The 57,671-nt window shown below is 54.3% G+C and carries 54 protein-coding genes (1 of these 54 running past the window's edge); 20 read left to right on the top strand and 34 right to left on the bottom strand.

Features of this window, described 5'->3' with window-relative positions:
- Positions 1–763, bottom strand: partial view of an NADP-dependent malic enzyme gene (locus K3757_RS00270; protein WP_259998141.1) — the 5' end (the start) only. It extends 1,496 nt beyond the left edge of the window; only the first 763 of its 2,259 coding nucleotides appear in the window; its start codon is at positions 761–763; its stop codon lies beyond the left edge, outside the window.
- 59 nt (positions 764–822) lie between these two features.
- A complete protein-coding gene (locus K3757_RS00265) occupies positions 823–2,541 on the bottom strand; it encodes a DUF563 domain-containing protein (RefSeq protein ID WP_259998139.1) in 1,719 nt (572 codons plus the stop codon).
- Positions 2,542–2,669: 128 nt separating this feature from the next.
- Here K3757_RS00265 and mutS point away from each other — a divergent pair, with 128 nt between their 5' ends.
- Positions 2,670–5,312 (top strand): DNA mismatch repair protein MutS, encoded by a 2,643-nt coding sequence (mutS, locus tag K3757_RS00260; RefSeq protein ID WP_259998136.1) that lies wholly within the window; start codon positions 2,670–2,672, stop codon positions 5,310–5,312.
- A gap of 34 nt (positions 5,313–5,346) precedes the next feature.
- Here the strand turns inward: mutS and K3757_RS00255 are convergent, their stop codons facing one another.
- Positions 5,347–5,907: a nucleotide exchange factor GrpE gene (locus tag K3757_RS00255; RefSeq protein ID WP_259998134.1), complete on the bottom strand. Its 561-nt coding sequence runs from the start codon at positions 5,905–5,907 to the stop codon at positions 5,347–5,349.
- A gap of 9 nt (positions 5,908–5,916) precedes the next feature.
- Entirely contained in the window at positions 5,917–6,981 is a 1,065-nt protein-coding gene (gene hrcA / locus K3757_RS00250) for a heat-inducible transcriptional repressor HrcA (protein ID WP_259998131.1), read from the bottom strand.
- Positions 6,982–7,065: 84 nt separating this feature from the next.
- Here hrcA and rph point away from each other — a divergent pair, with 84 nt between their 5' ends.
- Genes rph through hemW form a run of 3 tightly spaced genes read left to right on the top strand, consistent with a single transcriptional unit; the run spans position 7,066 to position 9,537 of the window.
- The gene (gene rph / locus K3757_RS00245) at positions 7,066–7,779 is read left to right on the top strand and encodes a ribonuclease PH (RefSeq protein ID WP_259998129.1); all 714 of its coding nucleotides are present in this window, start codon (positions 7,066–7,068) and stop codon (positions 7,777–7,779) included.
- The gene (rdgB, locus tag K3757_RS00240) at positions 7,776–8,387 is read left to right on the top strand and encodes an RdgB/HAM1 family non-canonical purine NTP pyrophosphatase (RefSeq protein ID WP_259998127.1); all 612 of its coding nucleotides are present in this window, start codon (positions 7,776–7,778) and stop codon (positions 8,385–8,387) included. Before rph ends, rdgB begins: the two co-directional genes overlap by 4 nt.
- Positions 8,380–9,537 carry a radical SAM family heme chaperone HemW gene (gene hemW, locus K3757_RS00235; protein ID WP_259998125.1) on the top strand — a complete coding sequence of 386 codons (1,158 nt, stop codon included), beginning with the start codon at positions 8,380–8,382 and terminating at the stop codon, positions 9,535–9,537. Before rdgB ends, hemW begins: the two co-directional genes overlap by 8 nt.
- Here the strand turns inward: hemW and K3757_RS00230 are convergent.
- The 7 genes from K3757_RS00230 to K3757_RS00200 all read right to left on the bottom strand — a co-directional run bounded on the left by K3757_RS00230 (position 9,534) and on the right by K3757_RS00200 (position 16,890).
- Positions 9,534–10,427, bottom strand: a complete 894-nt coding sequence (locus tag K3757_RS00230) for a ParB/RepB/Spo0J family partition protein (protein WP_259998121.1) — start codon at positions 10,425–10,427, stop codon at positions 9,534–9,536. The two genes, hemW and K3757_RS00230, sit on opposite strands and share 4 nt — an antisense overlap.
- Positions 10,417–11,244, bottom strand: a complete 828-nt coding sequence (locus K3757_RS00225) for a ParA family protein (protein WP_259998118.1) — start codon at positions 11,242–11,244, stop codon at positions 10,417–10,419. The genes K3757_RS00230 and K3757_RS00225 overlap by 11 nt, the downstream gene beginning before the upstream one ends.
- Complete coding sequence (rsmG, locus tag K3757_RS00220) at positions 11,237–11,845, bottom strand: 16S rRNA (guanine(527)-N(7))-methyltransferase RsmG (protein ID WP_260001322.1); 609 nt, start codon at positions 11,843–11,845, stop codon at positions 11,237–11,239. Before rsmG ends, K3757_RS00225 begins: the two co-directional genes overlap by 8 nt.
- A complete protein-coding gene (mnmG, locus tag K3757_RS00215) occupies positions 11,845–13,707 on the bottom strand; it encodes a tRNA uridine-5-carboxymethylaminomethyl(34) synthesis enzyme MnmG (protein WP_259998114.1) in 1,863 nt (620 codons plus the stop codon). Before mnmG ends, rsmG begins: the two co-directional genes overlap by 1 nt.
- Before the next feature lie 12 nt (positions 13,708–13,719).
- Positions 13,720–15,006 carry a tRNA uridine-5-carboxymethylaminomethyl(34) synthesis GTPase MnmE gene (mnmE, locus tag K3757_RS00210; RefSeq protein ID WP_259998112.1) on the bottom strand — a complete coding sequence of 429 codons (1,287 nt, stop codon included), beginning with the start codon at positions 15,004–15,006 and terminating at the stop codon, positions 13,720–13,722.
- A gap of 30 nt (positions 15,007–15,036) precedes the next feature.
- Complete coding sequence (gene rho / locus K3757_RS00205; protein WP_259998110.1) at positions 15,037–16,308, bottom strand: transcription termination factor Rho; 1,272 nt, start codon at positions 16,306–16,308, stop codon at positions 15,037–15,039.
- Positions 16,309–16,440: 132 nt separating this feature from the next.
- The gene (locus tag K3757_RS00200; protein WP_259998107.1) at positions 16,441–16,890 is read right to left on the bottom strand and encodes a CopD family protein; all 450 of its coding nucleotides are present in this window, start codon (positions 16,888–16,890) and stop codon (positions 16,441–16,443) included.
- A gap of 404 nt (positions 16,891–17,294) precedes the next feature.
- Here K3757_RS00200 and K3757_RS00195 point away from each other — a divergent pair, with 404 nt between their 5' ends.
- Genes K3757_RS00195 through dnaQ form a run of 4 tightly spaced genes read left to right on the top strand, consistent with a single transcriptional unit; the run spans position 17,295 to position 19,993 of the window.
- Positions 17,295–17,894 carry a nucleoside triphosphate pyrophosphatase gene (locus K3757_RS00195; RefSeq protein WP_259998105.1) on the top strand — a complete coding sequence of 200 codons (600 nt, stop codon included), beginning with the start codon at positions 17,295–17,297 and terminating at the stop codon, positions 17,892–17,894.
- Complete coding sequence (locus K3757_RS00190) at positions 17,891–18,727, top strand: shikimate dehydrogenase (RefSeq protein WP_259998103.1); 837 nt, start codon at positions 17,891–17,893, stop codon at positions 18,725–18,727. Before K3757_RS00195 ends, K3757_RS00190 begins: the two co-directional genes overlap by 4 nt.
- Positions 18,727–19,314, top strand: coding sequence for a dephospho-CoA kinase (gene coaE / locus K3757_RS00185; RefSeq protein ID WP_259998101.1), 588 nt, complete (start codon positions 18,727–18,729; stop codon positions 19,312–19,314). Before K3757_RS00190 ends, coaE begins: the two co-directional genes overlap by 1 nt.
- Positions 19,307–19,993: a DNA polymerase III subunit epsilon gene (gene dnaQ / locus K3757_RS00180; RefSeq protein WP_259998099.1), complete on the top strand. Its 687-nt coding sequence runs from the start codon at positions 19,307–19,309 to the stop codon at positions 19,991–19,993. The genes coaE and dnaQ overlap by 8 nt, the downstream gene beginning before the upstream one ends.
- A gap of 4 nt (positions 19,994–19,997) precedes the next feature.
- On the opposite strand, the gene secB is transcribed toward dnaQ, so the two are convergent.
- Positions 19,998–20,480: a protein-export chaperone SecB gene (secB, locus tag K3757_RS00175; protein ID WP_259998097.1), complete on the bottom strand. Its 483-nt coding sequence runs from the start codon at positions 20,478–20,480 to the stop codon at positions 19,998–20,000.
- 73 nt (positions 20,481–20,553) lie between these two features.
- Positions 20,554–21,042 carry an FxsA family protein gene (locus K3757_RS00170; protein ID WP_259998094.1) on the bottom strand — a complete coding sequence of 163 codons (489 nt, stop codon included), beginning with the start codon at positions 21,040–21,042 and terminating at the stop codon, positions 20,554–20,556.
- A gap of 104 nt (positions 21,043–21,146) precedes the next feature.
- Between K3757_RS00170 and K3757_RS00165 the strand changes: the two genes are divergently transcribed.
- The 3 genes from K3757_RS00165 to K3757_RS00155 are packed head-to-tail and all read left to right on the top strand — an operon-like array spanning position 21,147 to position 23,427.
- Positions 21,147–21,803: a Tim44/TimA family putative adaptor protein gene (locus K3757_RS00165; protein WP_259998092.1), complete on the top strand. Its 657-nt coding sequence runs from the start codon at positions 21,147–21,149 to the stop codon at positions 21,801–21,803.
- Between the two features lie 53 nt (positions 21,804–21,856).
- On the top strand, positions 21,857–22,837 hold the full coding sequence (locus tag K3757_RS00160; RefSeq protein WP_259998089.1) for a murein transglycosylase A: 981 nt from the start codon (positions 21,857–21,859) through the stop codon (positions 22,835–22,837).
- The gene (locus K3757_RS00155; protein ID WP_259998087.1) at positions 22,834–23,427 is read left to right on the top strand and encodes a Smr/MutS family protein; all 594 of its coding nucleotides are present in this window, start codon (positions 22,834–22,836) and stop codon (positions 23,425–23,427) included. The genes K3757_RS00160 and K3757_RS00155 overlap by 4 nt, the downstream gene beginning before the upstream one ends.
- Here the strand turns inward: K3757_RS00155 and K3757_RS00150 are convergent.
- The 3 genes from K3757_RS00150 to hslV are packed head-to-tail and all read right to left on the bottom strand — an operon-like array spanning position 23,410 to position 26,533.
- Positions 23,410–24,633 (bottom strand): MFS transporter, encoded by a 1,224-nt coding sequence (locus tag K3757_RS00150; RefSeq protein WP_259998085.1) that lies wholly within the window; start codon positions 24,631–24,633, stop codon positions 23,410–23,412. The two genes, K3757_RS00155 and K3757_RS00150, sit on opposite strands and share 18 nt — an antisense overlap.
- A gap of 38 nt (positions 24,634–24,671) precedes the next feature.
- The gene (hslU, locus tag K3757_RS00145; RefSeq protein WP_259998083.1) at positions 24,672–25,979 is read right to left on the bottom strand and encodes an ATP-dependent protease ATPase subunit HslU; all 1,308 of its coding nucleotides are present in this window, start codon (positions 25,977–25,979) and stop codon (positions 24,672–24,674) included.
- Positions 25,976–26,533, bottom strand: a complete 558-nt coding sequence (hslV, locus tag K3757_RS00140; RefSeq protein WP_259998080.1) for an ATP-dependent protease subunit HslV — start codon at positions 26,531–26,533, stop codon at positions 25,976–25,978. The genes hslU and hslV overlap by 4 nt, the downstream gene beginning before the upstream one ends.
- A 36-nt stretch (positions 26,534–26,569) precedes the next feature.
- Here hslV and K3757_RS00135 point away from each other — a divergent pair, with 36 nt between their 5' ends.
- Entirely contained in the window at positions 26,570–27,535 is a 966-nt protein-coding gene (locus K3757_RS00135) for a hypothetical protein (protein ID WP_259998077.1), read from the top strand.
- Between the two features lie 59 nt (positions 27,536–27,594).
- Here the strand turns inward: K3757_RS00135 and trxA are convergent, their stop codons facing one another.
- The 8 genes from trxA to regB form a co-directional block, all read right to left on the bottom strand.
- On the bottom strand, positions 27,595–27,915 hold the full coding sequence (trxA, locus tag K3757_RS00130) for a thioredoxin (protein WP_259998074.1): 321 nt from the start codon (positions 27,913–27,915) through the stop codon (positions 27,595–27,597).
- A gap of 33 nt (positions 27,916–27,948) precedes the next feature.
- Positions 27,949–31,335, bottom strand: a complete 3,387-nt coding sequence (gene addA, locus K3757_RS00125) for a double-strand break repair helicase AddA (RefSeq protein WP_259998073.1) — start codon at positions 31,333–31,335, stop codon at positions 27,949–27,951.
- Complete coding sequence (gene addB, locus K3757_RS00120) at positions 31,332–34,283, bottom strand: double-strand break repair protein AddB (RefSeq protein ID WP_259998071.1); 2,952 nt, start codon at positions 34,281–34,283, stop codon at positions 31,332–31,334. The genes addA and addB overlap by 4 nt, the downstream gene beginning before the upstream one ends.
- On the bottom strand, positions 34,276–34,956 hold the full coding sequence (locus tag K3757_RS00115) for a nucleotidyltransferase family protein (RefSeq protein ID WP_259998069.1): 681 nt from the start codon (positions 34,954–34,956) through the stop codon (positions 34,276–34,278). Before K3757_RS00115 ends, addB begins: the two co-directional genes overlap by 8 nt.
- Entirely contained in the window at positions 34,953–35,963 is a 1,011-nt protein-coding gene (locus K3757_RS00110) for an aminoglycoside phosphotransferase family protein (protein ID WP_259998067.1), read from the bottom strand. The genes K3757_RS00115 and K3757_RS00110 overlap by 4 nt, the downstream gene beginning before the upstream one ends.
- Entirely contained in the window at positions 35,960–36,427 is a 468-nt protein-coding gene (tsaE, locus tag K3757_RS00105; RefSeq protein ID WP_259998064.1) for a tRNA (adenosine(37)-N6)-threonylcarbamoyltransferase complex ATPase subunit type 1 TsaE, read from the bottom strand. The genes K3757_RS00110 and tsaE overlap by 4 nt, the downstream gene beginning before the upstream one ends.
- Before the next feature lie 40 nt (positions 36,428–36,467).
- Complete coding sequence (locus K3757_RS00100) at positions 36,468–37,970, bottom strand: PAS-domain containing protein (protein ID WP_259998062.1); 1,503 nt, start codon at positions 37,968–37,970, stop codon at positions 36,468–36,470.
- 81 nt (positions 37,971–38,051) lie between these two features.
- The gene (regB, locus tag K3757_RS00095) at positions 38,052–39,443 is read right to left on the bottom strand and encodes a sensor histidine kinase RegB (protein WP_259998059.1); all 1,392 of its coding nucleotides are present in this window, start codon (positions 39,441–39,443) and stop codon (positions 38,052–38,054) included.
- Positions 39,444–39,549: 106 nt separating this feature from the next.
- Between regB and K3757_RS00090 the strand changes: the two genes are divergently transcribed.
- Together K3757_RS00090 and K3757_RS00085 are read left to right on the top strand one after the other, a co-directional pair.
- Complete coding sequence (locus tag K3757_RS00090) at positions 39,550–40,158, top strand: SCO family protein (RefSeq protein WP_259998057.1); 609 nt, start codon at positions 39,550–39,552, stop codon at positions 40,156–40,158.
- A 67-nt stretch (positions 40,159–40,225) separates the two neighbouring features.
- A complete protein-coding gene (locus K3757_RS00085) occupies positions 40,226–40,780 on the top strand; it encodes an ActR/PrrA/RegA family redox response regulator transcription factor (protein WP_259998055.1) in 555 nt (184 codons plus the stop codon).
- Here K3757_RS00085 and K3757_RS00080 read toward each other — a convergent pair.
- Positions 40,777–41,262, bottom strand: a complete 486-nt coding sequence (locus K3757_RS00080; protein ID WP_259998052.1) for a GNAT family N-acetyltransferase — start codon at positions 41,260–41,262, stop codon at positions 40,777–40,779. The two genes, K3757_RS00085 and K3757_RS00080, sit on opposite strands and share 4 nt — an antisense overlap.
- Complete coding sequence (locus tag K3757_RS00075; RefSeq protein ID WP_259998049.1) at positions 41,259–41,855, bottom strand: HD family hydrolase; 597 nt, start codon at positions 41,853–41,855, stop codon at positions 41,259–41,261. Before K3757_RS00075 ends, K3757_RS00080 begins: the two co-directional genes overlap by 4 nt.
- A 98-nt stretch (positions 41,856–41,953) precedes the next feature.
- On the opposite strand from K3757_RS00075, the gene K3757_RS00070 reads away from it, so the two are divergent.
- The 3 genes from K3757_RS00070 to K3757_RS00060 all read left to right on the top strand — a co-directional run bounded on the left by K3757_RS00070 (position 41,954) and on the right by K3757_RS00060 (position 44,336).
- Positions 41,954–42,259 (top strand): S-adenosyl-L-homocysteine hydrolase, encoded by a 306-nt coding sequence (locus K3757_RS00070; protein ID WP_259998045.1) that lies wholly within the window; start codon positions 41,954–41,956, stop codon positions 42,257–42,259.
- Positions 42,260–42,351: 92 nt separating this feature from the next.
- On the top strand, positions 42,352–43,740 hold the full coding sequence (gene ahcY, locus K3757_RS00065; RefSeq protein WP_259998044.1) for an adenosylhomocysteinase: 1,389 nt from the start codon (positions 42,352–42,354) through the stop codon (positions 43,738–43,740).
- Positions 43,741–43,994: 254 nt separating this feature from the next.
- Positions 43,995–44,336: a DUF2853 family protein gene (locus K3757_RS00060; protein ID WP_259998042.1), complete on the top strand. Its 342-nt coding sequence runs from the start codon at positions 43,995–43,997 to the stop codon at positions 44,334–44,336.
- Positions 44,337–44,673: 337 nt separating this feature from the next.
- On the opposite strand, the gene K3757_RS00055 is transcribed toward K3757_RS00060, so the two are convergent.
- Genes K3757_RS00055 through tsaD form a run of 4 tightly spaced genes read right to left on the bottom strand, consistent with a single transcriptional unit; the run spans position 44,674 to position 47,402 of the window.
- Positions 44,674–45,093, bottom strand: coding sequence for an EVE domain-containing protein (locus tag K3757_RS00055; RefSeq protein ID WP_259998040.1), 420 nt, complete (start codon positions 45,091–45,093; stop codon positions 44,674–44,676).
- The gene (locus K3757_RS00050) at positions 45,093–45,365 is read right to left on the bottom strand and encodes a YciI family protein (protein ID WP_259998037.1); all 273 of its coding nucleotides are present in this window, start codon (positions 45,363–45,365) and stop codon (positions 45,093–45,095) included. The genes K3757_RS00055 and K3757_RS00050 overlap by 1 nt, the downstream gene beginning before the upstream one ends.
- Position 45,366: 1 nt before the next feature.
- Positions 45,367–46,320 carry an NAD(P)H-dependent glycerol-3-phosphate dehydrogenase gene (locus K3757_RS00045; RefSeq protein ID WP_259998035.1) on the bottom strand — a complete coding sequence of 318 codons (954 nt, stop codon included), beginning with the start codon at positions 46,318–46,320 and terminating at the stop codon, positions 45,367–45,369.
- Positions 46,317–47,402 carry a tRNA (adenosine(37)-N6)-threonylcarbamoyltransferase complex transferase subunit TsaD gene (gene tsaD / locus K3757_RS00040; protein WP_409202560.1) on the bottom strand — a complete coding sequence of 362 codons (1,086 nt, stop codon included), beginning with the start codon at positions 47,400–47,402 and terminating at the stop codon, positions 46,317–46,319. The genes K3757_RS00045 and tsaD overlap by 4 nt, the downstream gene beginning before the upstream one ends.
- A gap of 84 nt (positions 47,403–47,486) precedes the next feature.
- Between tsaD and K3757_RS00035 the strand changes: the two genes are divergently transcribed.
- The 3 genes from K3757_RS00035 to K3757_RS00025 all read left to right on the top strand — a co-directional run bounded on the left by K3757_RS00035 (position 47,487) and on the right by K3757_RS00025 (position 50,997).
- Entirely contained in the window at positions 47,487–48,188 is a 702-nt protein-coding gene (locus tag K3757_RS00035) for a uroporphyrinogen-III synthase (protein ID WP_259998032.1), read from the top strand.
- A 72-nt stretch (positions 48,189–48,260) separates the two neighbouring features.
- The gene (locus K3757_RS00030) at positions 48,261–49,493 is read left to right on the top strand and encodes a COG4223 family protein (RefSeq protein ID WP_259997994.1); all 1,233 of its coding nucleotides are present in this window, start codon (positions 48,261–48,263) and stop codon (positions 49,491–49,493) included.
- Positions 49,494–49,503: 10 nt separating this feature from the next.
- Positions 49,504–50,997, top strand: a complete 1,494-nt coding sequence (locus K3757_RS00025; protein ID WP_259997981.1) for a heme biosynthesis protein HemY — start codon at positions 49,504–49,506, stop codon at positions 50,995–50,997.
- A gap of 407 nt (positions 50,998–51,404) precedes the next feature.
- On the opposite strand, the gene gyrB is transcribed toward K3757_RS00025, so the two are convergent.
- The 4 genes from gyrB to dnaA form a co-directional block, all read right to left on the bottom strand.
- Positions 51,405–53,819, bottom strand: coding sequence for a DNA topoisomerase (ATP-hydrolyzing) subunit B (gene gyrB / locus K3757_RS00020; RefSeq protein ID WP_259997979.1), 2,415 nt, complete (start codon positions 53,817–53,819; stop codon positions 51,405–51,407).
- Positions 53,820–53,915: 96 nt separating this feature from the next.
- The gene (gene recF / locus K3757_RS00015) at positions 53,916–55,013 is read right to left on the bottom strand and encodes a DNA replication/repair protein RecF (protein ID WP_259997977.1); all 1,098 of its coding nucleotides are present in this window, start codon (positions 55,011–55,013) and stop codon (positions 53,916–53,918) included.
- A gap of 37 nt (positions 55,014–55,050) precedes the next feature.
- Positions 55,051–56,169, bottom strand: a complete 1,119-nt coding sequence (dnaN, locus tag K3757_RS00010) for a DNA polymerase III subunit beta (protein ID WP_259997975.1) — start codon at positions 56,167–56,169, stop codon at positions 55,051–55,053.
- Between the two features lie 137 nt (positions 56,170–56,306).
- On the bottom strand, positions 56,307–57,671 hold the full coding sequence (gene dnaA / locus K3757_RS00005; RefSeq protein ID WP_259997962.1) for a chromosomal replication initiator protein DnaA: 1,365 nt from the start codon (positions 57,669–57,671) through the stop codon (positions 56,307–56,309).

Genomic DNA, 57,671 nt, shown 5'->3' with positions numbered 1-57,671 from the left:
TCGCGTCAGCAAGGCTGCGCGCATCAGTTGTCGCTGCATGGGCTGACTTCCACTGGTTCATACCCTCGGTACGGCCCTGATAGATCACACCTTTGGTATCGCACATGATGCAATTGTTGTGCTGCGCACCCATCGCCTTCAGCAGTTCAAGACACGCGATACCCGCGGCCCCTGCCCCGTTCAGAACAATGCGGACATCCTCAATCTTCTTCCCCGAAATCTTGAGCGCATTCAAAAGCCCGGCCGCACAGATCACCGCTGTACCGTGCTGATCATCATGGAAGACGGGAATATCCATCTCTTCCTTCAGGCGCTGCTCAATGATGAAACATTCAGGCGCCTTGATATCCTCAAGATTGATTCCACCAAATGTCGGACCCATCAGCTTAACCGCGTTGATGAAGGCTTCGGTGTCTTCTGTGTCCAGTTCAATATCGATCGAATTCACGTCAGCAAAGCGTTTGAACAAGACCGCCTTGCCCTCCATCACCGGTTTGGATGCCAGCGCGCCAAGGTTGCCAAGGCCCAACACTGCTGTACCGTTTGAGATTACGGCAACAAGATTACCTTTGTTGGTATAATCATACGCCAACTGCGGATCAGCGGCGATGGCTTCACAAGGAACGGCCACGCCGGGTGAGTACGCCAGCGACAGGTCGCGTTGCGTTGTCATCGGGACGGTCGCAGTGATTTCAAACTTGCCCGGTGTCGGTTCAAGATGGAAGGCAAGCGCCTCTTCAGAAGTTACTTTGTTTTTGGTCACAGGCTGGGCACTTTCAGTTTTGTTTCACCTGTCATAACGGCACGCAGCCGTTCGCACAATCATGCGACGAAACGTACCCAGTCATGATTACTGATAAATGCCGCGTGACGGTCCGGAAAATCTGCTGCCAGACGGGAAACAGCCCAGCGAATGACCGCAGGCCTCTCACATCGGTTTGCGCACCATATAATCCGCACAAGCGTCTGCCAGCGCTTTGGATCGGCCGCATGCGCCTGCTCTAACGCCACCAATTCCGACTTCGGCTCATCCAGTTCTTTGTGGCAATCCGCCCTCAGCAAACACAATCCCGCATCGTTCACGACCATGCTTTGGTGCTTATCCAACAGCTCAAGTGTCTGCGGAGCTGCCCCTGCGCGCAGCAAACGCCGTGCAAGAATTATAACGCTTGTTGCATCAGGCATAGACGGCGCGTGCCGCAACAAGCTTGCTACAAACGTAACGACCTGAGCCACCGCTTTTTCGGACAATGCGGGTGGAACAATACCATCCACGTTGAACGAAGGTTCTTGTATGGGGTTTTCGCTGTTAAAATCCGCGAAGAAACTTAGATAGGTGCACTGCGCTGCATGAGCCAACGGCCAGAAGTCCGCCCAGCGTGCCTGCGCGGTTTGCAGTGTGCCCAATTCAATGAGGTAGGCATCAGGGTTGGCGAAAAGCATGTTGGTGAACCCTGCCCCATGCTGTGAAATCATCACCTCAGCTTGCGCCATAAGCGCAATCTGCTCCAACGGGGCAAGTTTCTCAAACATGACATATTCGAATCCGAAATGTGCCAGATGCTTCAGCAGCATTTCCTCGCCCCCCAAGGGACGGCTCCGGCTTTGCTCATCGCTGCGTCCGACAAATATCCGCTTTGGCAGATAGCTGAAATCAAGACCCTCAATGGCTTTAAGCGCTCGATTTCGAAGCGCCAGCAACCCACTACTGACAGAATTCATCGCAAGGACGGGCTGAAACTCGATACTTCCCAAATCATTGTCAGCGGGGATGAGCCGTTCAAGCCCATACAGCAGGTCTGTAGGCATCTGGCCGAATGCGCCAGCCAAATCGTAAGACGTCAAAACCAGATCATATTCCTTAGGCGCACGCTCAAAGAACACGCGGCCTGCAAATTCTGGAAACAGGGCCTCAACAAACGAAAGAGCAAATTCGCCCTGTTTCTCTTCCTGATTGGGAAAATGAAAAAAGATGTTCCCCTGAAATCCGACAGCATCCAGAACACAAAGCTGGCTCAGCGATTCAGTCATGAAATGGAAATAGTTAAACGTGTTCCGGCATTCGATTGCAAAATCGAGATCAGGCTCAAGAAAGATTTGCTCGACAGCCAGGCGCTTGCCTTCGTTCGCGGCTCGACAGCCCTTCAGGTAGGCGTTCAAAGTTTCTACCGGGTCTACTTCGGCAGTCTCATTATCCCACCGGAAAGTATTGAACAGTCGCGTAGCAGATGCGCCTGACAGAACCAGCTTCTCTCCCACCATTACGTGAGACTTACGAAACTTGGCGCCATCCAGAACCACAGGCAGAGTATTCGTTTCGATCACCGTCTGGAACTGCTTTTGTCGCTTACAGTGCGTCACAAAGGAGCGAATCTTCGAATTGATCTCTGGGTGGACGCTGACTTCAAACCCTTCAATGACGCCACCGGATATCTCCCGCCAGAAAAATTCCGGCTCCCCAAGCAGTTTCAGTCCGTCCTCTCTCCATGGATTGAGGAAAAGCGCATCAGGGTCCGAAGAGAGGTCAACTTTGTTTCTCAATGGCTCGATCGTCCGTTGGAAGGTTTTCCTTAGTATCTACCACAATGACGGGAATCGTCCATATCTATGGCCCCCTTCCCTCGGGTCTTGTGGTTTTGTACAGACGGGGGAAACAGGGAGAGAAACAGATGAGCGCAGGCACAGTCACACCGATGATGGCCCAGTATCTGGAGATCAAGTCAGGCTATCCAGACGCCCTGCTGTTTTACCGCATGGGCGATTTCTATGAGCTGTTTTTTGACGATGCCGTAGCTGCGGCCGAGGCGCTGGATATCGCGCTCACCAAACGCGGCAAACATGATGGCGAAGATATCCCCATGTGCGGTGTTCCCGTTCATGCAGCCGAAGGGTATCTGCTGACGCTGATCCGGAAAGGATTTCGCGTTGCTGTGGGAGAACAGCTAGAAACGCCTGCCGAGGCTAAGAAGCGCGGCCATAAATCTGTGGTAAAACGCGATGTTGTGCGTCTTGTCACTCCGGGCACCCTCACTGAGGAATCCCTTCTTGAGGCCCGGCGCCACAACTATCTTGCTGCTTTTGCAGAGGTACGTGATGCGCATGCAATTGCTTGGGTCGATATATCTACCGGCGCATTCCACGTCATGGGTTTGCCTCTGGTGCGGTTGGGCCCGGAATTGGCCCGGCTCGCCCCATCCGAACTATTGGTGGCCGAGGGAAAAGAGGCTGAATATCGCGCTTTAGAGACTGATTTCAATCTATCCCTCACCACGCTAGCGCGCTCCAGCTTTGACAGCACCGGTGCTGAAGAACGCATTTGCGCATTGTTTGGCGTAAAATCTCTGGACGCCTTCGGCAGTTTTGACCGTTCAGAGATTTCTGCAATGGGCGCGTTGATCGAGTATCTGGACATGACGCAAAAGGGGAACCTCCCTCTCTTGCGGAAACCAGTTAAAGAGACAGAAGCGCGCACTGTTCAGATTGATGCAGCAACGCGCCGCAATCTTGAATTAACCCACGCTTTGTCAGGGGGGCGTGCTGGATCATTGCTGGCAGTCATGGACCGCACAGTAACAGCCAGTGGTGCTCGTTTGCTGGAACGTCGCATTTCCAGTCCTTCGCGCGTGTTAGAGACGATTCAGGCGCGGCTGGAGGCTGTGGATTTCGCAGTCGAAAATGCGCGCATCTCTCAGGATATCCGCGACCGCCTGCGGTCAGTGCCGGACCTAGAGCGCGCGTTATCACGTCTGTCTCTTGATCGCGGTGGACCGCGCGATCTTGCCGCTATTCGCAACGGCTTGTCAGAGGCAGCGTACTTGAACCAATCGCTGGAACACATTGAACTGCCAGAGTTACTTGAAACTGCGGTACAGAACTTGGCTGGTCACGATGATCTCGTAAATTTGCTGGATGAGGCTTTGATTGCTGAACCACCACTGCTCGTCCGGGACGGCGGCTTTATTGCCCAAGGTTATCGTGAAGATCTGGATGAAGTGAGAAAACTGCGCGATGAAGGCCGTGGTGTCGTTGCTGCAATGCAGGCGCAATTCGTCTCTGATACAGGGATTTCGTCTCTCAAGATCAAACACAACAACGTGCTTGGTTACTTCATCGAAACCACAGCCACCCACGCGGAAAAGATGCTTTCGCCCCCGCTGTCCGAGACATTCATTCACCGGCAAACCACGGCCAATCAGGTTCGCTTCACGACTGTCGAACTGTCCGAGCTGGAGACGAAAATCCTGAATGCAGGCAACCGTGCCATTGAGCTGGAAAAGCAGCTCTATTCATCGCTAAGAGACGCCATTCTGCAGAAGGCAGGAGAAATCGGCGCGACGTCAGCGGCGCTCGCCGAGATTGACCTTGCCTGTGCGCTGGCCGATTTGGCGCAATCAGAAAACTGGGTGAAGCCACAAGTCGATAACTCGCGGGCATTCAATATCACTGGCGGTCGCCATCCGGTCGTTGAACGTGCACTTGCCCGGCAGTCAGGTGCTCAATTTGTCGCGAATGACTGCGACCTAAGCGCCGAAACCAACGCCGCAATATGGCTGCTAACCGGCCCGAACATGGCGGGTAAATCGACATATTTGCGTCAGAACGCGTTGATTGCCCTGATTGCGCAAATAGGTAGTTACGTGCCTGCGAGCGCTGCACATATTGGATTAGTCAGCCAGCTGTTCAGTCGTGTTGGTGCGTCAGATGATCTGGCGCGCGGACGATCCACTTTTATGGTCGAAATGGTTGAAACAGCCGCGATCCTGAATCAGGCTGATGACAGAGCGCTCGTGATCCTTGATGAAATCGGACGCGGCACTGCCACTTATGACGGACTATCTATCGCTTGGGCCACGTTGGAACACTTGCACGATGTGAACCGCGCCCGCGCTCTTTTTGCGACCCATTATCACGAGATGACCGCTCTGGCCGGTAAACTGGACGGCGTTGATAACGCTACGGTCACTGTAAAGGAATGGGAAGGCGACGTGATCTTTTTGCACGAAGTCAAAAAAGGAGCCGCGGACCGTTCATACGGTGTGCAAGTCGCCCAACTTGCCGGTTTACCACCGGCGGTCATCTCACGTGCGCGCGTTGTTCTTGAGGCGCTTGAAAAAGGGGAACGCGAGGGCGGTGCAACGCAGAAGACTTTGATCGACGACTTGCCGCTATTTGCGATGACGCCCACACCGGCGCCTGCCCCGCAGAAAAACTCCGCGCTTGACCAGATGATGGATGATATATTGCCGGATGAACTATCCCCGCGCGAGGCGTTGGAATTGATCTATAAATTGAAAGAGGCGGCCAAAGATTGACCGCCTCTTTATAACTCTACCCATTTTTTGGGTGTTAGCCCGCCATGGACGATACGCCGACCTGTGCAGGGCGCAGCAGCCGATCATGCAGCATAAAGCCTTCGGCAGCGACCTGAATGATGTCACCTGCTTTGGTATCTGGAACCGGAGCTTCAAACATCGCCTGATGCAGTTTGGGATCAAACTTGTCCCCAACCTCTGGCGAAATTGGAGTGATGCCGTGTTTTTTGAAAACAGAGCGTAGCTCACGCATTGTCAGCTCGATCCCTTCCAGCAATGGGCCAGACACTGTCCGTTGCTCTTCGGTTGCAGCCTCAAGTGCGCGTTTCATGTTGTCGTGGACCGAAAGGATGTCACGCGCCAGCTTTGAGCCACCGTAATTTTCTGCTTCGCGACGGTCTTTGTCAGATCGCTTACGTGCGTTTTCGGCATCAGCCAAAGCGCGCATTAAGCGGTCTTTATACTTGTCACGCTCTTCAATAATTTCTTCGAGCGCCAAATCGCCCTCGTCAATTTCTTCCATCTCGCTTGCGTAAGCTTCTGCTTCCGCTGCTTCTGGATCATCAAGAAAATCGTTTTCGTTCGGGTCTGCCATATTCCACCTCTAACTCCGGTCGGAAATCAGTTTTCCAACCAGTTGCGCCGTGTAGTTCACAATCGGCACGATACGTCCATAGTTCAGCCGCGTTGGACCTATCACACCCACCGCGCCAATAATCTTACGATCAGAGTTCATATATGGGGAAACCACCAAAGAGGAACCCGAAAGTGAGAAAAGTTTGTTCTCTGAACCAATAAAAATGCGCACACCGTCGCCTTCTTCCGCCAGTTCAAGGAAATCCGCGATGTCCCGCTTGCGTTCAAGATCATCGAAAAGCTTGCGCACCCGCTCCAGATCATGCGCTTCACCGCTGTCCGTTAGTAGATTCGCCCGCCCGCGAACGATCAATCGCTCGGGATGCTCTTCGCCACCTTCCCAGATCACCAGACCACTTTCGACCAGTTCAGCTGCCAGCACGTCGATCTCTTGTCGACGTCGCTGCATTTCAGTTTTGATTGTGCGGGTCAGTTCGCTGAGGGTTTTGCCTTCAACCAAAGAGTTGAGGAAGTTTGCGGCTTCACGCATTGAGCTTGGGGTCTGGCCCGGCGGCGGGGCAAACAGCCGGTTTTCAACATGCCCGTTCGAAAACACCAACACCGCCAAAGCACGATCATGGGAAAGCGAAACAAATTCGATATGTTTGATGGGCGCTTCGTGCTTCGGTGCCAATACCAGCGATGCGCCATGGGTCACGCCGGACAGCGCAGTGCCAAGCCGGTCCAGCATCCCTGTCACGTCATCGCCATTGCGTCCCATTGTTGCATCAATCTGGGCACGGTCGCCATCGTCGGGATTCCCGACTTCCAGCAAGCCATCCACAAACATGCGCAGTCCCAATTGGGTGGGAATACGTCCCGCGCTTACATGCGGGCTGTCCAGCAGACCGAGAAACTCAAGATCCTGCATCACATTGCGGATTGTCGCAGCGCTCACTTTCTCGGAAAATTCGCGTGTTAGGGTGCGGGATCCGACTGGATCACCATTCGCAAGATACCCCTCGACCACACGGCGAAATACTTCGCGTGACCGGTCGTTCATTTCCTGCAAAATACCTGATGTGTCTGTCATACTGTCACATTAAGGGTGCGGGGGTTGCATCTGCAAGGGACCCAGAGGTATCCCGACAGGTAAATCAAACAAAAGGAATGTCCCATGCGCCCATCCGGCCGGAAACTTGACGAAATGCGCAGTGTATCTGTCGAAGTTGGTTTCACAAAGCACGCCGAAGGCTCGGCGCTGATCAAGATGGGCGACACCCATGTACTGTGTACCGCAACGATTGAAGACCGTGTGCCGCCATTTATCAAGGGCTCTGGCCTTGGCTGGGTCACTGCTGAATATGGCATGCTACCCCGCGCCACGAACACCCGGATGCGCCGTGAGGCAGCATCGGGCAAACAGGGCGGCCGGACTGTAGAAATTCAGCGCCTGATCGGGCGCGCCCTGCGTGCCGGTGTTGATCGCGTTGCCTTGGGTGAGCGTCAAATCACCATCGACTGTGACGTGCTTCAAGCAGACGGTGGCACGCGCTGCGCGTCAATCACTGGCGGCTGGATCGCCCTGCGCCTTGCTGTGAACAAGCTGATGAAAGCAGGCGATGTTGTGTCTGATCCGCTGGTTGATCCTGTCGCCGCCATTAGCTGCGGCATCTATGCCGGTCAGCCTGTGCTTGATCTGGATTACCCCGAGGATTCAGAAGCCGGCGTTGACGGCAACTTTATCATGACAGAAAGCGGTCGACTGATTGAAACGCAAATGAGCGCTGAAGGCTCCACCTATTCGCGCGACCAGATGAACCATCTTCTGGACCTTGCAGAGAAAGGTATCGCAGAATTGACCGCGATCCAGAAAGCCGCTTGCGTATGAGCCGTAAGTTCGAAGGCGACCGCATCCTGATTGCCACCCATAACGCGGGCAAACTGGAAGAAATGCAGGAGCTTTTCTCCCCCCTTGGCATCACCGTGGTCGGTGCCAAGGAATTGGGCCTGCAAGAGCCGGAAGAGACCGAGGACACCTTCATCGGCAATGCTCGGATCAAAGCCCACGCAGCAGTGAAGGCCACCGGCCTGCCTGCCCTTGCTGATGACAGTGGTATTCAGGTTGCGGCACTGGGTAATGCGCCCGGTGTCTACACCGCTGACTGGGCAGAAACCCCAAATGGTCGTGATTTTGTGATGGCGATGAATAAGACCCATGATCTGCTGGAAAAAGCCGACGCCCCGCATCCACGCGCCGCACGTTTTTGCGCAACCCTGGTGCTTGCATGGCCGGATGGACATGATGAAGTCGTAGAGGGATTTGTAGACGGCACATTCGTTTGGCCAATGCGCGGCGAAACCGGCCACGGGTATGACCCAATTTTCCAGCCCACCGGTGAAACCCGCACCTTTGCCGAAATGAACCATGATGAGAAAAACGCGATCAGCCACCGGGCGGACGCTTTCGCAAAACTCATGGCTCGCTGTTTTGACTGAAGACTGGCAACAGGGCGGCTTCGGGATCTACATCCACTGGCCGTTTTGCGAGGCGAAATGCCCATATTGCGATTTCAACAGTCACGTATCACGCAGTATTGACCAATCCGCGTGGAAAAAGGCCTACCTTCAAGAGTTGCGGCGATATGCGTCCCTAACGCAGGGCAGAACGGTTACTTCTGTATTTTTTGGCGGCGGAACGCCCAGCCTCATGAACCCAGATACTGTCGCAGATGTCATTGCTGAGATAAGACGGCTATGGCCTGTTGCTAACGATCTGGAGATCACGCTTGAAGCCAATCCGGGTTCCGTCGAGGCCGGACGATTTATGGCGTATCGGGATGGCGGTGTTTCGCGGATATCAATGGGCATTCAGGCGCTTAATGATACCGATCTAAAAAGGCTTGGTCGCATTCATACGGTTACTGAAGGACTTGCAGCCTTCGACATCGCCCGCAACACCTTTGAACGGGTCAGCTTTGATTTGATATATGCCCGCCAGAACCAAGGCCTCAAGGATTGGGAAGCAGAGCTTAAACAGGCTCTAACCCTATCGATAGATCACCTTTCTTTGTACCAATTAACGATTGAGGACGGCACGGCGTTTGGGGACAGATATGCGATCGGAAAGCTTCGCGGTCTACCTGACGAAGATCTTGGGGCTGACATGTTCGACCTAACCCAAGATGTGTGTGCCGCGGCGGGCATGCCTGCCTATGAAGTTTCAAATCACGCTGCTGACGGGGCACAATCACGCCACAACCTTATCTATTGGCGGTATGGGGATTATTTGGGAATTGGTCCCGGAGCACACGGGCGCCTAACACTCTCTGGCCAACGGCATGCCACGATCTGCTATAGCAACCCGAAACGCTGGCTTGATGAGGTTGAGAAGGCGCAACCAGAACAAAGCCGTGAGGTTTTGACGAAAGATGACGAGGCAACCGAGTTTTTGCTGATGGGGTTACGTCTGCGCGAAGGTGTCGACCTTGAGCGCTTTAATACCCTTGCACAAAAGCCGTTAGATCAGGTGACATTGCACCACCTGACCGACATTGGCATGATTTCGGTAAATAAAACTAGACTGATAGTTACCGATCAAGGTTTCAGAGTGTTGAATTCAGTTATCTCGGCACTCTTGAACGGCTAGGTTGCGCTAAGCAGTCTGCACAGCTCATCAAGTTCATCAAGCGACTTGTACTGCACAGTCATCTGGCCACTTTCCTGTCCAGGCTTATGTGTGAGGGATACGCGCATACCAAGATTCGCCGAAAGATCACCCTCTAACGCCTTGGTGTCGGCGTCTTTTTCATTTGTCTCCTGCGAACCCGTTGGCTTTGGCTTTGCACCATCCGACATTTCGCGTTTAACCAAAGCCTCGGTCGCCCTTACAGAAAGGCCACCCTTGATCACTTGCTGCGCCAGCTTCATCGGATCTTGTGCCGGAATCAAAGCACGCGCATGACCAGCACTCAGACTTCCGTCACGCAAAAGCTCAAGCACAGGCAATGGAAGATTCAACAAGCGTAGAAGGTTCGCTATATGGCTCCGGCTTTTGCCGAGAGCTTCAGCCATCTTCTCCTGAGTATGACCGAATTTTTCCATCAACTGCTTGTATCCAGCGGCCTCTTCTGCCGCGTTCAGATCGGCGCGCTGGATGTTCTCAATAATCGCAACTTCAAGAACTTCAATATCACTGAATTCCCGAACGATCACAGGAAGCTGGTGCAATTGGGCCATCTGTGCAGCCCGCCAGCGTCGCTCTCCTGCAACGATTTCGTACTTTCCGCCTTCCAACGCGCGGACGATTAGAGGCTGGAGAACTCCCTTCTCTCGAATGGAGGCCGCGAGATCATCAAGATCTTCTTGTTTGAACTGCTTGCGCGGCTGGTCCGGATTGGGGGAAATGCGTTCAATCGGCACCATTTGGTCAGCCGCGGATGGCCCCTTGGCCGCTACACTTTCTGTTTCGCTGACATCAGCCATCAGTGCAGACAATCCGCGCCCAAGGCCCCGCTTACGCTCATGATTATTCGACATGTTGCACCTCTTTGGCCTGTGTTTGATTGTTGTTCATCAGTTCAACTGCAAGATCACGATATGCCTTGGCGCCTTTGGAAAGAGTATCGTAAGATAACACCGGCATGGCGAAACTCGGTGCTTCGCTTACCCGAACGTTTCGGGGCACCATCGTTTTAAAAACCAAATCGCCCAGATTGTCGCGCGCATCCTGCTCTACTTGCTGCGAAAGGTTATTTCGCCGATCATACATAGTAAGCACGATCCCTTCGATCCGCAGATGCTTATTCCCACTTTGACGCACCTCACGAATGGTTAGCATCAATTGCGAAAGCCCCTCCAATGCAAAAAATTCACTTTGCAATGGGACTAGAACTGAGTGGGCACCAATCATTGCGTTGACCGTCAACAAGTTGAGTGATGGCGGGCAATCGATCAATATGTAGTTGAATTCAAACGTGTCCATTTGGGTCTGGCGAAGTGCATCATGCAATAGAAAGCTGCGTTTTTCATTAGATAGCAGCTCAAGATCGGCTGAACTAAGGTCGACAGTCGCTGGAACAATATAGAGATTTTCAGTTTCCGTTTTCTGAATAACGTCATTGAGATCAACATCTTCGAGCAACAGTTCGTATGTCGTGAACTCCCGGTCTTCCAAGGCAATGCCCAACCCTGTCGAAGCGTTGCCTTGAGGATCAAGATCAATAACCAGAACACGCTGGCCCTTCTCCGCGAGAGCGGCTGCAAGATTGATGGTCGTGGTCGTTTTCCCAACACCACCCTTTTGGTTTGCAACTGCAATAATTTTTGGCCCAGTTGGGCGAGACAGGTCAGACACGCGTAAGCTCCTTGATCTTCAAGATGGTAGCGTCGGCATTGGTCTTACTTCTAACTACTTCTAAGTTGTACGACCAGTTTTTCTGCGCTGCCTGATGTTCCTTCTCCCAGCTTGCCCCTTTTGGAAACAGTGCGGTTCCTTCAGGCGAAAGATGCCGTTCTGCGTGTCCAAGTAGCGAATTCAGATCATCAAGTGCGCGCGCAGAGAGAACAGCAGCGCCCAAAGGGTCCAATTCGTCCACACGGTTGGCATGTACGACAACGTTAAGATCCAGCTCACGCGCTGCCGTACGAAGAAAAGCACACTTACGCTGATCACTATCGACAAGGGTAAATTGGCGGTCAGGCGTGGTATGTTTAGCCATTATTGCGGCGACAATACCAGGAAATCCACCACCACTGCCAATATCAACCCAGTCTCCGTCTACAGGCGCTGCGTCAAACACCTGAACAGAATCAACGATATGTCTGTCCCAGACATGCGGTGCATCACCCTTTGAGATCAGATTTATCTTTTTGGTCCACTTCAAAACAAGATCTTCAAACTGATGAAGACTGTCTAGTGTTTCACGTGAAACATTCTGCAATACATCATCACTCATCATGCGGACTTCTTTGACTGACCCTTACGGATCAAAGCTAGCAAAAGAGTGAGAGCCGCTGGGGTCATTCCCTCAATTTTTGCCGCTTGGGCAAGGTTTTCCGGTTTCGAGGCGATCAGTTTTGATTTCAGCTCGTTAGACAATCCGTCAATCTTTACATAATCGAAAGATGCTGGGATAAGCTCACGCTCATCTTTTCTAAGCAGAGCAACATCATTTTCCTGCCGCTTGATGTAGTTTGAATACAAAGCATCTTTCGACAATTGTTCAGCAATTTCCGTGTCTACTTCCACCAGATCCGGATCAAGTGCACATATATCAGCGAATTTTACATCCGGGAAAGATAGGAGTTGAAAAGCAGTACGGCGTTGACCGTCCTGATTTATGGCGACTCCGGCTGCCGCTGCCTCTTTTGGTGTGTAAGTCTTTGTCTCAAGAATTGTGCGACAGCTCTTTAGCGCATCCATTTTGCTATTAAATGCCGCACTGCGAATATCAGAAACGCAACCAAGTTCGATACCTTGCTGGGTCAATCGCTGATCTGCGTTGTCGGCCCGCAAAGAAAGACGGAACTCCGCACGTGATGTAAACATGCGATAAGGTTCGGATACGCCTCTTGTGGTGAGATCATCAATCATGACGCCAATATAGCTATTTGTCCGGCTGAACAGAACAGGCTCACGGTTCTGAACTGATAGTGCCGCGTTTAAACCCGCAACCAGACCTTGTGCGGCTGCTTCTTCATATCCTGTTGTACCGTTGATCTGCCCTGCTAAATAGAGGCCCGGCACATTCTTCAGCTCCAGAGTTTGTTTAAGTGCGCGTGGGTCCACATAATCATATTCAATCGCATAGCCTGGCTGCATAATTTCAACAGATTCCAACCCAACAATGGACCGTACATAATCTTCCTGCACAGCGATCGGTAAAGAAGTTGAAATCCCGTTCGGATAGATCGTCGGATCGTCCAAGCCTTCTGGCTCCAAAAAGACTTGATGAGACGTCTTATCAGCGAAACGCACAACTTTATCTTCTATTGATGGGCAATAGCGCGGTCCGATACCGTCAATGTGGCCACCATACATGGCAGAACTCGCCAGATTCGTCCGGATTATTTCATGGGTTCTTTCATTTGTATGAGTGATACCACAGGAAATTTGTCGTGCCCCTGCTTGCTTGGACATGAATGAAAATAGCGTGGGAACATCATCTGCGGGCTGCATTTCAAGACCGTCCCAGTTTATAGTCCTTCCATCAAGACGCGGAGGTGTACCCGTTTTAAGGCGACCCAAGTTCAATCCAAATTGATCAATTCGCTGAGCGAGCTTCTGAGAAGGATTATCGCCCATCCGTCCACCCGGTCTTTGCACATCACCGATGTGAATGATCCCGCGAAGAAAAGTTCCAGTTGTAAGAATAACTGCCCCAGCATGAAGGCTGGTCCCCTCGGCAGTCACGATCCCAGCAACCTTTTCACCTTCCATGATGAAATCAACTGCCTCACCTTCGAGGATAGTTATCCCAGCATGTGCCTCGATCTCGGACAACATCGTCTCACGGTATATCTTCCGGTCAGCTTGGGCACGGGGTCCTTGGACCGCAGGTCCCTTTCGACGATTCAAAAGCCGGAATTGAATCCCGGCCGCGTCTGCAACGCGTCCCATCAATCCGTCTAGCGCATCGATTTCGCGAACCAGATGCCCCTTCCCCAGGCCGCCGATGGCAGGATTACAGGACATCACTCCGATTGTACTACGAGACATGGTCAAGAGCGCAGTACGCGCGCCCATTCGCGCCGCGGCGTGCGCTGCGTCGGCACCGGCATGGCCACCACCAATTACAATGACGTCAAAATGTTTCACGTGAAACAATCCTCATTTTCCAAGACAGAAGCTTGCGAATATCTCATCTAGCAGATTCTCCGCATCAATGCGACCTACCAACGCTTCAAGCGCGTGGATTCCAAGGCGGAGTTCCGCCGCAGCTATATCATAATGATCTGGACCACCATCAAGAATTCTTTGTGCTGCCTGCAGCCCCGATCTGGCGGTCTCCATCGCAGTGGCGTGCCGAGCATGCGTCGCAAGACCAGCCCCTGTGGCAAGATCCGCCAGTTGTCCTTCTATCTTTTCAAGAAGTTGATCTACGCCCGCCCCCGTTTTTCCTGATACAGCAGGAAATGGGTCTCCGGAAAGATCAGCCTTAGAAGTCAGCTCGATATCACCTGCAAGTGGCGTAAATGGAGGCTTTTCACCCTCATCAAGTAAGAAAACGCGTAGGTCTGCATCAGCAGCCCGCTTTAAGGCCAGTTCAACTCCAAGCGTCTCGATCTCATCTGTGCTTTCGCGAATTCCAGCCGTATCCAAGAGTGTCACAGGTAAACCACCCAAATCCATGCGAACTTCGATGACATCACGGGTGGTTCCAGCAATACTTGATGTGATCGCTGCCTCTCGTCCTGCTAGTCTATTCAAAAGTGTGGATTTCCCCACATTTGGTGCACCAACAATTGCGACTTCAAAGCCCGTCCTGATCCGCTCTGCCGCTTTTGTTCCTTCAATCTCACGTTTGAGATCAGCATCGACATCTCTGAGCAGTTCACGAACCTCGCCACTGACATCGACAGGAACATCTTCATCCGCAAAATCAATGGTGGCTTCCAATAAGGCTGCAGCACGTATCAATGCGGTACGCCACACTTCTACCTTTGAACCCAAATCCCCTGACAGAACACGAAGTGCCTGTTTTCTCTGCGCCTCGGTTTCCGCTTCTATCAAGTCAGCAAGGCCTTCAACTTGAACCAGATCGAGGCGGCTGTTTTCAAGAGCACGGCGGGTAAATTCACCTGGTTCCGCGAGCCGTACACCCGCATAAGATCCAAGTTCAGAAAGCACGCGCCGCATAATTGCAATACTGCCGTGCAAATGCAGTTCTACAACGTCTTCGCCTGTGAAGCTATGCGGCCCCTCGAAGCACAGAACCAAAGCCTGATCTATAAAACCGCCATCGCGACCTTTGACCATCCTAAGAGCAGTTGAACGATGCTCTGGCAGAGACCCGACCATTTTTGCGCTGACTTCATGCGCCAACGGTCCTGAAATCCGCACAACGGACACACCGGCACGGCCCATTGCTGTCGCTTGGGCGAAAATCGTATCCATAGACCTAAGCCTTTGAATTTATGTGAAGTTTTAGGTATTCATCGAGTCGAAGAAGTCAGAATTTGTCTTGGTCTGCTTCAATTTGGATATCAGGAATTCGATCGCATCCGTCGTACCCATTGGGTTCAGAATGCGGCGCAGAACGAAGGTTTTCTGAAGATCGACTTTATCGACCAACAGATCTTCTTTCCGTGTACCGGATTTTAGAATGTCGATGGCAGGGAAGACGCGCTTGTCCGCGATTTTCCGATCCAGAACAATCTCGGAGTTACCTGTGCCTTTGAATTCTTCGAAGATAACTTCGTCCATACGGCTACCTGTGTCGATCAGCGCTGTTGCAATGATCGTAAGCGAACCGCCCTCTTCGATGTTACGTGCGGCACCAAAGAAACGCTTGGGGCGCTGCAAGGCGTTCGCATCAACACCACCAGTAAGGACCTTACCAGAGGAAGGCACAACCGTGTTAAACGCACGACCAAGGCGCGTTACCGAGTCCAGCAAGATGACAACGTCACGCTTGTGCTCAACCAAACGCTTGGCTTTTTCAATTACCATGTCAGAAACTGCCACGTGGCGTGTCGCTGGTTCATCAAAAGTAGAGGACACAACTTCACCCTTCACAGAACGCTGCATGTCTGTCACTTCTTCAGGGCGCTCGTCGATCAGCAAAACAATCAAATAGCACTCTGGGTGATTCTTTTCGATTGAGTTGGCGATGTTCTGCAGCAGAACAGTCTTACCCGTCCGCGGAGGGGCAACGATCAGGCAGCGCTGACCTTTACCGATTGGTGAAACCAGATCAATGATCCGTGCAGAACGGTCTTTGACGGTGGGATCTTCGACTTCCATGATCAGCCGCTCATCCGGGTAAAGTGGCGTGAGGTTCTCGAACGCGACCTTGTGGCGGGCTTTCTCAGGATCTTCAAAGTTGATCTGTGTGACTTCGGTCAGCGCAAAATAACGCTCGTTGTCGTCAGGTGCTTTGATCAAACCTTCAATCGTGTCGCCTGTCCGCAGCGAATGCTGGCGGATCATTTCAGGCGAAACGTAGATATCATCAGGTCCGGCAAGGTAGTTCGCCTCGGGAGAGCGCAAAAATCCAAAACCGTCTTGCAGAACTTCCAGAACGCCATCGCCAGAGATTTCCCAGCCCTCATCAGCGCGTTCACGCAGAATCTGGAACATCATCTCGCCCTTGCGCATCGTAGAGGCGTTTTCAATCTCCAGCTCTTCAGCCATATCGATCAGGCTTTTGGGAGATTTCGCCTTCAGGTCGGCAAGATTGAGAGTTTCAACTGTCATGGAGATATCCTTGGCCTCACGCGAAAGCGTCAGCTGGCCTGTCTTGGAAAAAAAATCGGGTTATGCAATCCCCGAACGGGGCGCTGAATGCTCTTAGCCTGCCTAGGCCCGCCCTGTCAATCAATGACAGACCTAGAACTTAACCGTCACGGAAAAGACAATCAGGATCATCAGAACGGTCGGCACTTCGTTCATGAGGCGGTATTGCTTGCCTGTCACCGTGTTTTCACCGCGCTGAAAGCCCTTCATCCGCCGCATAAGCCATACGTGGAAGATGGTCATGCCAATTACCGAGGCGCCTTTCAGCCAAGGCCAAACAAGGTCCCAGTTTACGATCCCGGGCGTCATCACCAGCAACAACCCAAAGATCCATGTGGCCATCATAGCAGGGCTCATGATCACCTTGGCCAGTTTGTATTCCATCATGGCAAAGATTTCATGTGTCTCGCCGCTAAGGCCTACACGTTCGGTGTGGTGCACCATGAGCCGTGGCAGATAGAACAGCGCTGCCATCCACGAAATTACCGAAATGATGTGAAGCCCTTTAATCCAGGGATAGGCCGCGATCAGGATATCACTCATCTTTGTCTCTCCATGCTTGCCCTCTCTTTATAATAATAAAGATAGAAAGAAAGATTGTTGTTTTAAGTAGGGAGGCCAAAACCTGTGGATCAAATAGTTATCCCCACTTTTGTACACCCATCAAACCTTGGAAACATAGGATGTTGATAATGTTCATGTGAACAACATTATCTTTAAAAATCATAACCTTATTGATTAATATGTTTTCATTGTGTTGTGGAAAACTCTGTTGGTGGAACCGAAACAACTTAAGTTACCAAATCATTAAGTTGTCCTTTTCCACCGTGGGTGAAATGCAGGCAAACTGGATGACAGATGCCGGTTATCCCCCTCTTGAACCCAAGCGACGAATTGCGGACAAGTTGTCCTTAAGAATATCTTAAGATTATGCATGAGTTATCCACATGACTGTACAGATCATCCTTGCGTCAGGTTCTGCGATCCGTGGCCAAATGCTGCGTCAAGCAGCGGTGCCCCACGAGGTTCAAGTAGCACGTGTTGATGAAGAGATGATTAAGTCATCCCTTATCGCTGCAGGTGCCCCGCCCCGTGACATAGCCGATGCGCTTGCTGAACTCAAAGCATCGAAGGTCAGTGATAAGAATCCCGGCGCTTTGGTTATCGGATGTGATCAGGTTCTGGATCACAAAGGTGTGCTGCTTAACAAACCTGAAAATCCCGCAGCTGCGCTTGAACAACTCAAATCCATGCGTGCCGATCGGCATACTCTTTTATCTGCTGCCGTTATTTATGAGAATGGAAAGCCTCTGTGGCGTCATATCGGGCAAGTACGGTTGCGGATGCGTGATGCCAGCGATGCATATCTAGAAAGTTATGTAGACCGGAACTGGGAAAGCATCCGCCATTCAGTTGGCGCCTATAAGCTTGAAGAAGAAGGCGTGCGGCTGTTCTCGCACATTGAGGGCGATTACTTTAATGTCTTGGGAATGCCCTTGTTGGAAATCCTCAATTACCTAACGCTTCGCGGAGACATCGATCAATGACCGAACTGCCTCGCATCCCTTTGGCCGGTGTCATAGGTTCCCCTATTGCGCACTCCAAATCACCACAGCTGCACCGGCATTGGCTCAAGACTTATGGAATTCCGGGTCACTATATCCCCATGGATGTGTCTCCGGAGAATCTGGAAACTGTGTTGCGGACTTTGCCTAAGATGGGATTTGTTGGCGTTAACCTCACTCTCCCACATAAAGAGAAAGTGATGGAGATCGCTGATCTGGTTACAGATCGTGCAACCCTGATTGGTGCTGCAAATACGCTGATATTCCGTAAGGATGGAAAGATTCACGCCGATAATACAGATGGTTACGGGTTTATTGAAAACCTGAAGGCGGGCGCGCCTGATTGGAATCCCCGTTCCGGTCCCGCTGCTATTCTTGGTGCTGGTGGCGCTGCCCGTGCTGTCATTGCCTCGCTTCTGGATGCTGGTGTGCCAGAGATATTGCTGTCTAATCGCACAAGGATACGCGCAGAACAGCTGCAGCATGATTTTGGTAGCCGCGTGCAGGTGTATGATTGGGTTCAGGCCGGCAATATGATTGATGACGCTTCGTTGCTGGTGAACACAACATCGCTGGGCATGATCGGCAAGGGAGAGCTGCGCGTTCCCCTAGATGGATTAAGTCCACGCACCGTCGTAACCGATCTTGTTTATGCTCCGCTCAAGACCAAGATGCTTGAAACAGCCGAGAACTACGGCTGTGTCACAGTTGATGGCCTTGGGATGCTGTTACATCAGGCTGTACCGGCGTTTGAACGCTGGTTTGGACGTCGACCAGATGTGGACCGTGCCACCCGTGCAGCGGCATTGCGTTGATGTTTTTGCTGGGTCTCACCGGGTCCATCGGGATGGGCAAATCAACAACGGCGCAGATGTTTGTAGATCACGGATGCGCGCTGTGGGATGCGGATGCAGCGGTGCATCGACTTTATGCCAAAGGCGGTGCGGCGGTGGCCCCTTTTAAGGCAGCATTTCCTGATGCTGTGATTGATGGCGCCGTGTCCCGTTCTGCGTTGAAAGAGATCATTGGGCGCGATCCTGCAGCGCTCAAACAGATTGAAGCGATTGTACATCCATTGGTTGGGCAAGACCGCGCCACGTTCCTTGCACAGACGCAGGCAGATATTGTTGTGCTCGACATTCCTTTGTTGTTTGAGACAGGCGGAGATGCCCGTGTCGACGCAACCGCCTGTGTTGTAACGGATGACGCCACGCAGGAAGCGCGCGTTATGGAACGCGGCACGATGACCCGTGAACAGTTCCTTGCGATCAAAGCCAAACAAATGCCCGCAGCCGAAAAATGCGCCCGCGCGACCTATGTGATTGAGACCGATACCCTTGAACACGCAGCGGCACAGGTGCAAGACATAGTGAAAGAAATCCGGAGCCAGCTTCATGCGTGAGATCGTCCTAGATACAGAAACCACAGGATTTGATCCCCATACAGGCGACCGCATCGTTGAAATTGGCGCGGTTGAGCTGATGCGGCATGTTGCTACCGGCAACACCTATCACCAATACATCAATCCGGAACGTGGCATGCCACAAGAGGCGTTTGAAGTGCACGGACTGGGTGATGATTTCTTGCGCGACAAACCCAAGTTTGTGCATATTGGTCAGGCTTTTGTGGATTTCATAGGTGACAGCAAGCTGATCATCCACAACGCAGCTTTCGATATCAAGTTTCTGAACTTCGAGCTGTCGAAAATGGGTCTGCGCGAAATTCCGTGGGAGCAGGCAGTTGATACGCTGGCCATCGCTCGTAAGAAATTCCCGGGCTCGCCGTCTTCTCTGGACGCATTATGCCGCCGTTTTGGCATTGATAACTCGTCCCGTACACTGCACGGCGCTTTGCTGGACAGTGAAATTCTGGCCGAAGTCTATCTTGAGCTGATTGGCGGCAAACAACCTGATTTTGCGCTCTCGACCCGAGCAGAGCCGAAAGAAGGTGATGCGCAAAGTGAGTGGACCCCGCGTCCGCGCCCTACCCCGCTGCCATCACGGCTTTCTGAAAAAGAAATCGCCGCCCACGCTGAGTTTGTCAGCAACTTGGGCGGCGATCCTTTGTGGCTAAAAGCCTAATTTTTTAAGCGTCTGCTTTCGCACCTTCGGACGCCTGACGGCGCGCGATTTCGTTACGGTAAAGCGCAACAAAGTCGATGTTCTCAAGGTTCAGCGGCGGGAAGCCACCGTCGCGTGTCACGTCGCTGACAATACGGCGCAGGAACGGGAAGATCATGCGGGGGCATTCGATCAGCAGAAAAGGGTGCAACTGGTCTTCAGGCACGTCCTGAATGTCAAAAATGCCGACATAATCGATCTCAAGCGCGAAAAGGGTGGTATCTCCGCCCTTGGCTTTGGACGTTACATTCAGCTTGATCGAAGATTCGTACTGATTTTCAGCAGAACGTTTTTTCGCATCAAGGTTCACCTGAACCTGCACATCAGGCTGCACGTCACTTGGCGCACCCTTTTGGGCCATAATATTTTCAAAAGACATATCACGAATGAATTGACCCAAAACGCGCAGTTGTGGTGCTTTTTGGGATTGTGCTTCGGCTTCGGCCATGAACGGCTCTCCTCTTTGGAGGTTAAAATTTGATGCAGAACGCTTAGCAGGTCAGTTCCAAGCGCTCAATCGCTTAGTGTTTTGTCCAACCCGAGGACCCTTTGGGCGCGTCACTATCGGGTAATTCGATAAATTCACCGTCAATCACATCACCGCCACCCCGCGGATCATGCTGTGGTGGGCGCTGACCGGAACCAGGCGTGCCAAAGGTTTGAACCTTAACGCGGGCACGAATGGCTTTGAACGCTGCTTTTCGGACTGCGGGTATCAGCAGCGCGAAACCGACGGCATCTGTAAAAAATCCGGGCGTCAGCAGCAGCGCGCCAGAAAACAGAATCATTGCCCCATGCACCAGCGGTTCTGTCGGGTCGCGCAACTCATTAAATGAATTCTGCAACTGACCCAGCGCCAAACGGCCCTGACTGCGGACCAGATACGTGCCTGCGAGGGCGGTTAATATGACGATCAGCAATGTAGGCCAAAGCCCGATAAACCCGCCAACTTGTATGAACAGGGCGATCTCAATCACCGGTACGGCGATAAATGCGATTAAAAGCCACATGTATTTGCTTCCTTTCACGGGGGCTACAGTGGACTTGAGCCCCCTTGGCACCTACATAAGGTGCTTAGACGATTGTTTCCACGCCTAGTCCCCAAGAGGTCAACATGAATTCACCGCTTATCCAGCTTCTGGTTCTTGCCGCGATTGCGGTTTTTCTGATCTTGCGGCTGAAAAATGTTCTAGGGACGAGAGAAGGTTTTGAAAAACCGCCTGTGCAGGTGCCACCGGTGCCACGCAAGGGACCTGCGTTCGAAGTGATCGAAGGCGGACCTGACCTTGATATCACGGACCACTTTGACGAAGGATCGCCACAGGCCCGCGCCTTGGCCGAAATGAAAAGGCTTGAGCCTTCGTTCAACGTCACAGAATTTTTGGCGGGCGGCCGTGGCGCATATGAGATGATCGTCATGGGCTATGAGCGGGGCGAGCTTGACGATATCAAGCCGTTCCTGACCGAGGAAATCTACGAAAGCTTTGTGGACGGTGTGGCTGCGCGTGAAGATCAGGGCCTGACGATTGAAGCAAACTTCATCGGCGTACGTGAAATGGCGTTGGAGAATGTGACGCTTGATCCAGAGACAAAAGAGGCCGAAATGACTCTGCGATTTGTGGCCGAGTTGACACAGGCCGTCCGCAATGCGGAAGGCGAGATTGTCGAAGGCAGCATCACTGATGCTAAAAAACAAAAAGACACGTGGGTTTTTGCCCGCATCATGGGCTCGGATGATCCAAATTGGTTCTTGGTTTCTACAGACGGGTAGCATGCGCGCTTCGCATCACTGCCACACTCTGGGCCTCGCTGCTGGCGGGGCCTTTGGCGTCTGAGGTCAAATATAACATCCTGTCCTTTGACCAATTGGATGGTTGGGCGCAGGATGATCACGCGGCAGCGTTTGAAACGTTTCTGAACACCTGCCAGGATATGAAAGATCCCGACTGGCGCTCAATCTGTACGTTTGCCCGATCTGGCCCTGACCCGCGCGAGTTTTTCGAGCTTCTGTTCCGTCCGGTCCTGATCGAGGATGGGCAGGACGCCCTGTTCACCGGCTATTTCGAACCCGAACTTGATGGATCGCTTACCCCGACACCTCGTTTCAGCTATCCGGTTTACAAGATGCCACAAGAGGCACGGCAGAACCGGCCATGGCTTACCCGACGCGATATTCTTGAGACTGGTGTGATGGATGGACGTGATCTGGTCATCGCTTATGTCGACGATCCGGTTGAGCTGTTCTTTCTTCAGATCCAAGGCTCTGGTCGTATCCGGCTGAGCGACGGGACCGCCGTGCGTGTCGGGTATCGTGGCTCGAACGGGCACAACTACCGTTCGATAGGTAAGGAACTGGTCCGCCGGGGCGTTTATGAGCCGCATCAAGTGAGCGCGCAGGTCATCAAGAACTGGGTTCGGCGCAACCCAGAAGACGGGCAAGAATTACTGTATCACAATCCGTCCTATGTTTTTTTCCGCGAGGTCAGCAAAGTTCCTGCTGATAAGGGGCCTTTGGGGGCGATGAATCGGTCGATCACCACGATGCGGTCCGTTGCGGTTGATCCCAAGTTCATTCCGCTCGGAGCGCCGGTCTGGATCGAAAAAGACGGCAAATCTCCTTTGAGAAGGTTGATGATTGCGCAAGATACCGGCTCCGCCATTAAGGGCGCCCAGCGCGCCGACGTATTTTTTGGTACCGGAGATAAGGCAGGGCGGCTGGCCGGAACCCTGCGTGATCCGGGACGCTTGCTGGTTCTGATGCCGATACAGCGCGCCTATGCCCTGCTTCCGGAAAGCGCGATATGACCCGCCGCAGGCTTAGCGCAGAGGATCAAGAGCTTTGGGACCGCGTTCGCGCGAAAACCGAAAGAATTGAGCGCAGCAATCTGGAAGTGAAGCGGTTTGAAAAGGATTCCAGCCTGCCCGCCCCTGCGCCGCGCAATATTCGCAAGGCCAAGTCGGTCATTCTGGGCAAACCTAACCCGCCTTCCCGTTCGCCCGCGCATAATCTGGCTCCAGCCATCCATGATCAGATCCGCCAAGCGCCTGTGCAAATGGATCAGAAGTCTTTTGGTAAGCTCAAGCGCGGCAAATTGCGGCCAGAAGGGAAGATTGATTTGCACGGTATGACGCTGGACCGCGCACATCCGGTTTTGACCGGTTTCGTCATGAACGCGCACGCACAGGGCAAGCGCCTGATCCTTGTTGTGACAGGCAAGGGAAAGCAGCGTGACGAAGGTGGCCCGATACCTGTTCGTCATGGCGTCCTACGGCACCAAGTGCCGCAGTGGTTGTCTATGCAACCGATGAAGTCTGTAGTCCTTCAGGTGGCTCAAGCGCATGTGAGCCATGGCGGTGGCGGTGCTTATTACGTCTATCTACGCCGTCACCGGTAGGTCACGCTGGTAACGCAGGATACCAAGCCCTGCCAAAAGCGCGCCGACAAAGTAGAAAAACGCGATCGGGATCATCTGGTCCGGAAAATCTATGCCGAAATCAATCAACGCACCTGTGATTCCCGGCCCGATAGCCGAACCAAATACCATCAAGGCCGCCGCCGCCGCCTTGATTGCACCCAAATGCCGAGTACCATAAAAAACGGCCCAGAAAGCAGAGGTCGCTGTGCCTTGCATCCCCTGCCCGACTCCGAAAATCACAAGGCCAAAACCGGCCATAAAGATCGTGTCGGCATAGGCAAGTACAAGAAACGAGATGCCGAAAGGCACCATTTGGAACGGTACAATCCATTTCACGCCAAAGCGGTCAATGGCCCAGCCGGTGATGAAGGTGAAGGTAATGCTGGCGACTGTGTAGACTGGCATCAAGGCGACATAGGAAACAAGGCTCCAACCCTTTACCTCCGTCAGGTGCACCTGCTGAAAGAACAAGGCCGTTCCCCATGCAGAAGGACCCAGAACTAGCGGGATGAGGATGTAAAACAACGGATGTCGCAGCATCTGTCCCCTTGTCCAATGCTGCGTGCACATACCAACGCTTTGTGTCCCGTCTGCCATCGACTGCGGTGTGCGTTCTTGCTTTAGCAAAATTTGCATTAGAGGGATCAGAAGCACGATACCCACTGCGGCTATCAGCCACAGACTTCGCCATTGTACCGTTACCAGTAGTGCCACAAACACGACAGGAAGGGTCGCCTGACCCACAGCAAACCCCATAGAAGAGAGCGAAAGCGCCCGACCGCGCGCGGCGATAAACCAACGTGACATTGCCAAAGCGCCCAGCTGTGACAACATGCCCTGCCCCATGAGCCGCAAAGCGTAGATCACAAAGACCAGAAGAAAGCCGTTAGGCACCACCGCCATCGCCAGACAGGCAACTGCCAGCAATACCATCACCCAAAACGACAGATGCCGGACACGAAAACGGTCTGTCAGGGCGCCGGCCCAGATCATTGTCACCGCCGATAGCGTGGTGCCAATCGTATAGATTCCGCCCCAGCCCCCATCGCTTAGTCCGAAAGTATCCTTAATCTCACCCGCGAAGAGCGAGATGAAATACGTTTGTCCGAATGACGATGTGAAGGTCAGAAGGAAACCGGCCAGCAGGAACAGGCGGTTATCTAAAAGGAAACGTAAATAGCCCATGCGCCTAGATTGCCGGCGCATGGGAGAATGGGAAGACCTTAAAGCACGTAGCGGCTGAGATCGGTGGATTTTACAAGCTCACCCAGATTGGTGTCCACAAATCCGGCGTCCACGACAATCTTATCCCCGCCACGGTCCGGCGCGGTAAAGCTAAGCTCTTCGAACACCCGTTCCATCACGGTGTACAGCCTGCGTGCGCCGATATTTTCTACCGATTGGTTCACGTCCGCTGCGATCTTGGCCAGTGCAGCGATCCCGTCCTCGGTAAAGCTTACCTCAACCTCTTCGGTGCCCATCAGCGCGGTATACTGCAGCGTCAGCGCATTGTCGGTCTCGGTCAGGATGCGGACGAAATCTTCTTCGGTCAGCGCGCGTAGTTCCACACGAATGGGCAACCGGCCCTGAAGCTCAGGCAGCAGATCGGACGGTTTAGCGATATGAAACGCACCGGAGGCGATGAACAGCACGTGATCTGTCTTTACCGGACCATGTTTTGTGCTGACAGTCGTGCCTTCGATCAGTGGCAGCAAATCGCGCTGTACACCTTCGCGGCTGACATCCCCGCCGCGCGCGTCGGCGCGGGTACAGACCTTGTCGATCTCGTCCAGAAACACGATGCCGTTCTGCTCAACCGCTTCAATGGCGGCGCGGGTGACGGTTTCGTCATCCAGCAGCTTGTCAGCTTCTTCTCCAACCAGGACATCATAGCTATCTGCAACCGAAAGCCGCTTCTTGCTCGTGCGACCACCCATGGCTTTGCCAAAGATATCACCGATGTTCATCATTCCCATTCCGCCCCCGGGCTGTCCGGGAATTTCCATAGCGGAGAACGGGTTAGATGTATCTGCTACCTCAAGCTCAATGATGGTATCGTCCAGCTGACCATCTTGCAGCTTTTTGCGGAACATATCGCGTGTGCCTTCACGGGCGTCAGGGCCAGCAATGGCGTCAATCACGCGCTCTTCGGCCGCTTTTTGTGCTTTTGCCTTTACGTCTTCGCGCATGTGTTCACGGGTCATCGCGATGGCAGCATCCAGCAGATCACGAATGATCTGTTCCACATCGCGGCCAACATAACCCACTTCGGTGAACTTCGTCGCCTCGACCTTCAGGAAGGGCGCACGTGCCAGTTTTGCCAGACGGCGGCTGATCTCGGTCTTGCCGACGCCGGTGGGGCCGATCATCAGGATGTTCTTTGGATATACTTCATCGCGCAGATCATCAGACAGTTGTTTGCGCCGCCAGCGGTTACGAAGCGCCACGGCAACGGCGCGTTTCGCGTCATTCTGGCCAATGATGTAGCGGTCCAGTTCGGAGACGATTTCACGGGGGGTCAGATCAGTCATGCTTTGATTTTCTCCACGGTCAGGTTGCCGTTGGTGTAAACGCAAATGTCAGAGGCGATTTTCATCGCATCACGTGCCACTGCTTCGGCGTCGCGGTCGCTGTCGATCAATCCACGCGCGGCAGCTAGGGCGAAATTTCCGCCAGATCCAATTGCTGCAATGTTATGCTCTGGCTCAAGCACGTCGCCAGCGCCAGTAATGATAAGAAGCTCTGTGCCATCTGTGACAATCAGCATCGCTTCTAGCTTTTGCAGGTATTTGTCGGTGCGCCAGTCTTTTGCCAGCTCGACACTTGCGCGCTGCAACTGTCCGGGTGTGGCCTCAAGCTTGGCCTCAAGCCGCTCAAGCAGGGTGAAGGCATCAGCGGTAGAGCCGGCAAAACCGACGACCACATCATATCCGCCGGGCGACAGCCTGCGTACCTTGCGCGCAGTGCCTTTGATCACGGTCTGGCCAAGGCTCACCTGCCCGTCCCCCGCAATCACGACTTCGCCGCCCTTTTTCACACCAATGATGGTTGTGCCGTGCCAACCTGGAAATTCGCTCTGTGCCATAATGCCTCCGTTTCTTGCATTCTATATGGCGTGCGCGTGCCAGAGGAACAAGGCCAGCCCTTGTTGCGGCAGCTTGTCGCCGCTAGCTTTGGGGATATGAACAATCCCGAAACTGTAACTTTCTACATGGAGCCAGAGCTGTGCGAGAGTGCGCAAGCGGGCAAACATAATTTTATCGGAAAACTCGCAGGTGTCATGAGGGCCGCCGGTATGGAAGTGATGTACGCTCCATTCGGTCCGCGCGGGGCACCAGACAGAGAGGGGTGGTCGATGAGCCACATCAAAACGCCCCCCGATGGACAGGGATTATGCTTTCGCCGTGCTTATCACTATCCGTTTTGGCAGATCGAACTAAGCTCTGAGCGCTGGGCGTGGGATGTGTCCCAAGCCCCGTTTGACCCTGATCCATCAGAGGCAAAGGAGGCGGCGCGGTTCTATGGTTTTTGGCAGAAACGTCTGTTTGGTGATGCTGCACAGAAAATAACCCGTGATGGCACGGTGTACGTCCCACTACAGGGCAGATTGCTGGATCATCGCCCGTTCCAGATATGCAGCCCGATTGAGATGGTGGAGAACTGCCTCGCCCACACCAGCGGCGACGTGGTTGCTGCCTTGCATCCAAACGAGCGGTATAAGGATGCAGAGCTTTCAGCGCTGAAAGCGCTTGAACAGAGGCACAAGCGGATAACTGTGCAGACCGGCGGCATGGCCGACCTGTTGGCGCGCTGCGATTACGTGGTGACGCAGAATTCCAGCGTCGGGTTCAACGGGTACTTTTTCGGCAAACCGGCGCTTTTGTTCCGGAAGGCGGACTTTCATCATATTGCGGTGCAGGCGGATATGAATGATCTGTCGGCAAGTTTCGCCGCTGTTCAGTCAGCAGCGCCAGATTATGCGGCCTACATCCATTGGTATTGGCAGAAGAACAGCATCAATGCCGGTCGACCGGAGGCAGAAGAAATGATCGCCCAGCGCCTTAGGCGGTTTGGCTGGCCAGTATAGTTAACGAAAAAAGGCGCCCTATGTCGGGCGCCTTTTCTAATCTACGGGTTGTAGAGGTCTTAGATGGACTCTTCGATCCAGCTTTGCAGAGCAGCCTTGGGCCGCGCGCCTGCCATGTTGGAGACCACTTCGCCGCCTTTGAAGATGAACAGCGCAGGGATGCCGCGCACACCCATCTGGGCGGGAGAGTTGGGGTTTTCGTCAACGTTCACTTTGACGATTTTGACTTTGCCTTCCATCTCGGTGGATAGTTCCTCAAGTGAGGGGCCGATCTGTTTACATGGGCCACACCATTCTGCCCAGAAATCCACCACAACGGGGATGTCGGAATTTTTCACTTCGGCGTCGAAGGTAGCATCGGTAACTGAGACGGTGGCCATAAAGCTCTCCATTGGTTCGGGTATGGTAGATAACTAAGAACGCGCGATGCCGGGGTCAAGGTGACCTGTGCGCGCAAGGGCTGCCATCACAATGTCATCGGGCAACGTCATGAGGGCGCCAGTATACGTCCAAAGGATCGCGGTTTCGACTTTTTTGTCAGGGTAAACAGCCTTTAGGGCATGTGCATACGCGCCCATCTGGCGCAGCAATCCTTCGGGGCAGGCGTCGGGTGCGTCCGGCACGGTCCGGTTGGTTTTGAAATCAATCGCCAATATGTGATCCTGCGTGACGATCAATCGGTCGATAATCCCGTACATCCGCTGACTACCCAAATCGGCGGTTACCGGCACTTCTGCTAACGTCTCAGCAGCGAAAACATGAGTCAGCACAGGGTTATCTAGCACGGCTAGAGTTTCCGACAGTGCGGTTTCTGCAAATATCGGGTTTGTGTTGCGCAGCAACTGTTCTGCTGCCACCGAGCGCCTGTCAGCTGCAATCGGGGCAAGATGCTCTAGGAGCATATGAACAACGGAGCCGTAGGATTTGGCATCCTCTTCATCCATACCTTCTTCACCGCCCAGCGCCTTGGCACCGCCAAGATCAGACGGGGACAGGGCATCGCTGCGCTTTGGTGGTGCGGGGGGCTCTGTGTTAAATACAGGCTCTAACTGGGGCGTTTCGATAGATTTAGGTGCGACTGTGACCACCGGAAGGTCGTCCCAGCCTTGTTCTTCGTGACGAATGCCGCTTGAGGGCCCGTCCACAAATGGAACCGCATTCAAATGCGCCAACGCCTCTTCGGTCATCTGATACCAGCTTTTTCCATCTTTTGGCAGCTCTCCTGCAGCTGCCAAAATCAACCACTTCTCTGCACGGGTCATCGCGACGTACAGCAGCCGCAAGCCTTCTTCGGTCTGTTCAGCTTTCAATTCGTCAATGCGGGCGGCAATTCCTTTGGTCATATCTGGCGCGTTTGGCTTCCAAATCGGTACTCCGTCGATTGTGATGATGTCATTTTTGACGCTGACATCCTTTCGTCCGGTATCAGGCAGGATCACAATCGGCGCTTCCAACCCTTTGGAGCCGTGCACCGTCATCACGCGGATCTGGTCAGAGGCGCTATCGATCTGGCGTTTGATCTCCAGGTCATCAGCCTGCATCCATTCAAGAAATCCCGTAAGGCTGGGAACTTCTGTCCGTTCATAGGCCAAAGCCTGCCCCAAAAGAGCGTCGATCCCATCTTCGGCTTCGGTACCCATACGCGCGAGCAGATTATAGCGGCCACCGTGGCGTGTCAGAATTCGCTCGATCAGGTCATAGGGGCGCAAGAAATCCACCTGACCCCGCAAGTCGTGCAGGATTGCTAATGTCTCGGGATAGCTATCCTCCTGCGTGCGCAGGCTTTGCCATAAATCTTTTTTGCTGGGGCGGCCATGCGCAAGGGTGAACAACGCCTGCTCGCTCCAGCCAAACAGGGGCGAACGCAACGCAGTCGCCAATGATAAAGCGTCATCAGGCGTAGAAAGAAAGGAGAGCAAAGCCCCGATGTCCCGCACGGCAAGCTCGGCCCCGACCTTCAACCTGTCTGCACCAGCAATCGGTAGCTTTGCAGCTTTGCAGGCGCGAATAATCTCTGAAAAAAGGCCGGTCTTGCGACCCCGTACAAGGATTAGAAAATCACCAGCGGTGATCCTGCGGCGGATGGTGCTGCGATCTTCAGCCTCGTCGGGGATGTAATGTTCACCCTCCACCAGATATTTTATCTGCGCTGCAATCTGCTCGGCTAGAATAACGGTGTGATGCTGCGGGCTTTTGCGGTCTACCGGATCGGTCCAGTCTGCTTCGTCCTCATCGTCTTTGTTGGCTTCGACCAGCGGCCACAGATCAACACGGCCCGGCAAGGCGTCTTTGAACGCGAGGTGCGTCATCGGCGCGTCCATGCGCGGTTCGGGCACCGTGTTAAAGGTTTGGTCGACGGCGCGCAGAATCGCAGGCGAAGATCGGAAAGAGTAATCAAGGCTCTGGTTTTGAAAGCTTAGGTGCGCCTCTTCGAGGCTTTGCTGGAACGTCGCCCGCTTGAGATCGAACTCGCGCGGATCAGCGCCCTGAAAAGAGTATATTGATTGCTTTTTGTCACCCACAACAAACAGCGTTCGCGAGGTCTGGTCCTCCCGTGCACCTGCGCCTGATGCGAATTCATCCGCAAGTTTTTCGATCACATCCCATTGCCGGGGAGAGGTGTCTTGGGCTTCATCCACAAGAATATGATCAATGCCGCCATCAATGCGGTACAGCACCCACGCCGCGACCTTTGGATCATTGAGCAAGGCACGCGCGCGCAAAATGAGGTCGTCAAAATCCAGCCAACCACGGCGCTGCTTTTCTGCTTCGTAGCGTGTGATAAAAACTTTGGCAAAGCTGTGCAGTGCGCTTGTCCGGGCAAGATTGCGCGCGCGCATTTGTAGATCATGGCATTCGTATACTGATTGGGCCAAATCCTCGAACGGGGTCAGGAGGGGGCCAAGATCGTTTTGCGCGCCCTTGGTCGGAAAGCTTTTTCGAAGCTCCATTTTCTGGGTGAGCATCTGCGATTTGAGCTTTTCAAGATCACCAAATGTCGGTTCGGCAAAATTGATCAGGCGCAAGGCATCTGCCACCCGTTTCATGGTCACCGCACTTTGTGACGCAAGAATATTGATGGCTTCTGGCATCCATCTTGCGACAGCTTCGTCCATAACCTGCCTTGGCAGACCGTCCAGATCAAAACCTTCTGGCACATCAAAGATCGGGCTCAGGTCTTCGGGCAGATTGTCAAACAGCTCCCGCTTGCCTGTGATCGCTTGCGTGAGCGAGGCAAAGCTTTCACCAGTGTAGTGGGCCGCCAGATCGGCCATCAGATGGGCCTGTGGTCCTTCGGCCATCGCATCCAGAATATCCGCGCGCAACAGTTCCGCGGCGCGGTCTTCGATCTCTTTGAATTGGGGGCTGACACCTGCCTCAAGCGGAAACCGCCGCAGAAGCGAAGCGCAGAAAGAGTGGATCGTCTGAATTTTCAGACCACCTGGTGTCTCGATCGCCTGCGCAAACAAAGTGCGCGCCTCACGTAACTGTTCGGCGGGAATCTCCTTGAGCACTCCCAAATCGCGCAGCGCGGAACGCAGCGCGTCGTCCTCCATCATTGCCCATTCACCCAACCGCTTGAAAAGACGGTTCTGCATCTCCGAGGCGGCGGCCTTGGTATAGGTCAGACACAGGATGTGCTGTGGTTCAACTTTGTCGAGCAAAAGCCGCGCCACCCTGTCGGTCAACACGCGCGTCTTACCCGACCCCGCATTCGCACTTAGCCATGTTGAGGTGTCCGGACGCGCAGCGGTGATCTGTGCGCGGGTTGCATCGTTCCAGTCAGGCGAGCCGTTCATGTCAGATCCTCCGGCTGCGCGTCATCCGAACCGTCCCATTCGCCAAAACGGGCAAGGTGGTCAAATTCACCGGCAAAGATTTCTTTTTCCATCATCCGACGTGACGTGAAACCCTGAGTGGGATCAAGGTAGGCGGCAATCAGTTTGCGCAGGTTTTCCAGAACCACCTGCGGAGGCTCTTGTTCCAGCGGCGCGTCTATCTCTTCCGGAGAGTTACCAAGCCCGATAAATGTCGCGCGCGACACTGGTGCGGCACCGATCTTTTTGAATGCACCTTCTTCAACCATTGCCGCTTCGATCAAAAGCTGTTTGTCAAAGTGCTTTTGCTGCTTGTCGCTGGGCGGCTTGCCCGTCTTGTAGTCATAAATCTGAATCTCGCCGCTGAGGTTCCGGTCAATCCGGTCGGCAACGCCGCGGAGGGTAAAACCCAGATCTGCCAGCTCAAGAACACCGCGCGCGTCATCCTCAAAGGCGACAGGCTCTGATCGCGCTAAGCGGTCTTGCTCTGCCTCAATGAACCAGTCTGCCACCCGCGCCAAACGCGCCAGCCAGATCGTGCGCGCGGCGGGCCACGGCACCAGTTCATCCAAGCGTTGTCTGGCAATATCCAGAAGGTGCGCTTTTGTCAGAAGGGCAGGGTCCGCCATCACGGACTTCACAAAATCTTCCATCACAGCGTGGACGACAATCCCGCGCAGCGGCGCGTCGGGGGACTGCACCAGCGGATCGAGCGCGCGCAATCTAAGGCTGTGGCGGGCGTAGATCGCATAGGGATCACGGATCAGCGTCTTTATCTCGGTTACTGACAGGTTACGCGGACGCGCGGCCAGCGGGGGACGCGGAGAAGGGCGTGGGGCGGAAGGAACTGGCACAACCGCCTCTAGCGCCCGTGCTTGACCCAGCCAGTAGTCGCCGCGCGCAATCATCGCTTTCCAAGCTTCTACGCCGCCTTGGTTCGGCAGACCGGTCATCAGGTTGCCCAAACGGTTTACCCATCGGGAAGGTACTGTTTCAGCATCTTCGGAACGGATAGAGCGTGTGATCCAGACCTCACGTGCGCAGACAGCTTGTTGATAGTCATGCGCGGCCAGTCCCACGCGCCGCTCTGGCAGCAAAAGCCCAGCGTCGTGACGCATTTTACGGTTCAACCACGGATCCGGTGGCGGAGCTTCGGGCCAAGTGCCGTCGTTGAGCCCGCCAAGTATCACCAGATCAGCGCCCTGCACCCGTGCCTCTAACGTGCCCCAGATCATGATGTCAGGATGTGGCGCATCGCGGTCACGTACTTCGCCCGCCGACAATAATGCACCGACGAGATCAGCATAGTCAGCGGCATTCAGCTCGGTGCCGTAACCCGCCTCGTTCTCTAGGTCTTGCATGATGCGGCGTGCTTCGATCCCGGCTTTTTGTTGCCAAAGCTCATGAATATCGCTGTTTGTCGGCCCCGCAGCCAATGTTTCGGCCGCTTGTAGATGCTTTGCGGTCCAATCTTTCAATGGATGAATTGTGTGATCAAGATGCCCCATTGTCGCCTCTGCCACCCAAACCGCCCAGCGATGCATTTCTTCATCGTCCGGTACAGCCTTTTCGCACAGTGCAATAAAGGCATCCGGCTCCGGGTAAGGCAGACCATGGCGCCTGATCGCCAGTTCACACCGCTGGGTATAGAGGCGGTGCATATTGCGGCCTTCACCACTATGGGTCAGAGGATGTTTGAGCAGTGTCAAAAGCGCCTCTGCATCCAAGCGTCGGGACAACAGCGCTGCAACGTGACGCAGGAACCGACCAGGTGGCGAAAGGTGCAGCGGCGTGCCAGCGCTGTCATCGGGTAATATATTCCAGCGATCCAGTGCAGCAGTTACGCGACGGCCCAGCATCCGGTCTGGAGTGATAAGTGCGGCCGTCTGACCGTTTTGCGCTGCTTGACGTAATCTTAGCGCAATCGCCAATGCCTCCGCACGTGGCGTTTCGGCAAGCAAGAGGGTCATGTCGCGGGTCGCGTCACCAAGGTTTTCCAAACGCGGCCCCTCGATCCGCCACGCGTCAGTGACAGGGGCAGGGCGCAGGGACAGCGATATCAGCTTGTTACGATCGGGAGCGTAGGGCTTTGCATTTTCATGCCAGCATTCCACGGCGTTGGGCGTGGTGCCCAAATTGGCCATCAAATGGTAAAACCGGAACTGCGGATGATCTTCGGAAATCATTGGATCGTCGAGCGCGGCCCAGACCTCTGGCGGCAAGTCAAAGTCGAACCCAGGCAGAACAAGCGCCCCTTGCGGCAGGCCCGCGACCGCTTGCATCAGCATCATCGTCGTCCCGCGCGAGCCTGTGGAGCCAGCAATGATAACAGGGTGTTGTGGTGGCTGCTCTTTCCAGAGCGCCGCAATGGCCGCAACACGCGCGCGCTGGCGGGCTTCTTTGTCCGGCATGGATTCGGTAAGAGAGAGATAGTTCTGCACGATCCCCAAAAAGACCTTTGCCCGTTCCCAGTGACCGGATTGGTCGGTCACATCCAACTCTGCGATTTTTTCGGGCGTCACGCCTTCGCCCTGCATTTCGTCGATCAGCGCAGCAAGGCTGTCTGCAAGATCATAAAGCGATGCGCGGGATGCCAGATCCGGGGACTTTTCTAGCAGGGCAGAGATAAGCCCGATCAGCTCCAGCCGCCTCCGAAGGGCGGGAACCCCTTCCGGAATGATCACACTCGGGGCCAATGTTTCAAGATCGGTGATGAGGCGAATGCGCGGCAGAAGCATCGCTGGACCGTTCTCAAAAATAGAGCGCAAACGGCGCGCCATGCGCTGCGTGTTTACGATCAGTTCTACGCGGGCCAATGCTTCGGGTGGTTGCCCCTTGAACCGGTCCAACAGTCCGGCGACCAGAAGGTGAGGGAAATCAACGCCTGTTGGCAGACCAAAGACGCGCGGCGTATCTTGCGGTTCAAACATCTGAAGCGAGCAGGTTTTCGGCGGTTGTCACGCCGTCCGGATGGCCCACATCGCACCATCTTCCAGGATAGCTGAGACCGTGCATGGTACCCTTCGCCAGCATGCGGTCCCATACCAGATTGAGGGAGAAGGCCTCTTCTTCAATTTCAGCCAGCAGTTCCGTCTTGATGATCTGGACACCACCGTAAATCACGCCGACACCGCGTGCTAGTTGTCCGTTCGGGGACATAGTGAAATCACCCGAACCGGTATGTTCAAGCGCGCGCGCGGGTTCAACTCCCATCAAGAGAGCGTCCATCCGCTCTGGGTCCCATGCATCTAAAAGTAGCCGCAAGGGGTTCTGGCCCCGCCACACCGCATCCGTGTTCATCGTGATAACCGGCCCATCCCCCAGCAGCGGCATCGCGTTACGTAAGCCGCCCCCCGTTTCAAGGATCAGCGGGCTTTCAATGATCGTTTGCACGCCAAGTGGTGTGAGGTGATCCAACAACTGTTCGGGGCGGTAATGCAGGTTGGCGACAATTGTCGGCGGGGTAATTTCCTGTGCTAGTCCAAGCGCATGATCAATCAGCGGTTTACCGGCGACCTCAACCATCGGTTTCGGGCGGTCCGCTGTCAGATGTTTCATCCGCGTGCCAAAGCCAGCAGCGAAAAGCATTACGGGAAAGCTCATGATGCGCATTTCGATTTGAGAAGCTTCAGACGCTCAGGCGTCGGAACCGGAAGTGTCGCGCGGATGTGATCCGCGACGGGCGCAAGGGCAGGGTGTGCAAGGTTACGTTCGACGAATTCCCAGACACGAGGGATCAGATCAATGTACCGCGGCTTGCCCAAATCAATGCACAGCCTTGCGAAAGCTCCGACAATACGCAAATTCCGCTGCACCCCCAGGATCGCGTAGGCTGCTCTGAAGGCATCTTTGTCTTGCGGATTCTGCGCCAGATATCGGTCAATCATCCGAGTCTCGATCTCGCGCGGTACATCGCGCCGCGCATCTTGCAGAATCGAGACAAGATCATAGGCTGCGTGGCCCCGCATTGCGTCCTGAAAATCAAGCAGACCTACGCGCGCCGCTCCTTGACGCGCTGGCAACCACAGCAAGTTTTCGGCGTGATAGTCCCGTTGGATCAGGACAGACGGGGCCGCGTCAACAGGGGCCAGCAAGTTGGCCATGATTTGTTCGAATTTTGCCTGTTCCGGGGTGCTGCGCTGCCCCGTCAGACCAAAAAGATACCAGTCATAAGCGCGCGCCGCGAAATTGGTCATGGTGGCTATATCATAGGGTGCCAGTTCAGGCAGCGGGGCCGCGTGCAGTACAGTCAGCACATCCACCGATGCCTCGTATAGCGGTAGCTCTAGGTTAGCGTCCCGCGCGATCACCTGTTTGAATAGATCGTCACCTAAATCCTCAATCAGAAGAAAACCGTTTGCGATGTCGCGCTGAAGTATCTCTGGCGCGCTCAGCCCGATGCTGCGCAGATGCTCTGCGATAGCAATGAAAGGGCGCACATCTTCGCCCTTGTCGGCGGGTGCGTCCATCAGAATGATTGTACTGCCGTCGGCGCGGCTCAGCCGCTCGTAGCGGCGATTGGACGCATCGCCAGCCACGGTTATGCGCGTGGCATCACTCCAACCCGCGCCATCGATGAAATTGATCAATAATGTTTCGCGGTCTGTCATGGAATCCAGTCATTCATTTTGGCGTCCCAGCGGGGATCTGACCATGATGCGGTCAGCATGCGGTGGTCCTCAGCATCTGTTGCGGTGAGCGCAATGTCCAGCGCGTCTTGCGGACGCAGATCGGCCAGACGGTCCGGCCATTCAATCAGGCAGATCGCGTCATCCATTGCGTCGGTCAGGCCAAGCTCTTCGCATTCGGACGGGTCGCCAAGGCGGTAAAGATCAGCGTGCCAAATCTCCGTTCCGGATGCGGCTTCGTAGGTCTGGACCAATGTGAACGTCGGGGATGGAACATCTTCGGGCTGTGAAAGAAGGGACTGTATCAACGCACGGGCAAAGTGGGTTTTACCTGCGCCAACATCTCCACTTAGCAAAAGAGTGTCGCCCGCTGTCAGCTTCGCGCCAAGCCGCTGTGCCAGTGCGGCTGTTTCATCTGGGGAATGGAGCGAGGCGGTGATTTGCATGCTGCCAAACTAGCTGCCTCGTGCGGCGCATGAAAGAGCGTTAGCTGCGGTTATTATCTAATTGTTTCGTAGCTAAGGGTGGAACTGCCACCTGACGGGAAAACCGGACCACTGTCGCACCGGATGCGATAGGCACAATCTTGCATTGCATCGGGCTTTGGCCCTTCATGCAAACAGGCATGGTCCATTCTGTTCGATCTTGCAGGTTCATTACCGCGTCCTGCAAATCCTGCCACAAAGGGTTAGGCGCTGACTTGTCTTTCCAAAGACGCACAGCGTCGGTGATTGTCACGTTGGCAAAGCTGGTTTCGCCCTCAAAACCCCACAAGACATCGTAGGCCTTGTTCGAGAAGGTAAGAATGCCTGATTGGGAAAATACCGCTAGCGCATCCTCAAAAGTATCTACTAGGTTTTGTCCCAGTTCTAATTCTGCACGGAAATTGCGAGTTAGAGAAACTTCCGCACTAATGTCTTCGATCAGAAATGCAATTGCACCGTCTGGATGAGGGCGACCTTTCACCCGGTAGGTTTGACCGGTCTCCAGACTCCAGGACTCTTCAAAGCTGCCCAGCTCGGCTGCGCTGACTAGATCGGCCATACGTTGACGCCATGTCTTATAGTTCTTTGGTTCCGGCATACGGCGGTTTTCGCGCAATGCGTCAAAGAAGGAGTCAAGCGTTGGCCGCGGGCTGAGAAATGAAATCGACAAGCCCGTCAAATCGGTGAGGGCAGGGTTGAAAAGCGCCAATTGTCGATCACGGTTGAAAATGGCTAACCCGATTGAAAGATGCGCAAATGTTTTTGCAAGCGTCTGGACGAAGTCCCGCTGCGCTTCTTCAGCCCTGATTAAAGCGGTCCGTGATGTTGCATGGTGCAGTTTGCCACCATCAACTGCAAAGCTGCTGACGTCGAACCATTGCGGCCCCGATGCAGCATCATCATCAAACTTGACCCTGCAACTGCTCTGACCATCTTCATGTGCAGCTAGGTCGAACAGAGGCTCTGCTGTGCTTCCCTTTGGCGCGCGATCATAGAGAGTTCGGTAAGCATTATTGTGCCAAATTACTGCGCCGTCTGGATTGGTTTTCCACGCGGGATGAGGCAGGCTTTCCTTGATCTGGCAGAGCAACTCCAGCTCTTTGTTGTTGGGAAACTGTGGGGCACTATCACAAGCTTCGTAAAACGTAAGCGATGCTGCATCTTCGCGCCAGTCGATTTGAAGCCTTGTTCGCTGTTCAGGTTCATACGCAGTGCTGAGAATGTTTGTCTGGCCAGTCGAACCATTGCTGAAAACCGAAGGAAATTCGGGATAGACGGGTTGCAGGATATCGTGAAGATCTTGCCAGTTTTGCGCACCGGTTACGATGGGAAATTTTGCCAGCGCCACGTCATTGGCGTATTCCAGAATGCCGCCCTTTACAAAGATCACTGGCAGTTCCTGGGGCGGAGCCTGTGTTATTGGCGCATTGGATCGCAACGCCCAATACAGGCTTAGTGCAACAGTGGGCAAAACAACTGCCGAGATCACAATGAGGTCGTTCAAAATACTTCTCCGCCAGTATGTTGGCCACGGCGTTTACATTGGCTCTCTTAGCCTTAACAAAGTGTTAAAATTGAGGTCGGGCTAAATTTCCGAGAAACGGACATTCTGGCCAGCGGGCAAAGCGTTGTCACCTTCGCGCGCATCGATTTCGCGGCGGGGCCAGCGTACTTCGATAACCGCGCCCACATGTTTGCTGTGTTTTCCGCCCTCATCTGATCCGTTTGCAAACCTAAGAGAGGCACCTGACCTTTCCAGCAGCGTTTTCGCGATAAACAAGCCCAGCCCCATCCCTTCGTATTCGGGTCGGGGGGTGGCTGTCTTGCGCGGCCTACGCCGCGCGACAAACGGGTCACCGAGCCTGCCAAGAAATTGCGGGGGAAAGCCTTTTCCGTCATCCAGTATCCGCACTGTGATGTTTGCATCCGTCCAGCGGGCTTCGATCCAAACAGTGCTCTCGGCGAAGTCCACAGCGTTTTGAACCAGATTGCGAAGGCCGTGAATGATCTCTGGCATCCTCAGGATTGCAGGTTGCGCGCTATCATTACCATCACTGCTTTCTAGGCTGATAAACACATGCTTTCCGCGGTCCATATGCGGTTCTGCGGCGCTTTCTATGACAGTGGCCAGCGGTGCCTGACGCATATGAAGATCATCTTTGCCGGCGCGGCCCATATCGCGCAAAATATCGCGGCAGCGGTTTGTCTGTTGCACGATCAACTCGGCATCTTCCTGTAAGTCTGGCTGATCCCGTAGCTCATTCACCAACTCCGCGCTGGCCAGTTTGATGGTGGCCAAAGGCGTACCTAGCTCATGCGCTGCTGCGGCCACCACTCCGCCCAAATCCGTCAACTTCTGTTCGCGAGCAAGCGCCATTTGCGTCGCGGCCAGTGCATCGGACATCAAATGGATTTCAGATGTTACGCGGCGTGAGTAGGCTGAGGTAAAAATGACGGCGATGATCAGGGCAATCCACTGGCCAAAGACGAACAACTGCGGAATCTGCAAAATGGCACCCTCAAGTGTTTGTAGGGGCAAATGGTAAAAGGCCAATACCGTCACGCTGATGATCGCAACAGCGCAGAGCACAATCGTAGAACGCATGCTAAGGGCCGTCGCCGAGATCGTGACAGGGCCCAGAAGCAACAGAGTGAACGGATTGTTAAGCCCACCTGTGAGAAACAAAAGGATGCTTAGTTGCAGCAGATCGAAAATAATCATTGCCATGTTTTGCCGCTCTGACAGGCGTTTGTTTTCAGGAAAGACAAAACCGGCAACTAGATTACCGATGACCGAAACGCTGATCGCGAAATAGCACCATCCCAATTCCAGCTGTAGACCGAACAGCATCGGCGTGATCGTTACCGCGATGAACTGGCCCGCAATCGCCACCCAACGCAGCAGAATCATCGTGCGCAAGCGAATCCAGTTTGCTCTTTTGCGCTCTCCCAGAGGGCGTATCGTTGGCTGCGTCATCTGCGCGCTCCACTCATTTGTGACTTGCATTGCTTGGGACCTAGCGTAGGTCTGACGCAAATCACCATCAAGGGCGCGTGAGGTCTTGCGCGCAAAGGAGTTCAAGATGATCCGTATCGCTGCAATCGTTGCCGTCATTGTCGCAGGTGTGGGCCTGTTATCCATGTTCTTTTTTGCAGACAAAGGAGGCGAGGATAAATACGCCGAGTGCGGTTCAGGCGCTGTTGCAGGTGATTTGGGTGGGCCATTCACATTGGTTAATGGTGCAGGTGAAACCGTGACAAGCGATGAGGTCATCACCGGACCGACGCTGATTTACTTCGGCTATACGTATTGCCCCGATGTCTGCCCGCTGGACGTTGACCGCAATGCGGCTGCAATCGAAATCTTGGAACAGCGCGGCAAGATGGTCACGCCTGTGTTCATCACGATCGACCCAGCGCGCGACACGCCCGAAGTGGTCCGCGACTTTGCCGAGGCGATGCACCCGCGCATGATCGGCCTGACCGGTAGTATTGAGCAGGTCGCAGCGGCCAGCAAAGCCTACCGTACGTACTATAAGGCGCATCCACCCGTGGATGGCGAATACCTCGTCGATCACTCCACCTTCAGCTATCTCGTTACGCCGGAAAACGGGTTTCTTGAGTTCTTCCGTCGTGAGCTGACGCCAGAGCAGTTGGCTGACAAGATCGGCTGTTTTGTTGATCAGATTTGACCATATGCACTTAAGACCCATATGTGTGCTACAGTCATACTAACGGTTTTGAATAGGGCACATTTACATGTCAGAAGAGCATCTGAACGACATCGGACCTGACAAGCGGCTGCTGCTGCTTGACGATGACGAACCTTTTCTGCGGCGCCTCGCAAAAGCGATGGAAAAGCGCGGTTTTGAGGTCGAAACGGCCGGGTCGGTTGCCGAGGGCCGTGCGATTGCGTCAGCAAACCCGCCAGCTTACGCCGTATGTGATTTGCGGCTTGAGGATGGCAACGGGCTAGATGTTGTCGAAATCTTGCGGGAAAAGCGCCCCGACGCCCGCGTAGTGGTGCTGACAGGTTATGGTGCGATTGCAACGGCAGTCGCTGCGGTAAAGATCGGTGCAACCGACTACCTCTCGAAACCAGCTGATGCGACAGACATCACCAATGCTTTGCTGGCGAATGGTGATGACCTGCCGCCACCGCCGGAAAATCCGATGAGTGCGGATCGTGTACGTTGGGAACATATCCAACGCGTGTATGAACTGTGTGATCGCAACGTGTCGGAAACAGCACGTCGGTTGAACATGCACCGTCGCACGCTGCAACGGATATTGGCAAAGCGCAGCCCACGCTAAATGTCGTAGCGCTTTAGCCTTTTGTCCACGGATGTGCCGTCGGCCATGATGTAGTCTTCGATAACCGCATAATCGCGAAAGCCCCGGCTTTGATAGTAGGTTAAACCACCTTCGTTATCGGCGCGGATATTTGCCCTGATCCAGACATATCCTAACTCTTTTGCGGCGTTGGCCGTTGCTGTGAATAGGGCCGATCCAATGCCAAGCCCTGTTTGCCCAACCTGCACAAAGGTGGCGATTTCGGCAGCTTCCGGCGGTAATTGTTGGCTTGGCTCAATCCATTGAAAGCCAACGACACGTTCTTCGCCATTCAACGCCACGTGCCAGGCTGCGCGGTCCGGTACAAAGTTCATCCACTCAGCCATGTCTTGCCCTGTTACGGGGCGCACCAAGGCGGTTGTTCCGCCAATCTTTATGATTTCGTTAAGCAGTTGCGCCATCGAGCGTGTGTCAAGCGGCAGGGCAGGGCGAACGTGGATCATGGAATCTGTTCCATCAATTTTGCATGGCGCGCGGTAAAGTCAGCGCGCACTTCGACGGGTGGCCGCAGCGAAATTTCCAGCCCCTCCTTCAACGCTGGATCGGGTTTGCCAAAGAACTTGTCGGCTTCTTCAATTGAAAACCCCGCGATCTGAACCGCCTCCATCCATGCGCTGACGCGGTCTGCCTTTTTGATCTGCTTCTTTACGGCTACGGGTACCTTTGCTGGCAGACCAAAGCGGATGTGCACCGCCGCCTCCAGCCGTTCATCCAGTGCGCCATAGCTGGGACCAACCGCAGCTTTCACGGGCGAAATCATATCACCGATCACATATTCCGGCGCATCGTGCAGCAGAGCAGCAAGGCGCCATTTCACCGGCGCCGCAGGAACGATCCGGCCGAAAATCGTCTCAACAAGAAGCGAGTGCTCAGCGACAGAATAGGCAAAGTCGCCTTTGGTCTGCCCATTCCACCGCGCTACAAAAGCAAGGCCGTGGGCGATGTCCTCAATCTCGATATCGACAGGGGTCGGATCCAGCAGATCAAGCCTGCGACCTGATAGCATTCGTTGCCATGCGCGGGGTTGCTGCGCCATATGTGCCTCCTCATTCCGCTAAACCGCATTTGGTTCCGAAAATAAAAACAGGAACCTACTGATAGCTTTGTGGTTCTTTCTGTAACAAGGAGAGAACAATGAAAACCGCATTGATGACAATCGCCGCATTCAGCGTGATGGCCACCGCCGCCACCGCACAAGAAGTGTGTATGAGTGCCGTAGAGATGCAATCTTCGCTGATCGACTGGTACGGGGAACGCCCTGTTGCCGGACCTACTCAAGATAATACACGCCTGTGGGTATCTGACGCCACAGGGTCCTGGACCCTCGTTCGGAACCTTTCGGACGGTAACGCATGCGTTGAAGCGCAGGGCAGAAACTGGTCCGCAGACAATGATGCCGAAGAAATGTTGACTGCTATTCAGGCACGCACAGAAGGTTGATCAACAAGCCATGCCTTCTGCGACTTCGGGCAGATTGCGAAAATACAATAGTGATGGTATGCGCGCTTAAAGATAATTCGAAGGAGCGCCTCATGGCCAATGACTATATCGTAAAAGATATCAACCTTTCTGCGTATGGCCGTAAGGAACTGGATATCGCAGAGACCGAGATGCCGGGCCTGATGGCTCTGCGCGACGAATACGGTGCCGAAAAGCCGCTTAAAGGTTCGCGCATCGTCGGATCACTTCACATGACAATTCAGACGGCAGTTCTGATTGAGACACTTGTTGCACTGGGTGCCGATGTGCGCTGGGCGTCTTGTAACATTTTCTCCACTCAGGATCACGCCGCAGCAGCCATTGCTGCCGGTGGCACGCCGGTTTTTGCGATCAAAGGGCAGTCCCTTGAAGAGCATTGGGACTACTTGGATAAGTCTTTCCAGTTTCCCGAAGGCCCGAACCTGATCCTTGACGATGGTGGCGACGCCACACTGTACATCCTGCTGGGCGCACGCGCTGAAGCGGGCGAAGACGTGATCGCAGTTCCGCAGTCCGAAGAAGAGGTCGCTATTAAAGCACAGATCAAAAAGCGCATGGAAGCAAGCCCCGGCTGGTTCACCAAAATGCGCGATCAGATCGTTGGTGTTTCTGAAGAGACCACAACAGGCGTTCACCGTCTTTATGATCTGTTCAAGCAGGGCCAACTGCCCTTCCCTGCGATCAACGTGAATGACTCTGTGACCAAGTCAAAATTTGACAACAAATACGGCTGCAAAGAGAGCCTCGTGGATGGCATTCGTCGCGCCACCGATACGATGATGGCAGGCAAAGTTGCTGTTGTTTTGGGTTATGGTGACGTTGGCAAAGGTTCTGCCGCATCGTTGGCAGGTGCTGGTGCACGCGTCAAAGTTACGGAAGTTGATCCGATTTGCGCCCTGCAAGCGGCGATGGACGGGTTCGAAGTTGTGCTGCTGGAAGATGTTGTCAGCACGGCGGACATTTTCATCACGACAACGGGCAACAAGGATGTGATCCGCATTGAGCACATGCGCGAGATGAAGGACATGGCAATCGTTGGCAACATCGGCCACTTCGACAATGAAATTCAGGTTGCTGCCCTCAAAAATCACAAGTGGACCAACATCAAAGAGCAAGTGGACATGATCGAGATGCCTTCTGGCAGCCGTCTGATCCTTCTCTCTGAAGGCCGACTTCTGAACCTTGGCAATGCGACGGGCCACCCTTCCTTCGTGATGTCTGCATCCTTTACCAATCAGGTTCTGGCGCAAATGGAACTGTGGCTTCGTGGCGACCAGTATAAGAACGAAGTCTATATCCTGCCCAAACATCTGGATGAGAAAGTTGCGCGTCTGCATCTTGACCGGATCGGCGTGAAGCTTTCCAAGCTAAACCCAGAGCAGGCGGCGTATATTGGCGTGACTCCAGAGGGTCCCTTCAAGCCAGAGCATTACCGCTACTAATCTCAGGCGGTACTACAATTGCTTTTACAAAACCGCGCGGGTCTTTCCGCGCGGTTTTTTGTTTGAGAGAAATTTGCCAAAGCTTACGTGATCCAGCCATGAACAGACCCGCATGTGGTTGGGAGGTGCATTAGGCAGCTGACGTCACGGGGGAAAAGTGCCGAAAAAAATTCCTTTCACGCTTGGGTGGTTTCGGACTAGGGTTCGGGTGCAAATCGCCATTTGGGCGGCAAATAATTAATTGGGAGACGATAATGGGCAAGCGGGACGACTGGATCGCGAAATACGCGGAAGACCTGAAAAGCAAATGCGGCATGGAACCTGACATGGATCTACTTACCAAGGTGACCATCGGCTGCGGTCCTTCGATCTATAACGCTGACGCGTCAACCGTCGCGGGCAGCCAGCCTGCCGAGCTCGAAACCGTCAAGAACAACTTCCTGATGAAAAAACTGGGTTTGCCCGATGGTCCAAACCTGATGGAAGCCATCAATTCTGTGATCGAAGTGTACGGCAAGTCCGAGCGCAACAAATATCGCGCTGTCATCTATTACATGCTGACGAAGCACTTCGGCAAAGAAGCTGTGTACAAGTAATTCAAACGATTGATTTTGTACGTGAAACGCCCGCTTGGTTAAGCGGGCGTTTCGTTTTTACAGACACTTCAACCTATTGATTTGTTGAACGAAAGCCGAATTCGACGTATCAATACCCTAACGGCCAGTACGGCCAGAACATATTTTGAATACGTGTGCCGGGGTACGGGAGCGCACGGGGTGAGAAAGGGTTCTGGCGGTTTGCTGGAACCCTTTTTTTATCAGGCGTGCCTACTGCGAACCCAGCTGCGGCGGCAATAATCACTGCCAAAAAATCGCATCTTCTTTCTCCAGAGTAATTCTGCGCCAGAAGCATGAGCTAATCATCTTTTGATATCTAAGCTTTGGTTTTGCCCATTCCGCAAATCAGGTGCCATTCTTGCTGAGTGACAGGCTGCACTGACAGGCGTGAATTGCGCACCAGCACCATTTCAGCCAGATGCTCTTCGGCCTTTATCATATCCAATGTTACGGGCTGCACGAAGGGACGGACAGCGCGGATGTCTACACATTCCCACCGTGGATCATCTGTGGTGGAGTCCGGATGGGCAGCGGCGCAAACCTCAACAATTCCGACGACTGCCTTTTCCTTTTGGGAGTGGTAGAGAAAACCGCGATCGCCCACGGCCATTTCACGCATGAAATTGCGGGCCTGATAGTTGCGGACGCCATCCCACTCTTCGCCTTCATCCCCTTTGGCCACCTGATCGGTCCAGCCCCATGTGGAGGGTTCGGATTTGAACAGCCAATAGGCCATCAGCCAATCACCTTTTTCCATTCGGTCAAGGTTACGCTTTCGAACAGGCCTGCTTTTGCATAGGGATCATTCGCGGCCCAATACTCTGCGGCAGCCATATCAGGCACATCCAGAACAATCATGGAGCCGCACATCCCGCCATCTTTGCCCACCAACGGACCAGCAAGATGCACGTGATCGGTGCTTTTTAGGTAATCAACGTGTGCGGGACGGTTTTCCATCCGCACATCCAGGGCGCCGGCTTTGTCGTGGGCCATCAGGCATACAAGCATGTCATTCTTCCTTTAAGGGTCGGGTCAGCAGGCTGTGTACAGCCTCCCTAACATCTAGCGTTTTATCCAGCAGTCCGGCAACGGCCATTGTGATAGGCATATCCAGACCTTCCTGCGTTGCGACGCGTGCCACCGCCCGCGCCGTCGCCGCGCCTTCGACCGTCGTGCTTGCGTCAAAGGTATCACCGCGCCCAAGACTGAGGCCAAGGCGGTAATTGCGCGATCCTTCAGAGGTGCAGGTCAGCGTCAGGTCGCCAAATCCGGACAGACCGGCAAGCGTATCAGGATCAGCGCCGCGAAAGGCCGCCATTCTTTGCATTTCTGCATATCCGCGTGTCATGAGGGCTGCGCGGGCGCTTTCACCCATGCCCGCGCCAATCGCGATGCCACAGGCGATTGCCACCACGTTCTTAAGCGCGCCACCTAATTCGGCGCCTATGGTGTCGGTCGTCCGGTAAAGGCGCAGCGTGCTCGTGGTCAGCTCCTGCTGGAGTTCGCGTGCGGTTGCATCATCACCTGCAGCGATGGTGAGCGCGGTCGGCAAACCTCGGGCAATATCGGAGGCAAAGCTGGGACCGGTCAGAATTGCTGCTTTTGCGCTGGGCACTTCTTCAGTGATGATTTGCACAGGTCCAGCGCCGGTGCTCAACTCAACGCCTTTGCAGCAGGCAACCAGCGTTTTTCCCGCTAATTCTTTGGCATGATCCTGAAGAAAGCCGCGCATTTTTTGCATTGGAAGCGCCAGCAACACCGTCTGGGCGCTGAGCGCCTCTGCAAAATCCTGCGTGACAGCAAGAGTATCGGGAAAGCGGCATCCAGGCAGACGTTTGGTGTTTTCGCGGGTGGTATTCATATTTCCGGCGTCCCGCGCCCAGAGTGTGACGTGCCCCTTACCTGCCAAAGATATCGCTAACGCGGTCCCGAAAGCACCGCCACCCAAGACGCAAACGCTCATGCTTTCGCTCCTTTTTTACCGCTGCCCAGCATGGCTGGCGCAGTTTTATCCAGCGGCCAGCGCGGCCGTGCTGACAGGCCCATTCCATCAGGGGCACGGGTACCCATTTGTTCTAATGCGGCATAGGCAATCATCGCAGCGTTGTCGGTGCAAAGGCCCAATGGCGGAGCCACAAACTGTGCTGCGAATTCGGATGCAACAGATTTCAACCGATCGCGAATGGCCATGTTTGCGGCCACACCGCCTGCCACGCAAATGCTGCGGTTAGTCGTTAGGGGGGCGTATAGCGCCAGGGCACGACGCGTCTTCTCTGACAGAACGTCTACAACCGCTGCCTGAAATCCGGCTGCAAGGTCAGCCTGATCCTGCATACCCAGCGTGCCATCGACGATCAGACTGTCACGTTGGCGCAGCACGGCTGTCTTGAGACCGGAAAAGGACATATCGCATCCTGCGCGGTCTAACAAAGGGCGCGGCAAACGAAACCGCTTGGGGTCACCGTCCTTTGCGCGTTGCTCAATGGATGGTCCGCCGGGTTGTGGCAAAGCAATCAGGCGCGCGACTTTGTCGAATGCTTCTCCCGGCGCATCGTCAATTGTGCCGCCTAGGCGTTGGAAATCGTCTGGCCCCGATACGATCAGGAACTGGCAATGGCCACCTGACACCAGCAGCATCAGATAGGGGAATTGGACCCCGTCGGTCAGCCGCGGCGTGAGGGCATGACCCGCCAAGTGGTTCACACCGTAAAGTGGCAGATTTCGAGCTAACGCGATGCCCTTGGCACACATTACGCCAGAAACAACACCGCCGATCAAGCCTGGCCCAGCTGTTACGGCGACCGCATCAATCTGATCTAGGCTTATTCCTGCTTCGCCCAACGCCTGCGTCACGCAAAGGTCAAGCTTTTCAGCATGGGCTCGCGCGGCGATTTCGGGAACAACGCCGCCAAAATCGGCATGCAAGGCTGTTTGGCCCATCACCACCGATGACAACACTTTGGCCGCGCCTGCCTGCCCGCGTAACACTGCGGCGGCGGTGTCGTCACAGCTGCTCTCGATGCCGAGGATGGTCATGCTGGTCATAAGAGGGTTGTTTCCGTTGCGAAGTAGACCCTGCGCAGGTAACACTCTAACGTCTGGCAAACAATCCTGAGAGCATCACGGCCCATGGTCCTGCCCACCCTTCTATTGACCCGACCGGCTGACAGCGCGAAGGCATTTGCAGCCAGCCTCAATTCTTCAGCATTATCGCGGGTGCGGCTTTTGATTGCCCCACTCATGGAAATTTCCAGCACGGGTCTTACACCTTCGATAGCAAAAACACGCGGCGTCATTTTTACATCTGCCAACGGCGTCGTTCACGCACCTAAAGGGAACGGTCGTCCCGCATTTTGCGTAGGGGTGCAAACAACGGAAAAGGCCATTGCGAAAGGTTGGGCAGCCCAACGGGTGGGGAACACAGCCCAAGAGTTGATCGCGACGTTGTTGGCTGATCCTCCCGATGGCCCGCTGCTGCACCTCTCGGGCTGCCATACCCGTGGTGATATTGCAGAGACTCTGACTGCCGCTGGCATCGCCACTGAACGTGTGATGATTTATGAACAAAAGCTGCTGGGTCTGGATGCGGCGGCGCGTTCTGCGCTTGAAGGACCTTGTATTGTCCCCGTTTTTTCGCCGCGCAGCGCGATGCAATTGGCGAAGGAAGCCCATGGCCAGCTAGAAAAAGCATGCATTGTAGCGCTGAGTGAGGCGGTCGCGGCCCCGCTTGCAGGGGAAAAGAGTCATAATTTGACCGTGTTGCCTGCCCCGCAGGCTGCTATAATGCGTCAAACGGTTGAAAACCTGTGTCTCAACCTCAGCTTACCTTGAGCAGCAAGAGGATGCTGGATAAGGTTGAAAAGCTGGCCCAAATCTTGGGCAAGAATCGAAAAGGTATGTGTTGTGGCGTCATCCAAGAAAACCGGCCCGTCGAAACGTAAATCAACGAGCAGCAGGTCGGCTGCCTCAAAGATCGAAGAAGCAGTGATTGTCGAAGGTGAAAAGCCTGCTGTTCCTGTCGAAGATACTCCGAAAGAGGCAAGCGCCAAAGAGCTGACAGCGGCGGATGAGGCCGCACCGACTGCCGAAGCGGAGAAGGTCGATACTTCTGCCGAAGAAACAACACCGCCCGAAAAGCCCAACGAGGAACCGGTTGCTGCGACGGTTGATGATAAACCAACCACCACTGCGGAAATGGTCCATCCCGTCCCTGCGATGGCGCCGGAGCCTGAAAAAGGCAGCAGTTTTCTTCCGCTGGTTCTGGGCGGTATCATCGCTGGTGGCATCGGATTTTTCGTTGCGCAAAGCGACTATTTCACGAAACCGGTGACGGACCCGACAGCAGGCTTCCGGAGCGATCTTGCGGCGCAGGAAGACCGTATTGCCGCGCTTGAAACAGCACCTGCTGACGCTCCCGTTGTTGATTTGGCCCCGATTGAAGCGCAGCTTGGCGCGATCGAAGATCGTATCACTGCACTTGAGGAACGTCCTGTCACAGCGATACCGGAAGGTGTTGATGCGCAGGCCTATGCAGCTGAACTTCAGGCGTTGCAGTCATCGGTAGAGACACAGCGCAGCGAAATTGAAGCGTTGATAAGTAACGCCAAGACTGTAGAGCAGGCGACCGCTGAAGCCGCCGCAACCGCCCGTGCGCAATCTGCCATCGCCAAGATCGTATCGGCGATAGATGCAGGCCGCCCGTTTGCTGATGAGGTTTCAGAACTTCAGTCACTTGATCTGGGTGAAATTGATCCCGCCCTTGTTTCTTCGGCTGGTGAGGGTGTTGAAACGCTTAGTGCGCTGCAGGCGGACTTCCCCAATCAGGCACGTTCGGCACTTTCGGCCGCACGCGCAAGTGGCGCGGAAGAGGGCGGTCAGCAGGGAATTGGTAGTTTCCTTAAACGGTCACTTGGTGCGCGCTCTGTCTCGCCGCGTGAAGGGAATGATCCTGACGCGGTATTGTCCCGTGCCGAAGCGGCTATAAAGTCTGGTGATCTGACAGCTACTTTGACAGAACTTGATACCCTGCCCGAACAAGCAAAGTCTGCGATTGCAGACTGGCGGGCAGCTGCCGATGCCCGTGTTTCTGCCCGTATGGCAGCTGATGCTTTGTCACAACGCCTCACGGCTGACTAAGGAAGAATTTATGCTCTGGTCCCTGATCAAAATCATCTTTTTCATCGGCGTTGTTGGCGCATTAGCTTGGGGTGCGGGTTTCCTGCTGGAAGCCGATGGCGGGCTGCAAATCCGTGCCTTGGGATATGAACTGAACCCCGGACCGCTTGAATCTGTATTGCTGCTTGTTTTGCTGGTTTTTGCATTGTGGGTCCTGCTCAAGGTGGTCTCACTGCTTATCGCAGTGTGGAAGTTCATCAACGGCGACGAGACTGCGTTGTCGCGCTACTTTGACCGGAACCGTGAGCGTAAAGGTTTCGAAGCACTGTCAGAGGGGTTGATGGCGCTGGCAAGCGGTGAAGGCCGGGTTGCCATGACGAAAGCTGAAAAGGCCGACAAATATCTCAATAAGCCAGAGCTGACCAATCTCCTTATCGCGCAAGCCGCAGAACTGGCTGGCGACACCAAGAAAGCGGAAGAGACGTATCGCAAACTTGTCGAGAATGAGCAGACGCGTTTCGTTGGTGTGCGCGGCATCATGAAGCAAAAGTTGGCCGCGGGTGACAAGGAAACGGCGCTGCAACTGGCCGAGAAAGCCTTTTCACTGAAACCAAAGCACGAAGAAACCGGTGACATCCTGCTGCGCCTTCAGGCGGAAAAGGAAGACTGGAGCGGCGCGCGCAAGACGCTGAGTGCGAAGCTGCGGAACGGTCAACTGCCACGCGATGTCCACAAACGCCGCGATGCAGTTCTGGCATTGTCCGAGGCGAAAGATATCCTTGCCGAAGAAAGCCCGATTGAAAAACGTGAAGCGGCGATTGAGGCGAACCGTCTATCTCCGGATTTGATCCCTGCGGCTGTTATGGCCGCAAAAGGTTATATCGAGCAGGGTAAGCCCCGATATGCGGCCCGCTTGCTCAAGAAAGCATGGGACGCCCGTCCGCACCCCGATCTTGCTGCGACATTTGCTGCCATCGTGCCGGATGAGACGCCCGCTGCACGGATCAAGCGTTTCACGACACTGACGAAGATCAAACCGAACCATCCGGAAACGAAAATGCTTCTGGCTGAGCTGAACATTGCGAATGAGGATTTCCCTGCTGCGCGTCGTGCGCTGGGCGATCTGGTCGAAAAAGATCCCGATGCACGTTCAGTCACACTTATGGCTGCAATTGAACGAGGCGAAGGCGCATCCGATACAGTTGTCAAAGGCTGGCTGGCCCGCGCGATCGCAGTTCCGCGTGGCCCGCAGTGGATCTGTGACAACTGTCAACATATCCACGCTGAGTGGAAGCCGATCTGCGAAAACTGCTCCAGCTTCGATACACTGGAATGGAAGCGTCCACCTGTTTCCGAAGTAGCTATGCCTGCCGGGGTTCAAATGTTGCCATTGATTGTTGGTGTACCCGAGGACAATGCGGGTGCAGACGGCGTCCCGCCGGTAGCGCAGGATGTCATGATCGAAGATGCGGAAATCATCGAAAGTGACGCAACGCCTGACCCGGAAGTTGCAAAGCAGGCTTAATAGAGCAGAGCGCTGGCGACTGCGGGTTGCAGTTGATTAGAAGCCGTCTTTCAGAATGCAAAAGGGGCCGCAATCCAGCGGCCCCTTTTTATGTGCCTGTGTGGCGCAGGATTTCCTGAAACGCTGGCCTTGGTGTTCTGACGCTATCCGGCTTGAATTTAACGCACGACCAAAAAGGTTCTCAGCTCAGCCAGATAATGCCCTACGCTGGCGTTGTTTAGATCAAACACATAATCCGCGCATCGTTTTGGGATAAGTATGGGCTGATGTGAGGCACTGCTGAGTTGGCGGAGACGGGATGCATCAGATAAGTCACTGATTTGAATAGAGGTCTAGCGCAAAGTACCCCATCCGCGACGCGCAAGGTTATACGCGCCGCGCAATTTTATGTGCTTCCCTACATGGCTTTAGAAGTCGAGGTTTTCGACATTCAATGCATTCTGCTGGATGAACTCGCGGCGCGGCTCAACCACGTCACCCATCAACTTGGTGAACAGGTCATCTGCTTCGGCCATGTCCTCTACACGCACTTGCAGCAATGTGCGTGCGTCAGGGTCCAAAGTGGTTTCCCACAGCTGATCGGGATTCATCTCTCCCAGACCTTTGTATCGCTGAAGCGATAGACCTTTTTCACCTTCGGCCAGGATCGCATTCAGCAGGTCCATAGGGCCATGGATTAGTTGGTTGCGGTCTTTGCGAACCAAAGTCGCTGGCAGATTATAGACGTCCTGCAAGTGCTCTGTGAACGTGCCGGATTTGCGGGCTTCACCGCCGCGTAGCATCTTACCGTCCAGTGTGCGCACTTCTTCAACGCCGCGCAGTATGCGCGCAAGTTTGATTCCGTGGTCTTGCGTGATCCGGCCTTGCCAGCCGCGTTCGTATTCCAACGCGATAAGGTTAAGACGTGCGGCAACTTTATCTGCCACGCCCTGAAGATCCTGATCAACCGCGCCCGGAACGAACGCACCGGCAATCGCGGCCTGTTCAAGGATGTGGCGCGGATAATGTGTCGGGAAGGCCTCCAGCACGCGGCGCATCTGGCGGGCATAGTCGACAACGCGGGCCAAATCCTGTCCGCTGATCTCTTCGCCGTTGCCTTGGCGCAGCATGGCACCATCAATGCCCTGCTGGATCAGGTATTCTTCCATCGCGGCCTGATCCTTGAGGTACACCTCGGATTTGCCGCGCGACACTTTGTAAAGCGGAGGCTGCGCGATGTAGAGGTGACCATTTTCGATCAGCTGTGGCATCTGGCGGTAGAAGAACGTGAGCAGCAGTGTCCGGATGTGGGCACCGTCCACGTCCGCATCCGTCATGATGACGATCTTGTGGTAGCGCAGCTTGTCGATGTTGAATTCATCACGGCCAATGCCCGTACCCAGTGCCATCACAAGGTTGCCGATCTCCTGGGACCCAAGCATGCGATCAAATCGCGCGCGCTCAACGTTAAGGATTTTACCTTTGAGCGGCAGGATCGCCTGTGTTTGGCGGTCACGGCCGGTCTGGGCAGAGCCACCGGCAGAGTCACCCTCCACAAGGAAGACTTCGGTTTTGGACGGGTCTTTCTCGGAACAGTCTTTAAGCTTTCCTGCGAGGAAGTTGACATCCATTGCGGTCTTACGCCGGGTCAGGTCACGCGCTTTACGTGCGGCTTCGCGTGCATGGGCCGCTTCGATAATCTTGCCGACAACGATCTTTGCGATCTGCGGGTTTTCTTCGAACCATTCAGCCAGCTTTTCGTTCACCAGACCTTCAACAGCAGGCCTTACTTCAGAGCTAACGAGCTTGTCTTTGGTCTGGGAGGAGAACTTGGGATCGGGCACTTTAACCGACAGCACGCATGTAAGGCCTTCACGTGCGTCGTCGCCAGTGAACGAGACCTTCTCTTTCTTTGCGATACCAGAGCTTTGCGCGTAGTTATTTATGGTCCGCGTCAGCGCGCCACGAAAGCCCGCCATATGCGTGCCGCCATCGCGCTGTGGGATGTTGTTGGTAAACGGCAGGACGTTTTCGTGATAGCTGTCGTTCCACCACATCGCGACTTCGACGCCGATATCGTCCTTTTCACCGGTGATAAATATTGGCTCTGGCAGGATCGACGATTTGTGACGGTCGAGGTATTTGACGAACTCTTTAACGCCGCCATCGTAATAAAGCACAGTCTCCAGTGCTTCGGTCGGACGCTCGTCGCGCAAGATGATCTTTACGCCTGAGTTCAGGAAGGCCAGTTCGCGCAAGCGCTTTTCCAGCGTCTCAAATGAGTAATCGAGGTTCGAAAATGTGTCTGTCGATGCGAGAAAGCGAACTTCGGTACCTGTGCGTTCTGTATCGCCGAGTGTTTCGAGGTGTTTGGTCGTGAAGCCACCCTCAAAGCGCGCGATGTGCTCTTTGCCCTCACGCCAAACGCGAAGCTCCAACCAGTCGCTCAACGCGTTCACAACGGAGACGCCAACGCCATGCAGACCGCCGGACACTTTGTAGGAATTGCTGTCAAACTTACCGCCAGCGTGCAGCTGGGTCATGATGACTTCGGCCGCTGAAACGCCTTCTTCCTCATGGATGCCCACAGGAATACCGCGCCCGTTATCAGAGACAGAAACCGAGCTGTCCTCGTGGATCGTGACCGCGACATGGTCCGCGTGACCAGCAAGTGCTTCGTCGATACCGTTGTCCACAACTTCGTAGACCATATGGTGCAAGCCAGAGCCGTCATCGGTATCACCGATATACATACCCGGACGCTTCCGAACGGCCTCCAAGCCTTTGAGAACCTTGATGGAATTTGCACCGTATTCTTCTGGTTGCTGGTCTGTCTCGGACATGTCGTTGATCCTGTATTTCAATTCGCTAAATATACGGTTTTCGGGCCGGATTGTCACGCGAATGACACAAGATTTTGTGGTAACCTGAGGCGAGGATCAGGCGGGCTTTGAAACCGATGAAATCCCGTCGGTTTCACTGACTAAAAGCGCCTGCGCACGGTCGCCCATTGCCTCGAAAAGTCCGTCTTCGGTGCCGGTCATCCACGCCTGTGCACCAAGGGCCACAATCTCGTCATAGAGGGCGGCGCGACGGTCACTATCCAGATGCGCTGCGACCTCGTCCAGCAGCAACAGGGGCGGCGCACCGAAATCGGCGGCAAGGGCGCGGGCATTGGCAAGGATTAGGGAGACAAGCAGGGCCTTCTGTTCTCCGGTTGAGCAATCGCGCGCGGGAATGCCCTTGGCCGCAAAAACGCCATGTAGGTCTGCACGGTGGGGTCCGATCAAAGTACGCCCTGCAGATAGGTCGCGCATCCGGTTGTTTGCCAACGCTGCACGCATCGCTTCGACATCGTTGGGCATCTCACATTCAAGCGTGAGCGCAGCCGTCGGGAAGGCGGTTTCTGCTGCGTCCTGCGCCTTTTCCAGCGCAGCGAGCGCATGAAGGCGGTTGTGATGGATTGCGACGGCTGTTTCTGCCATTCGGGCCTCTAGTGCCGCGTACCACGAAGGCTCTCGGACCATATCCTTGAGCAACCTGTTGCGTTCCCGCATGGCTTTCTCGTATCCCAGCGAGATTTCGGCGTGATCCGGTAAAAAGCTGAGCGTCATTCGGTCCAGAAATCGCCGCCGCCCTTCTGCCCCTTCGATCCACAGGCGATCCATTGAAGGGATAAGCCAAAGCACACGCGTGATACGGCCAAGGGCTGTCTGTGGGGCCGGTTTGCCATCAATCCGAACCTGCCGCGCAGCACCTTTCTCAGAGATGATCTCAATCTCACTCAGCCCCAGCGGGCCGTGCAGCAAGGCAGTAATCTTCCAGCCCAATGCCTCGGGACGGCGTGTCATGTCTTCGGCGCTTGCGCGACGCAGCCCGCGACCGGGTGAAAGCAGAGAGATCGCTTCAAGTATATTGGTCTTGCCAGCACCATTTTTGCCATGAATGGCAACAGGCCGCGTATCCACTTCGATCACGGCTCTTTTATGAGAGCGGAAATGCGAAAGTGTCAGATTGGAGAGGTAGAGACCAGCCATCTAAAAGTGCCGGAATTTATGAAAATTCCGGTGCTCGCTATACACGCATCGGCATGACAACGTAGACGGCAGAGGTGTCATTTCCCTCACGCATCAAAGTTGGATCACCCGACGAATTAAACAGGAATACTGCATTTTCGCGATCAACTTGTGATGCGATCTCAAGCAGGTATTTGGCATTAAAGCCGATCTCAAGGCGCTCGTCGCTATAGGCCACTGCCAGTTCTTCTTCGGCGGCACCACTGTCTGGCGCGTTTACCGACAGGATGAGACGATCTTCGTCCAGTTGCAGCTTCACGGCGCGTGAACGTTCGGAGCTTACGGTTGCCACACGATCGACAGCGCGCGCGAAATCAGCAGCATCGACTTCTAGCTTGCGGGTGTTTCCCTGCGGGATAACGCGCGTGTAGTCGGGGAACGTGCCATCAATAACTTTGGAGGTCAGCGTAATCTGCGGTGTGGCAAAACGCACCTTTGTCTCGGACACAGAAACGGCGATTTTCATATCATCGTCGTCAAGCAGCTTGCGCAGCTCACCTACGGTTTTACGTGGAACAATCACGCCGGGCATATCCGCAGCACCTTCTGGCATATCCGCATCAATGCGGGCCAAACGGTGACCATCGGTCGCCACACAACGCAGCATTTTGCCGCCTTCACCATCAGCGATGTGCATATACACACCATTCAGGTAATAGCGCGTCTCTTCGGTCGAGATCGCAAATTTGGACTTGTCGAACAAGCGGCGCAGCACAGCCGCGTTTGCCGAGAAATTCGAGGCATATTCAGATGACGCCATCACCGGAAAATCTTCCTTGGGCAATGTCGCCAATGAGAAGTTGGAGCGGCCAGCTTCAACTGTCAGACGGCCGGCGGCCGTGTCAGCGGTAAGGGAAACCATTGCACCATCGGGCAGCTTCCGCACAATCTCATGTAGTGTTGTCGCGGCAACGGTGGTGGCACCTGCGCGTTCTACAAGAGCGTCGGCTTTGTCGACCACCTCGATGTCCAGGTCGGTCGCGCGAAAGGAAACTTCGTTGCCCTCTGCTTCGATCAGGACGTTCGCAAGGATCGGGATCGTGTTGCGCCGCTCAACCACGGATTGCGCTTGCGAGACGGCCTTAAGCAACGCGGCGCGTTCGATGCTGAATTTCATTTGACTATCTCCACTGCACAGGGTCGGGAGGGGCAAAGTACCCGCTTCCCGCTCAATCACAAGACTTAACGAACCACAGACCTAAATCGCAGCCCCGTCAAGGGCCGCGCTGTGGCATCGCTGCATCTTTAGGCGGGTTAAGCTTCCAGCGCGCGGCGCAAAAGCTCTAGATCCTCGGCGATTTGGCCGTCGGATATTTTAAGCTCTTCAATGCGCTTCACGCCGTGCATTACAGTTGTGTGATCACGCCCGCCGAAACGGCGGCCGATCTCTGGCAACGAGCGGCTGGTCATCTGTTTGCAAAGGTACATCGCAACCTGACGTGGGCGGGCATAGCTACGCAGGCGCTTTGGCCCGATCATATCGGAAAGGCGGATGTTGTAGTGATCCGAAACCTTGCGCTGGATTTCCTCAACAGTAATTTTACGCTCTGAAGCGCGCAGTACGTCAGCAAGGCAGTCTTGCGTCAGCTCCATATCAATACGCCGACCAACAAGGGACGCGAATGCGAACAAACGTGTCAAAGCGCCCTCAAGCACGCGAACGTTGGTAGAAATACGGTGGGCAAGGAATTCCAGAATGCCGTCTTCCATTTCCAGTTCTGGATAGGAGGCGCGGTGGGTGTCGACCTTGGTTTGCAAAATTCCAAGACGCAGTTCGTAATCGGTTGGATGCAGGTCCACAACCAAACCGCATTGCAGGCGTGATTTTACGCGGTCTTCAAGGTCTTTGATATCCTGCGGGGCACGGTCAGCAGAAATGATAATTTGTTTATGCTGGTCTACAAGGGCGTTGAACGTGTGAAAGAATTCTTCTTGGGTGCTGTCTTTGCCCGCGATGAACTGGACGTCATCCACCATCAAAACGTCAACGGTGCGAAAAATCTCTTTGAAGTCCATCATTTTGCGGTCACGCAGCGCCTGTACAAAACGATACATGAACTGCTCTGCGGAAAGATAAAGGACGTTCAGTTCCGGCTTTCGTGTCTGAAGTTCTTGGGCAATCGCATGCATCAGGTGGGTTTTGCCCAAACCAACGCCGCCATACAAAAATAGCGGGTTGAAGGTGACGGGCCCCCCTTCGGCAACGCGGCGCGCCGCTGCGTGCGCGAGTTCGTTTGGTTTGCCGACAACAAAAGTATCAAATGAGAAACGCTTTTCCAGCGGTGCAGTGTACGGGGATGTTGTGCTTGCTGCTTTGGGCGTTGCTGCGCGTGGCGCAGAAATGGCATCGGTCTGGCGCGTGGCAGGTTTTGCGGTCTTGCCTGCTACTTCGAAATTCAAGCGTGACAGTGAGCTGTCGAATGCTTTCATCTCATGCAGGATGAGGTCCGCGAAATTCTGGCTAACGTAATTGCCAAAGAATGTCGTCGGGACATTCACGGTCGCTATGCCGGCCTGCAAGGATCCCAGCAGCAAAGGATCAATCCAGGTTGTGTAGTTGTTCTGCCCAACTGTTTTAAGAAGTCGTTGCTTAACGTTGCCCCATTCGTCGCGTGTCAT

The organism is Sulfitobacter sp. S223, from assembly GCF_025143825.1.
In the GTDB taxonomy this organism is placed as follows: domain Bacteria; phylum Pseudomonadota; class Alphaproteobacteria; order Rhodobacterales; family Rhodobacteraceae; genus Sulfitobacter.
Note: the sequence above shows the minus strand (reverse complement) of the source record. Positions and strands in the feature narration are given on the sequence as shown.

Coding starts and splice junctions, on each gene's coding strand:
- mutS (WP_259998136.1), top strand. CDS start 2,670: ATGAGCGCAGGCACAGTCACACCGATGATGGCCCAGTATCTGGAGATC.
- K3757_RS00255 (WP_259998134.1), bottom strand. CDS start 5,907: ATGGCAGACCCGAACGAAAACGATTTTCTTGATGATCCAGAAGCAGCG.
- hrcA (WP_259998131.1), bottom strand. CDS start 6,981: ATGACAGACACATCAGGTATTTTGCAGGAAATGAACGACCGGTCACGC.
- rph (WP_259998129.1), top strand. CDS start 7,066: ATGCGCCCATCCGGCCGGAAACTTGACGAAATGCGCAGTGTATCTGTC.
- rdgB (WP_259998127.1), top strand. CDS start 7,776: ATGAGCCGTAAGTTCGAAGGCGACCGCATCCTGATTGCCACCCATAAC.
- K3757_RS00230 (WP_259998121.1), bottom strand. CDS start 10,427: ATGTCGAATAATCATGAGCGTAAGCGGGGCCTTGGGCGCGGATTGTCT.
- rsmG (WP_260001322.1), bottom strand. CDS start 11,845: ATGAGTGATGATGTATTGCAGAATGTTTCACGTGAAACACTAGACAGT.
- mnmE (WP_259998112.1), bottom strand. CDS start 15,006: ATGGATACGATTTTCGCCCAAGCGACAGCAATGGGCCGTGCCGGTGTG.
- rho (WP_259998110.1), bottom strand. CDS start 16,308: ATGACAGTTGAAACTCTCAATCTTGCCGACCTGAAGGCGAAATCTCCC.
- K3757_RS00200 (WP_259998107.1), bottom strand. CDS start 16,890: ATGAGTGATATCCTGATCGCGGCCTATCCCTGGATTAAAGGGCTTCAC.
- K3757_RS00195 (WP_259998105.1), top strand. CDS start 17,295: ATGACTGTACAGATCATCCTTGCGTCAGGTTCTGCGATCCGTGGCCAA.
- K3757_RS00190 (WP_259998103.1), top strand. CDS start 17,891: ATGACCGAACTGCCTCGCATCCCTTTGGCCGGTGTCATAGGTTCCCCT.
- coaE (WP_259998101.1), top strand. CDS start 18,727: ATGTTTTTGCTGGGTCTCACCGGGTCCATCGGGATGGGCAAATCAACA.
- dnaQ (WP_259998099.1), top strand. CDS start 19,307: ATGCGTGAGATCGTCCTAGATACAGAAACCACAGGATTTGATCCCCAT.
- secB (WP_259998097.1), bottom strand. CDS start 20,480: ATGGCCGAAGCCGAAGCACAATCCCAAAAAGCACCACAACTGCGCGTT.
- K3757_RS00170 (WP_259998094.1), bottom strand. CDS start 21,042: ATGTGGCTTTTAATCGCATTTATCGCCGTACCGGTGATTGAGATCGCC.
- K3757_RS00165 (WP_259998092.1), top strand. CDS start 21,147: ATGAATTCACCGCTTATCCAGCTTCTGGTTCTTGCCGCGATTGCGGTT.
- K3757_RS00155 (WP_259998087.1), top strand. CDS start 22,834: ATGACCCGCCGCAGGCTTAGCGCAGAGGATCAAGAGCTTTGGGACCGC.
- K3757_RS00150 (WP_259998085.1), bottom strand. CDS start 24,633: ATGGGCTATTTACGTTTCCTTTTAGATAACCGCCTGTTCCTGCTGGCC.
- hslU (WP_259998083.1), bottom strand. CDS start 25,979: ATGACTGATCTGACCCCCCGTGAAATCGTCTCCGAACTGGACCGCTAC.
- hslV (WP_259998080.1), bottom strand. CDS start 26,533: ATGGCACAGAGCGAATTTCCAGGTTGGCACGGCACAACCATCATTGGT.
- trxA (WP_259998074.1), bottom strand. CDS start 27,915: ATGGCCACCGTCTCAGTTACCGATGCTACCTTCGACGCCGAAGTGAAA.
- addA (WP_259998073.1), bottom strand. CDS start 31,335: ATGAACGGCTCGCCTGACTGGAACGATGCAACCCGCGCACAGATCACC.
- addB (WP_259998071.1), bottom strand. CDS start 34,283: ATGTTTGAACCGCAAGATACGCCGCGCGTCTTTGGTCTGCCAACAGGC.
- K3757_RS00115 (WP_259998069.1), bottom strand. CDS start 34,956: ATGAGCTTTCCCGTAATGCTTTTCGCTGCTGGCTTTGGCACGCGGATG.
- K3757_RS00110 (WP_259998067.1), bottom strand. CDS start 35,963: ATGACAGACCGCGAAACATTATTGATCAATTTCATCGATGGCGCGGGT.
- tsaE (WP_259998064.1), bottom strand. CDS start 36,427: ATGCAAATCACCGCCTCGCTCCATTCCCCAGATGAAACAGCCGCACTG.
- regB (WP_259998059.1), bottom strand. CDS start 39,443: ATGACGCAGCCAACGATACGCCCTCTGGGAGAGCGCAAAAGAGCAAAC.
- K3757_RS00090 (WP_259998057.1), top strand. CDS start 39,550: ATGATCCGTATCGCTGCAATCGTTGCCGTCATTGTCGCAGGTGTGGGC.
- K3757_RS00085 (WP_259998055.1), top strand. CDS start 40,226: ATGTCAGAAGAGCATCTGAACGACATCGGACCTGACAAGCGGCTGCTG.
- K3757_RS00080 (WP_259998052.1), bottom strand. CDS start 41,262: ATGATCCACGTTCGCCCTGCCCTGCCGCTTGACACACGCTCGATGGCG.
- K3757_RS00075 (WP_259998049.1), bottom strand. CDS start 41,855: ATGGCGCAGCAACCCCGCGCATGGCAACGAATGCTATCAGGTCGCAGG.
- K3757_RS00070 (WP_259998045.1), top strand. CDS start 41,954: ATGAAAACCGCATTGATGACAATCGCCGCATTCAGCGTGATGGCCACC.
- ahcY (WP_259998044.1), top strand. CDS start 42,352: ATGGCCAATGACTATATCGTAAAAGATATCAACCTTTCTGCGTATGGC.
- K3757_RS00060 (WP_259998042.1), top strand. CDS start 43,995: ATGGGCAAGCGGGACGACTGGATCGCGAAATACGCGGAAGACCTGAAA.
- K3757_RS00055 (WP_259998040.1), bottom strand. CDS start 45,093: ATGGCCTATTGGCTGTTCAAATCCGAACCCTCCACATGGGGCTGGACC.
- K3757_RS00050 (WP_259998037.1), bottom strand. CDS start 45,365: ATGCTTGTATGCCTGATGGCCCACGACAAAGCCGGCGCCCTGGATGTG.
- K3757_RS00045 (WP_259998035.1), bottom strand. CDS start 46,320: ATGAGCGTTTGCGTCTTGGGTGGCGGTGCTTTCGGGACCGCGTTAGCG.
- tsaD (WP_409202560.1), bottom strand. CDS start 47,402: ATGACCAGCATGACCATCCTCGGCATCGAGAGCAGCTGTGACGACACC.
- K3757_RS00035 (WP_259998032.1), top strand. CDS start 47,487: ATGGTCCTGCCCACCCTTCTATTGACCCGACCGGCTGACAGCGCGAAG.
- K3757_RS00025 (WP_259997981.1), top strand. CDS start 49,504: ATGCTCTGGTCCCTGATCAAAATCATCTTTTTCATCGGCGTTGTTGGC.
- gyrB (WP_259997979.1), bottom strand. CDS start 53,819: ATGTCCGAGACAGACCAGCAACCAGAAGAATACGGTGCAAATTCCATC.
- recF (WP_259997977.1), bottom strand. CDS start 55,013: ATGGCTGGTCTCTACCTCTCCAATCTGACACTTTCGCATTTCCGCTCT.
- dnaN (WP_259997975.1), bottom strand. CDS start 56,169: ATGAAATTCAGCATCGAACGCGCCGCGTTGCTTAAGGCCGTCTCGCAA.
- dnaA (WP_259997962.1), bottom strand. CDS start 57,671: ATGACACGCGACGAATGGGGCAACGTTAAGCAACGACTTCTTAAAACA.